Consider the following 57,671-nt stretch of genomic DNA (forward strand, 5'->3'; position numbering starts at 1 on the left):
TATACAAAATGGTCATTACCATTTAAGATTTTTGGCATGAATGCATTATTTATTTTTATTTTTCATGCGATTTTGCTGAAAATTCAATCCCTTTTTGTTGTTCCTATGCCTAATGGGTCACGAGACGTCTTACGCGTTGCAATTGCAAAATATTTATTTGGAGGTTTTAGTTCGCAAAATGCAGGACTATTTTATTCATTACTATTCCTTTTTCTAAATTTTTTAGTAGCCGCATTTTTATACCGACGAAAAATATTTATTAAAATTTAGCAATTAATAATCTGTGCTAAGAGGCATCACCCAGTCTTTGTCTGAGCATACGTATTGTTCATCTTTCATGAGTTAGCTATAATAACGGGTTAGATTAAACTATCTGCAGTTAATGGAGTCGTTTTCGATGCCAATTTATGAATACCAATGTACAAGTTGCAATCATCATTTTGATTTAATGCAAAAAATCAGTGATGACCCTGTAAAGCAGTGTCCTGTATGCTACCAAAATACGGTAATTAAGCTTATTTCTGCGGCTGGATTTCAGCTTAAAGGTAGCGGTTGGTATGTTACTGATTTTAAAAATAAAAATAACAAACCTCAGGAAACAGCAAAGAACGATGCCCCCGTTTCAACGGATAAAACAAAAGAAACTCCGTCATCAAAAACTACTAAAGATGGTGATACCAAGTGAAATCAGTGTCATTAAGAAGCTACTTACTTGCTGGATTGGTAGTATGGTTACCTATACTTATAACCATAGGCGTACTCCGCTTTATTATTGACTTACTCGACAATACTGTGGCTTTAATCCCCAAAGCGTATCAGCCTGAACAGCTCATTGGACATTATATTCCAGGTATAGGAGTTATCTTATCACTCATCATTCTGCTTGTTACTGGCGTAATTGCTACAAATTATTTGGGACAGCGTTTAGTAGGGTGGGGGGAATCTGTTCTTAGCAGAATTCCTCTGGTTCGCTCAATTTATAAGACAGTAAAGCAAGTAATTAATGCAGTATTATCTACAAACAGTGAGGCTTTCCGTAAGGTAGTTTTAATAGAGTATCCTCGTAAAGGATTATGGACTATTGCTTTTCAAACAGGCACAGCAAATACTGCAATAAGTAATAAAACAAAAGATGAAATGATATCTGTATTCATACCTACTACCCCTAACCCAACATCTGGTTTTCTTATAATGCTACCCAGAAGTGATGTGATTGAGTTGGATATGAGTATTGATGAGGCACTAAAATTTATAATTTCTTTAGGAGTAATGCCGCCACTACCAGAGGCAGCATTAGCGAATAATCTGTAAAATTTGAATAGGCGGTTTTATATGCGTACACACTACTGTTTGAGTGTAGATGAGTCAAGTTTAGGCAAAGAGGTTACTGTATGTGGTTGGGTACATCATCGCCGCGATCATGGTGGTGTTATATTTCTTGATATTCGTGATAGTTCAGGTCTATTGCAAGTAGTATATGAACCGGAAAATAAAATATCATTTGCAGATGCGGAGAAATTACGTTCTGAGTTTGTTGTTCGAATTACTGGTATTGTACGTAAAAGACCTGATGGAATGATTAATGAAACCATGGCTACAGGTAGAGTTGAAGTGGTTGGCTCTAAATTGGAGATACTTAACCAATCACCTACACCGCCATTCTTACCTGACGATTTCCAAGTTGTGAATGAAGACCTGCGTTATAAATATCGTTATATCGATTTACGACGTCCTTCAATGAAGCATAAGTTAGTTGTAAGGCATCAGTTGAATAGTTGTATTCGAAATTATCTCAATCAGCATAACTTTCTTGATATTGAAACACCAATGCTTACAAAAGCAACTCCAGAGGGGGCTCGCGACTATTTGGTGCCTTCTAGAGTTCATCCTGGATCATTTTATGCTTTGCCTCAGTCGCCTCAGCTGTTTAAACAATTATTAATGATTTCAGGTTTTGACAAGTATTATCAAATTGTTCGTTGTTTTCGTGATGAAGATTTACGGGCTGATAGGCAACCTGAGTTTACACAACTTGATATTGAAATGGCTTTTATTGACGAAGAAAACATTTTAAATCTTATTGAAGGCTTGTTGAAAATAGTCTTTAAGCAAATTCTTAATGTAGATTTACCAGAAAAGTTACATCGAATGTCTTATGCTGAAGCAATGCGGCGATTTGGTAGTGATAAACCTGATTTACGCAATCCTTTAGAGCTAATTGATGTAGCTGACTTAGTTAAAAAGTGTGATTTTAAAGTATTTTCTACCGCCGCCAATGATACAGAATCCAGAGTTATTGCCTTACGACTGCCTGGTGGTTGCGACCTCAGTAGAAAAGATTTGGATGATTACGGTCGTTTTGTAGGTATTTATGGTGCTAAAGGTCTTGCCTACATCAAAGTAAATAATCTTGACGAGGGCGTCGAAGGTTTACAATCACCTATTTTGAAGTTTCTCCCTACAGAAGCCGTACAAGCAATTCTACAGCGCACAAATGCGCAAACGGGAGATGTGATTTTCTTTGGCTCCGATAAAAATCACGTCGTTAATGAATCTATGGGTGCCTTAAGAATAAAATTGGGACATGATAGAAAACTACTTAAAGACGGCTGGGAGTTATTATGGATTGTTGATTGGCCAATGTTCGAGCGGGATTATGAGAGCAACAAATTAAATCCAATGCATCACCCATTTACTTCACCAAAAGATCTATCACCAGAAAACTTACGTGCTAATCCTACACACACATTAGCGAAAGCTTATGATATAGTAATTAATGGTTATGAAATTGGTGGAGGCTCCATACGTATTCACCAATCTGATTTACAGAAAGCAGTTTTTGAGTTACTTGGAATTAATGAGCAAGAAGCTCAAGAAAAGTTTGGCTTTTTGTTGGATGCCTTACAATATGGTGCTCCGCCACATGGTGGTATTGCCTTGGGCATCGATCGCTTAGCCATGCTTCTTACGGATTCAACGTCAATTAGAGATGTAATTGCTTTTCCTAAAACTCAAACAGCATCGTGCCTTTTAACGAGTGCGCCATCGCCTACGGGTAATGCGCAATTAAATGAATTGGGAATAAGACTTGCTCCAACTACTCAGACTAAATAGCATATTATTAAAACTAGGTCGAAATCTTGCTAACCGCGTAAAAAAATCGACTTCTCCTGCGAAGTCGAAGATTTGCTTTCCAGTTGTTACCAGAACGAATTCGGAAAACTATCTTTGCATTCGCACGAGTGGTGCTTCATTCTTAGAGAAAATAAGGGTCGCATTCTCTGCAAATCACAGATATTGGACGTTTTTATTTTTTTTACTTTTTTGCTCTTCTTTTGCTACAGCCGCTCCTGTAAAAAAGCAGGCTACATTCACTGAATACCTAACTCAAGAAAGAGCACATTTAACGGCCGCAATTCAGGATGCAAAAAAGCCGATACAGCTCAAAAGCGAGAAAGAGTTTAGTGCCAAAATGAAGCAAGTTTCAGCGATACTCTCAATGACGAGTGTTAAAATTACCAGTTTAGAAAACTTTCTCGAACATCAGAACAAAGAGCAGAATAGTTTAAATCAACGTTTAAAACAGCTTCAGCAGATGCCTATCGTCAAGGAAAATACAAGCATTCCTGAGCGAGTAGAAAAAGTCGAAAATTTGCTGGCTATTAACAAACAAACGACTGAGCTCGTAATTGAAAATTTAAAGCTCGCCAAGGAATTTCAAGCTTCTCTCAATGAGGAAGTAAAGCTTTTAGAGTTGTGGCACTCAAATTTTGTGCTGGAACAAAAACTCGTCCAGATTAAATTATTAAAAGAACAGCTCAATAAACGCTTAAATATACTTTATGAGAGCAATAGTACGACGCAACAACCCCTTAAAAGGTCCAAATCATCAACACAGCTTACAGCTGCAGATCATGAAGCAATGCTGTTAGTTAATAATCAGAGTATTGCAGCAATACAAAATCATTTAAATGCTTTAAATATACAAAAAACTGTAGTTAGAGCAGATATTATTTATCTTAAAAATCCAGATACAAAAAATTTACAGCTCATTACAGATATTTATAAAGATGCTTTAAATCAATACGCAAAGGTTGAAAAAAATATTCGACAAATTGAAAGCTTTCTGACCAATGAAACCAAACTTGTTGTAGCGCCGAGTTTAAAGAGATCGATAAGTTCGTTACAAAAGACATTAGCACAACAACTTAAAGAAGCGAGAATACAAAAACAACTTCTAGTCAAGAGTTTATCTGATTATCAAACCCAGCTCAAAAATCTGATGTCCTCTCGACAAACTCTTGCCGATTACAGTATCAGCAGTTGGCCAATTATTCTCAAAAAAATAGCAGCCATTCCAGGTTTGTTTTATAAATATATAAAGACATTAAGTTTAAAAGTTTATGACAGCTATTTATGGCTAAGTCCCTTATCCATGGTAATCTTATGGGGCGGATTTTCTTTTATTGCGATTTTCTTCTTTATGATAAGTCGTATCTTAAAAATACTGCTACGGGACAAAGAGCGATCACGCTTAACAGGTTACTTATATGATGGGGCGCTTGTTTTAATACAAAGAAATTTACCTTATTTTTGTATTGCGACTATGTTATGGGCATTGCTTTACATAACTCATATTTCTTTTTCTAACTATCAGTTATTCTTTAGACTAATTGCAGTCTGGTTTACTTTTAGAGCTTTAATCTTAATAGCACGATTAGTATTATTAGAGCGCATCACTGATTCCTCAGGTAAGGACGTTAAACTTTATTACCGTTTAAAATGGTTACTACTGTTTGGTGGCTGGACTGCTGCTTTAATGACTATTGGCCATTTACTCCCTCTATCGATACTACTTCAAGATATATTTAATCGCTTATTTATGCTCTTTATTTTAACAGTCTCTTTGGTAGCATGGAAAAGTAAAGATGTTATTCCTTATCTTCTTCGCCCCATGTTAAAAAGCCAAAAAGGGTACGTCAAAAATGCTATTTACTTATTGGTTATTCTAGTTCCTACAACATTGTTTACAACGGCATTAATTGGGTTATTAGGATTTATTAGTTTAGCATGGAGTATGAGCCAATATCAGGCTTATGTACTACTTGTACTTGTAGGATATATTTTTGCTCGAGGCTTATTGTTCGATGCCCTGGAATTATTTTCTGAGTTGATGATTTCCTCATTACGTAACGGATGGTTATGGATAGAAGTTTTTTTAAAGCCATTAGACAAAATTTTAAGAATTCTACTACTTTTGGTAAGCATACATGTTCTTTTCCAATTATTTGGTTGGTATTCCGATTCATTAGTGATGATTAGTTTGGGGAAATTCGCGCAATATACTGTTGTAAATATCCCAGGTATCCATATTACGGTTACAAGTACTATAGAGTTTTTAATTCTGCTTGCAGTTTTTGTTTGGGCTTCTAAATGGACGCGTGAATTTTGTTATCGTTGGGTATTTAAAAATGCTAAAGATGTAGGAATACGTAACAGTCTTTCGGTTTTTAGTCAATATTCGATTGTTCTTTTAGGCGGTTTTGTTTCTCTCCATGTACTAGGATTTGATTTTAGCGGCATGTCGATGATTATCGGAGGACTTGCTGTAGGTATGGGATTTGGTTTGCGTGATTTTGCCAGCAATGTGGTAGGAGGGTTGATGCTGCTTGTTGAAAGACCAGTCCGTGAAGGTGATTTAGTGACTATTGGGGAGCATGAAGGACGAGTTGCACACATTGGTATTCGTTCTATGAGAGTTTCTTCTTGGGACAATATGGAGGTCTTGATCCCCAATGCGGAAACTTTTAATAAACCATTTACCAACTGGACACATCAGGATGGTATTGTTAGAACAGTTGTTCCTATAAAGGTTAGTCGCTCTGATGATGCGGTTATGGTCCAGCAACTGATACAGGATATCTTGGCTACAACCCCAGAAATCGTTGCAGATCCGCCGGCTCAAGTTTTCCTTAAGAAGATTGATGAGGCGTTACTTGAGTTTGAGGCTCGATATTTCATTAACGTTCAAGTACATACTCGATTTGAAGTACGGTCTAAAGTATTGTTTGCTATTATGGCTCAGTTTAAAGCAGCAAATATTAAGCCGCCTATTGAACCACTTGCAATTGAAATTAAAGAGGGAGAAAGTGATTTCACTGTTAAAAAGCAGACTACCACCGAAAACTGAAGCTGAATTGCTTGAGCGTTGTACTGGTATTGCAGGTCTTAGTTTTGCACAATTAGGGTTGATCCTGGGGTTGTTCATTCCAACTCATCCTAACCAAAGAAAAGGATGGGTTGGTCAAGCAATTGAATTAGCCTTAGGTACTGATGCCCAGAACAAGTCATTACCTGATTTCCAGGATTTAGGTATAGAGCTAAAAACACTTCCCCTCAATAAATTAGGAATGCCGGCAGAATCAACATTTATTACCTCAATTCCGTTACTTACAATTCATCAGCAGCAATGGAAATCATCGCAGTGCTATGCCAAATTAAAACGAATATTATGGATTCCTGTAGAAGGTGATACCGATATTCCTTATCCACAAAGAAGAGTTGGACAGGGATTTTTGTGGTCTCCTGATAATGTACAAACATCTATATTAGAAGAAGATTGGAATTATTTATCATTTCAAATAAGTACTGGGCATCTTGAAACACTTAATGCACAAGCAGGGGAGTATTTACAAGTGAGGCCTAAAGCTGCCAGTGGGAAATCATTATGTTACGGTTATGATACTCATGGAAATAAAATCAAAACATTGCCTCGTGGATTCTATTTAAGAAGTCGTTTTACCGCAAAAATTTTATCGCATTTTAATAGAAAAAGTGACTTGTGAAAATTTAGCAGTGGGAAATGCAAATTGATTTTTTCCAAGGTTAAAAAAATTTTTGTTTCGCATTGATCTGATTCTAATTTAATCCTACCTTACACCAGTGATAAGTAAAGAGTTGATTGTTTCATTTGCTGGTTTAATTTTTTGTGGTTGGTCTTTATTTTTATTGGAATATTCGTTTCCCGACAGTGCAAAACAAGCTGCCCTCATTCACAATTACCAAAACCGAATATTTTTCCATCATCCGATAGTCATATGGTATGAGCGTCACCGGCAGCTACCATAACAGTTTTATAATTTACCAAGTGAGCAATTTGCATCGGTTTCTCTGGTTTTCCAAAATTACTCAAGCCAATTTTGCCAGTAGAGGGTTCTCCACAAGCATATATTATTCATGTTTGGCGCAGTGTATTATTTGTAGTCAATTAAATTAAATAAATCGTTTATTTAGTTTGCTTTTGCTATTAGCCGAATTAGGAAATCCCGGATTGCTTTACAGTACCCGGGAATATTTATAATAGCAATTACTCAGATTTGGAATGCCCTAAACTAAGCACGGAAGGCAACATATCACGTATTTGCTCAACTGGTTGTTTTACTTTTGCCATTAAAAGCTCTCTGAAATGAACATCAGTAGCAAAATAGCGAATTGCTCCTTCCACACCTTTATACACGCCTGTATCAAGTTCACGTCGCTCGACACTTGCTTTTAAATCTTGAAGGCGATTCAGATCAACATCGGATTTGGGCGATGAGAAAAGAGAATAAGCATAGGAAAAACCACTCCAAATAGAACTTTTAGTTTCTTCCGCTGCAGTTATTTTTTTCCATACCAACATAAATTCAGTTGTGCATAATGGAGCCATTAATTTAATCATACGTTGGATATTTGGATTTGAGAGTATGGCGGTATTATCCGTTGTTCCGTCATATTCAGGCTGATTTTTTTTCAAGCACCAGTTGTAAATAACTTTCATTTCATCAAGTTGGTTATGAAAATCAGCGAGACTGAAATTTTGAAGAATATAACCAGCGGCGCCACAATAAAGAAACATACTTAGAAAGTAATTAGCGAATTCGGGAATTGGCAAAAGAAATCCTGCAAGCCAGGTGCCACCCCAAGCTGTTAAGCCAGTGCTCATTCCTTGGAAAAGGTACATTAGATTTGCATTGTACTCGAAATCATTAATGTATTTTTTAAGCGCGGCTTGCTGCTCCTCATCATTTAAGTTAAATGCCTTGGAAGTTAATGCTTTTAAAGCATCAGTCCGGTCTTTTTTTGCTCTTTCAACTGCGGTCATTCCATCAACAGTAAGTTTGCCCACGATACTCTCCTTGAAAAAAATTACAATAAAATCCCTATTCATCCTACCTGATAAAACAGGATTTATGCTATTGCTTTTTTTTATAAAAAATATATTTACCGCAAATAATCTATACGATATTGTTATATCAATTATAAGGATCAATATATTATTGTTAACTGAGTTTGGTAGTCGAATAAATTTTCAGCTTTTGAGTTTTTTTTCTAATTAAAAGTGAGAGCAGATAATGCATGGTTCAATTTTATTTGACAAATCAACTGATTGTAACTATCTTTGAATTGTGCAATGCAACATATGGAGATGCTAATGAAAAACGAATTTTTTGAGCAAAAAATGTTTAATAATTTTGAAACTCCAATACAAAAATTAATGGAGCTAAATGTTAAAATGATGCAAAACCTGTCCTTAATGAAGCCAATAGATTTATTAAGCTTAAAGAAACCAGAGGATATTTTTGAAAGAAACATGGAGCTATTTATCCAAAATAGTAATATGACTTTAAATTATATGAGAGAGACGTTCAGTATTTTAGAGCATCATTGGTTCAATGTTCCACGAAACATGGATCAATACCCTAAAAAAGCAATAAATGAAGCTTCAGCTGCTATGAAAAAAAGTATAAAAAAGGCAACTGCTACAGCTAAGACTACTGCTAGAAAAGCCGTGTCTGCTGCTAAAAAGGCGTCGCCTGCTGCTAAAAAGGCGTCACCTGCTGCTAAAAAGGCGTCACCTGCTGCTAAAAAGGCGTCACCTGCTGCTAAAAAGGCAAGCACCCAAAAGAATGCTAAAACAGCTGTACCAAGCAAAGCTGCTGCGTCAAAGGGAAAACCAGAAGTTAAAAGTGCTCCAGCAAAACCAACTATGATGCATGCGAAAGAACCTACAAATCAGAATGCACCAAGACCCAATATGACTGCTGATAGCGGTATGCCAAAAGCAGGTACTATGCCTGAAAAAAGCGGTGGTATTAAAGACCTTGGCATTCAAAATATGAGTAAAAATAATCCAATGCCAAACGAATTCCGCAAATAGCAAATGAATCTTTTAAAGCCTCCTTCTAAGGAGGCTTTAAAATTATAAAAGATGTGCTTTTGATTGTTTATTTTAATCTTTTCTTAATATCCCTTGTGTTAGAATCTCATCTGTAAAATACTTAATAAAAAATGTTTTTGTAAGTTTAGGGATTTTTAATATTTTCCCTGATCAACTCTATTTGAAAACCACATTTTTTATAAAAATCAGGAGCTTGGAATGCACTGGTTGCCAAATTTATATTATTGAAACCATTCCCTTGAAATTGCTCTCCAAGTGCTTGTAGCAGTATTCTCCCATTGCACCCACATGTCATCAATATAAACCTCGGTAAATGCGGTAAATTCATTCAGTACACCGTATAGCTCTTGATTTTCCCCTTTGTGACACAAGATCCTCTCTCATAACTTCCTCTACATCATGAGGTAGAAAGTCATAAAACTCTATAGTGGTAGTTCGAATCTTTTACTTATTTTTACGATAAAGTATTAGGATTAAAATTAGGTAACATGGAGTGCAGTTCTTTTGCCAGGGAATATAACAGTAAGTCATTTCCTTGAGCAGCACCTAATTGTATTGATACTGGAAGTTGATTATACATCAGAACAGGAAGAGTCATTGCTGGTAGACCAGCTTGATTAAATATTGATGTAAATGGAGAAAACTCTACATTTTTATGCAAATAGCTCTCAAATTCATCATCAGTTCTTAATTCATTTATAAATAAAGGAAGTTGAGCTAGAGCTGGGGATAATATTACGTCATTTTGATTTAGCAAGTGATGTAATGGTTGCGTCAGTTGATACAAATTATTTTTTGCAATGAGATATTCATAAGAAGAAATAGTTTGTCCACGTTCATAAAACTCCCATGTAACTGGTTCGAGCTCATCATGCGTTGCTTTTCTTCCTAATTGAGTTTCTTGGAGTTTAATCGCCGTATAAGTATTTGCTGCAATAAGAGTAATCACACAATCACCAATCGCATTAAGATCCAGTACTAAATATTTCTTCTGAATTCTATGGCCAATTGTTTTTAATAGTCTTTCAGCCTTGCTTACCGCCTCAAGACAAGGTGTTGCAACAGGTACTGATGCAAAAACTCCCTCTAAGCAAAGAATATTTAACGGTTTTTTATCAGTGGGAAGAGGGCGTACGCGGAATTGATCTGCTATTTGATTAAATAATGCTTCTGAATCTCTAAGAGAACGTGTTAAGACAAAATTTACTGCTAAGCCAGACCATAATTCATTAGTCAAAGGGCCTGTTGGAGTTAATCCTGAGGTAGGTTTAAATCCAAACAAACCGCAACATGCAGCGGGGATTCTAATGGAGCCACCTCCATCGCTAGCTGTGGCAATAGGAGTGATACCCGCTGCAACTGCAGCTGCTGAACCACCTGAAGAACCACCAGAGGTTCTATTAGAATCATAAGGGTTACGGCAGGGCCCCAATAATACAGACTCTGTAACGTAAGAAAGACCGAGTTCTGGTGTATTTGTTTTCGCAATAGGTACAAAACCTAATGAAATCATTTTACTCACAAAATCACTGGTGAATGGAGCAACATTCGTAGAAAAAAGACGTGATCCTTCCGTGCTGCGAATTCCTGTAATGGAATGTCCTAAATCCTTAATTAATAAAGGAACGCCATAATAGGGCTCGTTACCGGTAAGTTTCGCTAGACATTTTTTTGCAAAATCAGAACACTCAGTGACAATTGCATTGAGTTTGGGGTTGACTTCATGTATTCGTGAGAGAGCACAATTAATGGCTTCATCAGGGCTAATTACACCTGTTTTAATCCTTTTTGCCAGTTCAGTCACATCACACTGAAGATATTCTTTTAGTAACATGAAGTACCTGCTTACTTCGGCAATCCAGGTGCAATAAAAATTGCCCCTGGATTGAAATCATTCAAATACTAATTTATTCGTCATTACATTTTTTAAATTTTTCTTCCATTTTTTCTTCCATTTTTTTCATTTTATTTTGTAACTCTGTTTTCTGTTCAGGTTTAAGGACTGCATAAATTTGATTTTTTGCTGTCATCTTAGCTTTAATCATATCACCAAGCAGCTTTGTTTTTTTATCAACTAAACTGTCAACTGTGGATTGATCCATAGATGCAGATTCAGCTTGTTGATTGATTTGTTTACTTAAATCCCTCATTTGTTCTGCACCACTTTTCATTGTTGCTTTAAGTTGCTCTAGGATGGGCTCTATTTTAGATTTTTGGTTTTCATCAAGTTTTAACGATTCAACCATGCTTTTTAGTCCTTCCTTACATTCCCATGAATGTGATAAAACTACTGGACTGATTGCTAATGTAACAGCAAATGCAGCAGCCTGTATCATTTTTTTATACATGATATTTCCTTCCATAGTTAGTGTTAAAATCATATTTTAGTATAGATGTTTTATATATTTTGTGTGAAAAATTCGTTCAAAAAAGAGATTTACTGAAATGTGTCATGAGTTTACTACCTGTTGTGATAACAATGAAATGAAATAAGGAAATTAAAATTGCATAGATCATCAAAAAATCTTTTCATATACATTTTTTTTATAATACTGGTTATTTTTTTTCAAAGTTCATTTTCCAGCAACATAGAGCCAGTTAATTTGCAGGTCATCGAATATATCGATAAAAGCTGGGATCGACTGACCCGCGACAACTGGGTTCAATCCAAAGTTGATCCGAAATTATTAACTGACGACTTTATTGTTTACATACCAGAGTCAGAACGAATCGATAAAATTAAAGAAAATAATATAAAATCAGCCGACAAAGTTAACTTTGAATATTTACCTCCAAATTATACTCACATTAAAAAGCATGGACTGCTTTATTTACCTCATCCCTATGTAGTGCCTGGCGGGCGATTTAATGAGATGTATGCCTGGGATAGTTTTTTTATTGAATTAGGCTTACTCGAAAGTAATCGATTAAACCTTGCAAAAAATATGGTAGATAACTTAATTTATGAAGTTGTTCATTATGGGATCGTTTTAAATGCGAATCGCACTTATTATCTAGGACGAACACAACCTCCCGTGTTAACTGAAATGATACTCGCCTACTATAACAAAGATCCTGATAAAGCTTGGTTAAAATCCACTTTGCCAGCCATTGAAAAATTATATCACCATTGGACATCTCCCCCTCGTGCAATCCCTCATATTGGCTTATCCCGATATTACTCAGGTGGAGTAGGGCAAACCCCTGAGGAATCACCCGTATACTATAAACAAGTGACAAACTATTTTAGAACGCATTGCATAAGTGATTATGATAAAACGCTTTTCTATGATCAGCAAAACAATAAATTAACACAGCTTTTTTATATCGCAGATCGTACGATTCGGGAGTCAGGCTTCGATATTACAGCAAAATATGGTCCATTTGGAGCCGGGATATTAGACTTTGCCCCAGTGGATTTAAATGTTTTGCTATATCAAATGGAACGTGATGCACAAACAATTTATAAAATCCTGAGTAATGATAGCGAGGCCATTAAATGGCAAACTCGAGCTGAAAAACGGGCTAAATATATAAATCAATATTTATGGGATGAACAAACTGGTTATTATTTAGATTACGATTTCAAAAAGAAAAGACGAAAATATTATCCTTTTGCTACCACTTTTTATCCTTTATGGGCTGGAATTGCTTCCACGGAACAAGCAGCTGCTGTAGTTCAACATATACCGGATTTATTAATGAAAGGTGGTGTTGTTACAAGCATTAATAACTCCGGCTTGCAATGGGATGCTCCTTTTGGATGGGCTCCATTACAGTATTTTGCTGTTCTTGGGCTTAAACGATATGGATATAAAAGATTTGCAATGGAAGTAGCCGCTAGATTTATTAATACAGTAAATAAGGGATTTCAAAGAAATCACGCTATTTTTGAAAAATATGATGTGAATACACTAAGTACTCGTACCGATAATAAAATTAAATACAGTTATGCTACGAATGAAATTGGGTTTGGTTGGACCAATGGTGTTTATTTAATTTTTACCAAACTCCTTGGGCACTATGACAATGAATTCAATTCGACTGGATTTCGTGCATAAAACAGGGGAAGAAGACTCAAATATCGTTCACTTTATAAGACATTTTAGCAAGTGAACGATATTCATTGATACGCTATCTACACTTCTACAACCCCTGACTTTGCATTATCTACAGTGTATGAATGCGCACCAGTTCCAGCAAACCTGCCTTTATCAACAATAAGATATACATCACGAATAGGGTGTCCATCCAACCAACACTCCAAAATCTCACGTGTTCCCGCAGCATAACGCGCTTGTGCGGATAGAGAACTTCCAGAAACATGCGGGGTCATACCATGATGAGGCATCGTTCGCCATGGATGGTCTTTAGGTGCGGGTTGTGGAAACCAAACATCTCCAGCATAGCCAGCAAGTTGACCATTTTCACATGCATTCACTACTGCTTCGCGATTACATATTTTCCCGCGAGCAGTATTGATTAAATAAGATCCCCGTTTCATTTTATTAATCAAGTGCTCATCAAATAAGTTTTCAGTTTCTGGTGTTAACGGGCAATTAATGGTTACTACATCACATGCTTGTACCAGTGATTCAACATGATGATGGAAAACAAGACCTAATTCTTTTTCGATTTTTTCCGGTAATCGATGACGATCGGTATAATGCAACTTAACATCAAACGGTTTTAGACGTCTCATAACTGCTAAGCCAATACGCCCACAGGCGACGGAACCTACTGTCATTCCTTCTAGATCGTACGAACGTACAACGCAGTCAGCAATATTCCATCCATTTTGGACAACCCATTGATTAGATGGCAAATAATTACGTACCAAAGAGAGAATCATCATGACCACATGTTCAGCGACACTGATACTGTTTGAATAGGTTACCTCAGCTACTGTGATGTTATTTTCTTTTGCTGCTTGCAAGTCCACATGATCAGAACCAATACCTGCGGTAATTACCAATTTCAATTTTTTTGCTTTGGCGATTCGATCAGAGGTTAAATATGCCGGCCAAAAAGGTTGAGAAATAACAACATCAGCATCAAGTAATTCTTTTTCAAAAACTGAATTTGGACCTTCCTTATCTGAAGTCACTACAAATTGGTGTCCTTGTGCTTCAAGAAAGTGTCGTAAACCTAACTCCCCAGACACTGAGCCAAGTAAAGTACCTGGTTTAAAATCAAGATGTTTCGGTGTGGGAGCATTTTGCCCATCAGGGTAGTGTTCTATTTTGGGAAGTGTATCCCGTGCATAATATTTGGGATATCCCTTAATTGGATCCTCATAAAGAACACAAAGAATTTTAGCCATATATTTTTCCTTAAATCAGATGGTTAAATAGAGTTTCAGCGTTCAGTCTAGCACGTGTAAGCAATACAAACGATTGAAACACTAAATTTAGAATAGTAGGACCTGTTAATACTAAAGTTATCAGCTTAAGATAATGAATTTATTCTATTAACTTGTAAATAATTATTGGAAAGTTTTTTGATTTACTTTGTGGGCTCATAGTGAAATGATCACTATGAGCCCTTTATAGGAAGTTGTTAACTAGGGATTATAACCTTTTTCCTGTTCTTGATTGGGCTGTTCACCTTTTATTTCTAACCCAGGATATTTCTTTTTTAACACTGAAATAGCCTCTTGGGCAAACTCAGGACTAATGGTTATTTTTAATCTCTCTGAATGCATTTGACCTATTGATTGTACTGAAAATTGTTTACCATTTTCAAAAGAATGTTGTTTTTTACTTTGGTCGTTGCAAATTGCCAGGAGTGCATGATATCCAAAAATCATATCGCCATTTTTCTCTAATATTCCATCCGTCATAACTAGAGAACCATTAGCTTGTACTGCAACGGTTGTTTTATATTTCATGATTTCCTCGCTTTATGAACTATTCGCCTATTATTTTAGCACTTTTTGAAGGGTATCTGTCTTGTTTTTACGAAAACCTTGTTTTGAGCAAAAAATAATACGGTAAATTTTTTAATATTTTACTAACCTGAATTCAGAAGCAAACGGGTAATAGTCAAGTAAAGCAGGGTGAGATACAATAATTTTATTAATTCGGATAAAACTAAAGAGTGGGTATCAATTTATGTTAATAATTCAAGAAAAGGATATTCCGGTTTCTTTCTATGAGTGAAATCTTACACGCAAAAACGAGGATTGAATTTGCGAACACTTTACGAGGGCTTGCAGCGTTAAGTGTTGTACTCTCTCACCTATTGAGTGCTTTTTGGTATAAGAGGGACTCTGTTGCTCATCTAATCCAAGCACCTCTGCTATCTCCTGAAACACATGCAACACCGTTTTATATTGTATGGCTTAACCTGTTTCCACTATTTGATTGGGGGGCTTATGGAGTGGGTTTGTTTTTTATTATCAGTGGTTTTGTTATTCCTTTTTCACTCCAAAGAACAAATAGTATAAGATTTTGTGTCAATCGTATTTTTCGTATTATTCCGACATACGTACTAGGATTTAGTATTACTTTATTAGCTCTTTTTTTATGCGGAAAATATTTTTTATCAGTATGGCCATATTCCTTGCAGGAAGTATTAATCCATTATATCCCAGGAGTTCGAGATATTCTTGAGTCAAGGAATATAGATATAATTATCTGGACCCTTGAAGTTGAAATGAAATTTTATCTTATTGTAGCTTTATCAATTGTTTGGTTTCGCAATGGTTCAGTCAAGGTTTTTTTTATTCCTGCGGTTTTATTTCTACTGACCTGTTATATGTCGTGCATGATCCCAGAGTGGGCAATTAAAAATTTATCTGCTTTTATTAGGGCACAAATCTATATGATGTCATCGCCATATATTATTTATATGTTTATTGGTGTTGTGTTTCATTATCTATACTTTCATAAAATCCCATCCGATAGAGGATATTTTTTAATAGGTATTATATTCATCATGTTTTGCATTGCATGGTGGAGTGGACCTTATTCAGAAAACTTAATATTGGCTTGGAGTTATGCTTTTTCATTACTGACGTTTATGTTTGCCTACACATTTCCTCATTTTTTTAGGGCAAATCCTATAGTTAATTTTTTAGCTGATATTAGTTACCCTTTATATATTGTGCATAGTATTGCAGGTTATGTCGCTCTTCGAGTGATGCTCGATATGAATTTTAAAATTTGGACTGCACTCTCATTGGTTTTAATTGGCTCACTATTGTTGTCTTGGTTTCTCCATGTATTTATTGAGCGGCCCACACAGAAATTAGGACAAAAATACACAACAAAACGAAACAAGCCCACTTTAAGGATGCAAGCCCTTCTAGAAACAGGAATAAAGTTAGTGCGATTAAAACAATCACGGGAATTAACCTAGGAATTTTATGTCAGCTCATGAAACCATTTTAAGCAAACAAGAGAAAAAATGGCTGTTAGACCGACGCATCACAAGACTCTCTGATAACAAAGAGGTGCAAATTTATCCTATGGGAGCTGAGCGCTTTTTATCATCCGCTTTGGCTGAGCACTCCACAAATCGATATGACATTCGAGCTGATATTGAGGGAAAAAATGTCCTGGTTATTCCTGGATACGGTAACAGTAGTTTTTTATTCGCGCTAGCAGGTGCAAAATCAGTTACTGCCTATGATAAAGATCCCGTTACGATTGCTTGGATGAAAGCATTTAAAAAGTATTACCTTTATCATGAATACGATGCCAAAGGGAATCCATTGCCGTCAATTGGCGAATTATTTGCTGCACTTACATGCTGGTATCCACCGCTAGTGACTTTACCGAGGGGAAAATTGGCCCATTTTTTATACTGGATAATTCATCCTAACTCACTTAGACGAGCCTATATTCATTACATGGTGGTGTTGGTTCAACGTGCAATTCAATCTAAAACCCAAAAAAATTTTGAATTGGATAAAAACATCCAATTTCATGTGGGTACTGTAGATAAGACGCTTGTGAGTGATAAAGAGCAGACTTTTGACACCGCTTTTGTTCCTTACCTTTTAGGCGTAGAGAATGGAGTAGAAAAGGAAAAAGAGATAACGCGCTTTATGGAACAATTAATTAAAATTGTTCCTGATGGCCGTATACTTGTTACTCCCTCAAGAGCCACTAAAGAGTTTTACTTCACGGGGAAAAGTTATTTTGTAACAACAGGTTACCCAAATATTCAAGCGATACCCGAATTAAAAAAATATGTTATTGGAGAGGATAAATACTGGTTTCGTACTCAAGGTCTAGCACTATTTGGAGCACATCGCAGTTAAATTTTAGTTGTTTATAGATGTTTTGATGATTTATTTGATTGGAGATCGCGACTATAGAATATAAAGCTTTGGATGTTCTCATTGGCAAGCATGGAAAATTGCCACCACTCTGGGGATTTCTTCGTTCAAAAATTTAACTCGATTTGATACCTTTTCAAGATTTAGACCGACTAGATCCATCAGTACAAGATTTTGATGAGTTCAATAAAAGATAATTCCATTGATCAAAACTACAAGTTAGAGCTCAAATAGAAAATCCCTTTGAGGATAAGCGTTTTAAGTTTCTTGCTCTGTTTTCTTACTCTAATTTTCCTTTTTAAATTTTTATGCCATAAATTAGAACGAATTATTGTTATCGATGAAGTATGTTGTCATAAAGGTTTAGGCTGCTATTTTTTGAACCTTATTGAAAAATGGTTAAAATATGCAGGAATTATCAAGCTACCCATAAAATCCTCACCAGAAGTCTTAAATTTTGATATTCACCATCAGTATATTAATATGACTTTCAATGCCCCTGAATATCATGAAAGTGCTCTACGAGATATTAAGATTGGAAAAATGTTATGATTATTGAGTTGGTAATATAAAAATATGCCAAAAAAATATCATGAATCAATATTCATTGCTAGACTAAATAGATAGCAAATTACTGAAATAAAATTCGCATGCTAAATCATCAAATTGAACTATTTTTCCAGTCAAAATCTTTTGGTGTGATTGGTGCCTCATCGAATCGAGAAAAATATGGAAACAAAGTATTACGATGTTATCTAGAGAATGGTAAAAAAGCTTATCCAGTACACCCTAAAGAAGATTCAATTGAAGGGCTTCCGGTAGTCCATTCATTAAGTCAATTGTCAAAAGAGGTTGAAAGTATTTCTATCATAACCCAGCCGGCTGTTACTGAAAAAATCGTTGAAGAAGCGATTAAAAAAGGAATTAAAAATATTTGGATGCAACCTGGGGCAGAGAGTAACTTAGCCATCCAGAATTGCAAACTCCATAAAATCAATGTGATAGCTGGAGGTCCCTGCATTTTAATCGTTTTAAATTATAGAGAGCACTAGAATTTTTTAGTAGTATGTTCGATGATTCAAATTTGCATTTAGAAAAAATCTTTTGGCCTATTATGGATAATCATTTTGGGGCTGTAGTTATAAGGGACAAATATGTATATGTGGTTTGAACTCTTGGCTATGTTGGTTCTAATCTTAATCTCAGCACAATTGTTCTCTAATGCGTTAGAGCATTTTGGTGAGCAGTTGGATATTTCAGCTGGCGTCACGGGATCAATATTCGCAGCTATATCTACTGCACTCCCAGAAACTACGGTACCAATTTTGGCAATAATCGCCGGAACTGCTGATCGACAAGTTAATGAGGAAATTAGCGTTGGGGCAATTTTAGGTGCTCCTTTAATGTTATCTACTTTATCAACCTTTATTATGGCCTCTTCCGTAATTAAAAAACGGGGGATTAATGGATGGATAACGCCAGAAGTTACTGGATTTAAAAGAGACATGAATTTTTTCTTAATGGCATTCACACTTGCTGCTTTAGCAATGTTTTTTCCTCTAGAACCAAATCACTCACTACGTATTTTATTTTGCATCATCCTTGTTTTTCTTTATTTGCTTTACTTAATGCTTACATTCAGTGCATCTAAAGCTTTAGTTGAAAATGGTCATGCAGTTATAACAACTGAACCTTTATTAATTACCAAACTGGGTTTAAAAAATAATCTCAAAACAATTTTACTCCAATTAGTTTTTGGGCTAATCCTATTGTTATTTAGTGCAAAGGGATTCATTCATGGGGTACAGGGAGCAGCAAATTCTATTGGTATCCCTGTTTTGCTTTTATCATTACTGATCATCCCCATTGCAACAGAATTGCCAGAAAAAGTGAATAGCGTTATATGGGTAAGGAAAGGACAAGATACAATTGGTTTCGGCAATATAACTGGTGCAATGGTTTTTCAAGGTACATTACTTCCTGCATTAGGAATCCTTTTAACACCTTGGGCACCATCTAGAGAGGTTCTAACAGGTATTCTGGTAACCTACATTGCTTCGGCATGGCTAAGGTTCAATAGTTCAACAGATGGAATTAAGATTAAGGTATTATTTTTTAATGGAATTTTATACTTAACCTATCTAGGCATAGTGCTTTCATGATTTGCATGGGAGAAACTGAAATGTGCTACTGCATTAATTTAATGGTTGTAAGCTCGTCTAATGAGCACAATAATAAGCGACCAAGCCTAATTCTTTAAGTAAACGGAGTATATGCTTTATGAAATTTGATGCTATTGTCCTTGGAGGAGGAATTATTGGAGTATCCGTTGCAATTCATTTGCAAAAGCGAGGGCGGTCAGTAGCATTAGTTGACTCGAGGTCCCCAGGAAGTGAGACCTCATATGGTAATGCTGGATTAATTCAACGTGAAGGGGTGTATCCTTATGCATTTCCAAGAGATATTTTCTCTTTAATTAAATATGCTTTTAACAGCTCTCCTGATGTCAGATATCACCCGAAGGCAATACTGAGGCTTACTCCTTTTCTATGGAAATACTGGGTTAATTCTCATTCATTACGTCATGCAGAGATTGCCTGCTCCTATGCAAACTTGATTCAACACAGCATAACGGAACATCGCTTTCTAGCCGAAGCTGCGGGAGTAAGGCACTTATTCCGCTCAGGCGGATGGCTCAAAGTATTTCGAACTGCAAAAAAGCAAGATACTGAAACACGGTTTGCTGAAAAATGTAAAACGGAGTATGGCATCCAGTTTGAGTCTATTGACCAGAATTCATTAAGTCAAATTGAGCCGGATCTGGATAAATCATTGTTAGGAGCTCTTCGGTATGTAGATTCTGAAACAGTGAGTGATCCCGGAGCGCTCGTTGCTGCCTATGCAAATTACTTTGAACATCTTGGTGGTCGCTTTTTTTTCGGAGACGCATTCACTTTATCTGATCAATGGACCGTCAAAACGGAGCAGGGACAGATCAAGGCGGATTGTGCAGTAATTGCATTAGGACCATGGTCAGACATTCTATGTTCTCAACTAGGATATCACTTCCCACTAGCAGTCAAACGTGGGTATCATATGCATTACGGTGTACGACAAAATGCACAACTCAATCATCCAGTACTTGATGTTGAGAATGGTTTTCTATTAGCACCAATGACTCGCGGAATTCGTCTTACTACTGGTGCAGAATTTGCACCACGTGATTCACAGAAAACTCCAGTACAACTTGAATTAGTAGAGCCTATTGCACGAACGCTTTTTCCAGTTACTATAAGACTTGATGAATTTCCCTGGATGGGATGCAGACCCTGTACACCGGATATGCTCCCAATTATTAGTCAAGCCCCTAGACATACTGGGCTTTGGTTCGCATTCGGGCATGCTCATCACGGTTTGACCCTTGGACCTGTTACGGGGCGTTTGCTTGCGGAAATGATGACCACAGATAACTTAATCACTGATCCATTACCTTTTAGTGCAAACCGGTTTGCTCCATAAGATAATTAATGTCAGGCTCAATATTAACCTTGTAATACTTGCAATGATATCAATTACTTTCATAGGATCCTTATTTATCAATTTAAAACACTACAATCGAAGAATCCCCTATGAAAATAATCATTGAGCAAATACCACCAGAACATGCTGCAACTTTGTGTAAACAAATTACAAAAGATTTACCTGACTACTTTGGCTTACCGGAATGCAATGACCACTATATCACAGGAGTCCATTCACGAATTAATTTTGCTGCTAAAACAGCTGAGGAAATGTATGTAGGACTTCTTAGTCTTGACTTCCCATATCCAAATACCTGCTCGATTTATTGGATGGCAATATTTTCTCAATGGCAGGACAAAAATATAGGATCAATGCTTATAGATAAAGCATCTCAGTATGCTATAAAACAAAAAGCAACGACTATGACAGTCGAAACATTATCTCCCCAAGAGTCAGATGAAAATTATCTCAAAACCTACCACTTTTATTTAAAGCAAGGATTCCAACCTTTATTTAATCTCAAGCCAGAGGGATATATTTGGAATATGGTATATATGGTTAAAGGATTGAATTGATATCGGATTAGCGCCAAATAGGAGTAATAAATGAATGATCCAATAGTTGTCATTACTGATTTTAAAGAAAATGAAGCTATTTCTAAAGTTATCTATGACAATTTAAAAAAATTTAATGAATCGATTATTGGCAATTATGAAGCAAAACCTTTTATTATTTATGCAAAAATCGATGCACTTGAAATTCTTGGTGGCATTAAAGGAGATATATTTGGCACATTATGCAGAGTATTTACTGTATGGATTCACGAAAAATATCGCCGTAAAGGACTAGGCCGAGAACTATTTGTGAAACTAGATGCTTTTGCAAAAGAAAACAATTGTAAAATGATTCAACTTGATACTGCAGAATTCCAAGCAAAAGGTTTCTATGAAAAAATGGGTTATCAAGTTATAGCGACTTTACCTGATAATTTTATGGGTTATACCAGTTACATTTTGAGAAAATATTTGATTTAAATCTAGCCAACCTATGTTCTGAGATAATATTGGGCAATCATTTTTCATTTTTTGCGTAGTCTATTTAAGAAATGCTTAATATTAATTTCCATACAATCATCCACATTGATTTTTCAAGAATTATTATACCAAAAGTTCTATCGAGCTCAGATTCGAGCAATGAATATCGTGCAACGAGGCATTATTTGGTACTACTGAACACAATAAAGGAAGTTTATGAACAGCAAATTCGATAAAACATCATCATTAGAAAAACACCATGTGTCGAATACCTCGGTTTTGCAACCAGACCGTGCGACCCAACAGAAAATTGTTCAAGGACATGTTGTGATGCACTCTCAAACTAGTCTCTCAGTTATAGAGGTATTTAAAAAAAGGTTAGATTATTGGCAGCCAATGTATGGAACACCTTTTGAAAAACAATACCAATTAGATCAATTATTTAATCATTATTTAACTTTAAATGATTTAAAAAGTAACATTCATACGTTAAGGGATTTGACTGATATATTGACCCATCCTAAATTATCTATTACTAATCGCTATATATTATTCAATGCGCTTGCCGCTGTTTTCCCTGAATCTTCCAATATTAATACTATACCAGAGCCTTTCTGTGACGACACATTTATGGCGTTATTGATAAAAAACAGTGATGACTTAAAAACCATTCTTAACTTAATAACAGCACCCTTGGATACTCCTACTATATTTTTGCAGTGGGTCAAAGCAAAATCTCCTTATCTTCAAGGAATAATTGATAAAAATCATCCAGTAGGACGCTCTATTTCAGTTTTTAGACAAATGTTTGCAGAAGATATACCTCCTGCTCCGGTCTTTTCCCAGACAGAATCCTTATTTTTAGACCAACCAGTTCTTTTTCCGATGACCCAATATCAGCAGAGTCCTCACAAAGCATTAATAAACCTTTTTATACGGCGAATAAAAGATTTGGATAAAGGGGATATATCATCTTTTAAAAATTTTCAAGATAAATTATTTGATAATGACCTTTCTGTGACTGAGTTAAAAAAGAGCATTCAGAATTTAGAGGACTTACTTGATATATTTAAAGAGGGTTCATTGATGCCTCAGGCTTGCTATAGCTTATTTAACTACATTATTTCTGTTTTTCCTTTACCTAAAAACAATGGAAATCTCAGAGCACATCCCTGCGATGAAGAACTTTTGGGAAAAATCATCAAAAACAGAGATGATTTAAAGTCAATTTATAGTTTTATGTCAAATAATCGAAGCAGAAATTTTATCCCCGCGCTTGAAAGACGGCTGTCCCATTCGCCCCATTGCGCGATAATCTTACAATCCAGGGTAATACCACAGAGCCGAATTAATGGTTTAAATTGTTTTTTCCCTCCAAGTATTGAATTAAATACACCATCAAAACCTGGATTTGATATACTCGCCAAACCTGTGTTAGTCGATTTAACTGATCATAATGCCAGGGGAATGAATTTTGAAGATCAAGAATCAGATCCTGTTATAAAATCGTTAAAAAGAAAGCCGCTTGCCACGACTGATGATCCTGAGGAATCAGTCATCCAGTCGAGGCCCTCTAAACGTCAAAAAGAAAACCCTGCGGTGAACCCTCTGAATTTGAATACTAATCACAGAGGACCAGAAGTAAAGGAAAGATCAACTATAATGCACCCGCTAGGGCAATTATCCAGTTTTTTTGCTAACAAAGCCAGATTGGCAGTGATAGCTCAAGAACCAGAGGGAGGAGAGTATGACTACCTCCTGGATGACCATGGGAATGTGGTCGGTTTGGTGGAGCCCAAGTAAAGAATCGGTGGGTTGTTTTTATGCTTGATTAGGAAATATGTTCCTAAGTACTGGGAACTCATGGGTAAGAGTCGACCGATTATCTCATGCAGGCTTACCAAAAGCCCCAAAATATGCAGTATAGAAAAGCATATAGGGTATAAATAAAAAAGATTAAATCGTAAAAGAGCTTTGTTGTGACTCATTTTTTTAGAAGTAATTGCAAATAGTCATGAAATACATGCACGATTTGTTTCGGATTTTCAATCCAGGGATAATGCCCAGCCCCTTTAATCGATCGAAAAAGAATATTTTGCTTGTTAAATTTTCTAGAGTTAAGAAAAAACTTTAATGGAATAATTAGATCGAGTTCACCAGCCAGTATCAATGTAGGAATTTTTTGAGGAGCCCATTTTGCCTTGTATGTTGAATCAAAATTCGCTCCGGACCATTCGCACGTTTTATAATTAAATGGTAATGTTTCCAGGAGCGACATGCCTTTTTGTAACCCTTTTTTTGTAAATGAGTAAGGGGCTGAGGCAATTGTCATTTTTTTCAAAAGAGCATTATTTGGTTTTTTGGCATATTCGCTTTGCAGCTTTTGAACTTGCTCTATTGGATGGGTTTGAACGTATTGCGCAAACTCCTCTAACCACAAGGCATCGGGAGCTGAATCCATTAAAACCAAGCCCATAATCTTTTTTTCAAGCTTCGGAGTTGCGAGAGCATACATTCCACCAGTTGAATGTGCTACTAAAATGACATTATCTAATGCGATGACCGCTTCAAATAGCGCCTCAGACCAATGTGAAAAATATTCTTCATCGCAAGGTGTTTTATTCGACCCATCTCCTGGAAGATCAATATGCCAAATTGTTCCGGGTAATTTTAAAATTTTGGTGAGTGTACACAGTGATTCTGATCCTATACCAGGTCCACCAGGAAGAAATAGCCAATTAAAATTTGCACCGTCAGTTGACTTGATTAATTGCAGACGTGCCTTAAGATTAGTCCAGAGATATCGATTCATATAAATTTTCTAATAAATTTCAAAAGCCAGAAAGCTAAAATCACTGCCTCATTTAAAGAGTGACTTTTATTAATACATTTGTTAGATTTTATACGATCAATGAACGCAATGTCATCGGTCTATTTCTGACTTTGCAAATTCTCTAAAAATTAAATCAACGACCTTGATCCCAACACTCTTTATAAGTCAGATCAAATTCATCAGTAAAACCCAGGCCGTAATCATCTTGAAGTCTAAACCGTTTACCAGGAACCGCTCGCTGATGTATGATTTGCATATCTTCAGAAGCTATAGAAAAGTCCAGAACATCCATATTTTCTTGCATATGTTGCTGGTTTCTACTTCCTGGTAAAGGAATGCAACCACTCTGCATTATCCAGCGGATTGCAATCTGACAGGGAGATTTGTTGTATTTTATTCCAATATTGGTGAGCATGTTATCATGACTGAGTCTACCAAAGTCTAAGGGTCTCCATGACTGGTACGCTATTGCATGCTTCTGACAAAGCTCATAAAGTGGCTCGTCAAAAAAATTTGGATTCATTTCAACTTGCACCCATGAAATAGGAACACCAACTTCTATAGCCTTTCTTAAATGATTCACATTCACATTGCACATGCCTATATGTTTAATTTTTTTCTTTTGTCTCAACTCATCCATGGTTAAAAGCGTCTTTTCGATGGACAACATTCGATTTGGCCAGTGAATTAAATAAGCATCTAGATAGTCACTATTGAGGCTCTTTAAGGTTAACTCAAGATCTTTCCGTACATTGTCTGGCTGCTGCATGTCATGCCATACTTTTGAAATGATATAGAATTGGTGACGGTCCAGTTTTTTAGCGCTTTTCCGATGGCATCTAAATTGTTATAAGCAGTAGCCGTATCAATAATACGATAGCCCAGTTCAGCAACCTGCAAAATTACATTGGTACATTCCTGACCAAGCAGTTTATCCGAACCAAATCCAACCATAGGACAGGAAATTGTGCCAGACTGAAACATCCCGTTTTTGCTATCGATATTTATTGGATCGGCAGGATAAGATGAATTCATTGTTACTCCTATATTATTTTGTTGAAGCACTCGCTGTATCTGTGATAAATATAGTATGCCTCAATGAATTCACAAATGAATTTCTACGCTTTGCAGCTATTTAATTCAGCCTAATTTGCTCGGCAGTTGCTGTTAATTCAGCTAATTGTATCTTGAATTGCTCACCTCTAAAGTTATCGTATGGCACTTCCAAATTAAGCTTATAATTTTCAGCATCTATTTTGTATAAAGTTTGACAAAAACTAAATGCAGCATTATCAGTGATACTACGGTCATCCAATACGTCTTTAATTAATTGTCTAATAGAGGATGGTTCACATTTTCTTATAATATGCTCTAACAATACTAATAAAAACTCAGGATCCGCTCTCTTAATTACCAAATTACATAGTTTACTTTGTAATGATAAGGATCTGAAGCTGGTAGCAGGATGCTCCATAAGGTATTTGAAGGTGTCATAGTGACCAAAATGAGCTGCTGCATAGGCAGGATGATTGGATGATCTAATGCCAACAAAAGTATTCGGACTTTGTTGAAACTTTTCACAAAGAGTTTTAATAGTAACCACATCATTAGCATGAACAGCCATATCAAACAATGGAATAGTAACAGGTGGGGAATAGGGGATATGGTACTTATATTGTATTCTATCTGTTGTAAGCTCTCGATTTTGTTTAAAAGCTCCTGTTTCTTTCCATGCATTCATTATACTGCTAACTGCTTCCTTCGTAGCTTCCGATACAAAATAGGATATTGCTAAGCCAGAAGTCGGAAAAGCATTTTTGATAAATTGAGCGGTTGCTTCTGTATTATAAAATTTCAATGGTAATTGATTCATATCAGCACAAAGCCAGCGGTCAGTATCTTTATCATAGGTAATAAGGATTGAATGCTGTTGTGTAAATATATGGAGAGGAATAATGACATTGGTATTTGCTTTTAATATGCATGCCTTTAAAGTCTCTAAATCCTTGATATATTCTTGTAGAGAAAGATAGTTAACAGAACCTATCATTTCATTTTCAATTTTTCCTCTGAAATGCTCTGGTAAAATTAAATGTAACAGTTCATTAGTCAAATAGGGATTCATTTCCGGAGTTTTAAACAGATCCCTGTATCCTTCCGGAAAGGTAAATAGACTTGCTGCATCAAAATACTCAAAAATACGATTGAATTTAATACTATTAATTTTTGTTTTCCAAAATGCACCATTTTGCTGCTGCAATTGGTTATTATATGTTTCTACAAGTGCTGAATTATCTTCGTTTTTCGCCGCCTCACAAACAGGATTGAAATATTGTTTATTAAGAAAATTTGCTATATCAGTCATAGAGCTTAATTTATCCATCAAAAATAACATTTTTAATGAAATAAATGAGGTGTGCCCCAAACAGAATCCGCCAATAGGTTTATACCCAAATCCAGATGCAAAATTGAGTATTTTTGTATGCATGTCATCTTCTGTAGTAGCTCCCAATGCAGCTAGCTTGCTCATTTCTGCTTGATTATTTGCTGCCTTATATCCTCGGAAGGCCGCATCGATATTTCCACCTTGAGCAAGCCATTCATTAACACGATGAACATGGCCTCCTTTAGCATACCCTTCAAGAATATATTCTGTTGAAAGAGTTTGTAATTTTTCTGGTAGAGGTAAGAAATTGAAATTATCAACATGAGCAGATATATCTATCAGTATATTTTGTAATTTTTCTACATCACTTTTATTAAGAGGGTAATGATCCATGAATATTGGATTATTGATAAGTTCTAAAGCAAATTTATAATTTCTACACTGTAATGCACTAATAATAGCGTGATAAATTAAATCATTTTTTTCCTTTAAATGTTCATTGACCAGCTGATATATGCGATTAGGATCAAGAGGTGAACCGCCGTAAAGTTTCGCCAAGCAAACATTATACAAAAATCCTGGTACACGAGCTAAAAGTTCTGCTTCTGCAAATGCTTCAGCATCGAGCAGATCCAACAAAATACGTTCGCGCCCATAAGGTAATATATCACCATAAACAATATTCAATTTATTTTTTAGGTTGGATAAATTATTAATTAAATTAATGGCCTGAGTGTCATCAGATACTGTACAAAGAATATATTTAAATAAATTTGAGATATTTATGGTTTGCGGTTTAGGAGTAATACCTTGTGGAGCCAAAAGAGAAAATAAGACTATTTCTTCCGACTGACTCAATGAAGCTGAATGGGGCTTTCGTAATTTTTCTTTTAAAAAAACTAATTGATTATCTGAGTCAGAATTAAAAATTCCAAATTTTGGATGGTACTCAAGATCTAAGTACATATACTTAATTGCTTCATTTTCTAAATAGAAATAGACCTGGTTACATTGAACCTCAAAGTTAAAGCCACCATCTTCATTCTTGGGTGCTGCATCCAGCAAAGAAAAAGAATAACCTAATTCAGGCAATGAGCTTTTGCTCACTCGTCCTGAGAGTAAAGTAAATAACCATTGAAGCTTCTCTGAATTATTATCGGATAATGCATCAATAATGCGAGGGAATTCATGATGTAGCAGTTCAAGCTCTGACGCAGTGAGTGCTTTTAAATACTTAGGAAGGTTCTGTTGATCTATTTTACGTTGCATAATAATCCACTTCAATTGGTAATTGTATGTCCATTTATTGTACAGATGGAGTATGAAGTGATTCTTAATCGACCATCGCAATAATTGAAACAACAGTCTGGAAATGGACAGGGGAGTGATCAATTACCTGACAAGATTATTAAATGACCCTAAAGGGTTTTGATATCCCTTCATTAGGACAGATTTGTTGATTCTAACCGTATTTATAATGCCCTGAATACTTGATCCTATATGTTCCTGGTAGGGCGTTTGAAGGAATTTTCCAATATACATGGCCGTACGCATAGGCAATAAAGATTTGTTCCCAACGTTAAACGGTATCAAAATCCCAATCATGAGCAATCGTTTGCCATTATCCAACAGAGTTCATGAATTGTACTTGTAGGATACCTTTCATGGTTTCAAAATTATTTCCTGGATGGCCTGCCCAGAAAATAACATGCACAAGATCTCCGCGCTGATACTGATCATTTGGTTCCAAATGCACACCACCAAATTTTAGAGAAGGTAAGCTGGTAAAGTCCATCGGCCAAATACTGTAAAACTACCTTCGTAATTTATTCCTCAGAGGTCACAATATACCCAGCATAAGAATTGCTGAGGCCAGCAATAACCACGTATTTTGCTTGTTTCTGGAAAGTCTCATGTATGGTAAGTATGTTCTTCGGAACTGCCAGTGAATTCTGGTGTCACAAAAGTTTTTTCCATATCGAGATATTGATGACGAAAAATCAACCTCTTCGCCAACAGGTGTTTCAGCTGTATTAAATAATTCTTGCGCTTTCTTGTATTGCTGTTCACCAATAATGAATCAATACAAGTCATCATTCAATCATATTCTAGTAAGTTAAAAAAAGCCGATTATTATTGTTGCGATAACAAGTTGAATAGTATCCGTGACAGAATAACTAAGTCTGATTATCAAAATAATCAGACTTAGTTGGTTTTATAGATATGCACTACCCCATATTTCACTTGCAGACCTCTGCTTTTGACGTGGAGACTCTGTTTTAATTTTCATAGAAATTTCAAATCCACATGCATAAGTATCATTTTGTATAGTCTGTATCTGTATACTTTTTTGAATTAAAAACAACTAAAATATCACGTTAGGGTTTATTGAAGCTCTATTCTTTTTAGTAACCGCGCTGCTGAGGAACCAGACATTCTGAGTTTGTTGTGGGTGTTAAAGAAGGATTACTTTTACAATCTTTCGCGTAAAAGATTTGTTGGTAGAATCTTAGATTTATAAATTTACCTTGTTCATTTTGATCAGAAAACACCCATAAATGTGTTCTTAGAGGAATTAATGCTACGGAATCTGCTTTTACCAATGTATTTGGGAAAAATTTTAGCAAAGGGATGAATTCTTCAAATGAAATCTGAGATTCAGGATACTTAAGCCAACGCATCAATCCAATATACTCTTCTTTTGTAGGATTCAAACCTTGCTTATCCCATGAAATAACAACAGAAAATGGAGCCGAATTTCCATTGTTATCAAACAGCCCCAGCTTCGCTCCAGCGGTCCATTGAAAGCTACTCCAATATTGTTTTACACCATTATCTGTTTGAATAGGTATATTTAATTTCTCACTTAATTTCATCACTGTATTATAGGGATTAGGACTCGGATTGGGATTGGGATTTGGTGGTAAAGCATTTTCGCCTTTATTACTGATACTTATAATTTTACCTATAGGACATACACAGGCCTGAGTCTTATCTTTACCTACACTATGTGGATCACCCCAAATATAATTTTCAAATAACGCGACATATAGTTCTGCATGTTTCCACCCAATGTCCGTTAGATTATGTGGACCAGTTTGGGTATCTTCGGCATGACGAATGACAAATACGACCGGCATGCATCCATTTGTCGCTCTAAAAGCACCCTGAGGACTGCATGCAGAATCATCAGTCCACCCATTTAAGGCAAATAAGCCAAGCAATAAAAAATAAATATATCTCATATTGGCTTAATTAAATTATCCATCTTATGAGTTTAGCAAAATATATTCTTAAAATTTCCCTAATACCTAATAAATACCCTATTAAGATCAATGAAAAATGTTCAATCGAAGTAATAAATACACCTCCTCCTGTTTTAAAGTTTAAAAACCTGTCACATATGTCAGGTTTTCCCTGTTTTAGGTAATAAATTATTATTTTTATAGGCATTTTGTTCCCTAATTCAAATACATAAGGAAAGTGATGAATAAATTAAAATTATATTCTTTTTTGTCGAGTGCATTCATAGTTTCAATGACATCCCAAGCAGCATCCACGGTCTTTATTGACGAGATCAACATGTACCATTACTTAACAAAAAGTAATAACTCACTGGTCGGTAAAAATAGTGATTATCAATTTGTACTATCCAGCAAAGTCACCTTAGGCAATGGCGTTACTAAAAAGAAATATAGTTTATATTACAAAGAGATTCCGGTATTCAATTCGATTTTAACGAGTTCTGAAGTTAGTGCCGTGGAAAATAAGTGGTATGGGCAAATGATGCTCGACATTGAGAAAGACATCCCCAATCCAATACCCAGTTTAAATTTCAAGGAAGTTTTAAAAATCGCAAAGAAGAATGTGTCGCTGAAAAAAAATGACCTAATTAAAAATGACAAAGCAGAACTTTACATACGTATTAATGAGAACAATAAAGCAGAATTGATTTATTTAGTTTCTTTTAATGTAGAAAGTTATAATGTTCAAAGACCTTACTATATGATTAATGCACAAACAGGAGATATCATAACTTCTTGGAATGGATTAACAACACGAGACGCTGAAGGACCAGGAGGGAACCAGAAGACAGGAGCTTATTATTATGGGAGGGACTATGATTTTCTGGATGTATCAAATATCTGTCAAATGAGTAATCAAGATATAGATACCTATGACATGAATAATCAGGTCACTGGGGGAACAATTTATCAATTTACATGCCCTTCTCGTAGTACAGATCGACCAGTCAATAATGGAAAAGCTGTAAATGGTGCATATTCACCGCTTAACGATGCCCATTATTTTGCAGGTAAAGTCCTTGATATGTATCAAAAATGGTTTTCTCTTTATCCGCTTCAATCCAAATTCCAGGTACGGGTACATTTTGGGACAAACTATGAGGGTGCGTTTTGGAATGGCCAACACATGACTTTTGGCGATGGTGGAGCGAATACATATCCTTTTACTGCCATAGATGTGATGGCCCATGAGGTAAGCCACGGGGTCACTGAGTTTAATTCCGGTCTTCTATACAAAGGTCAATCCGGAGGAATCAATGAGGCATTTTCTGATATGGCAGGAGAAACAGCTGAGAATTATTTGAATTTCCAATTAGGAAAAGAAAATGATTGGTTGGGGGGAGCTACTATTATGAAAAATCAAGTTGCAATGCGTTATTTTAAAAATCCTACTCTTGATGGTATGTCCATAGACAATGCTAAAAATTACAATGATTCCATGAATGTGCATTATACATCAGGAGTATTTAATAAAGCCTTTTATACTTTGTCGACAACACCTGGTTGGGATATACGAAAGGCATTTGGCACCTTCTTGCTTGCGAATCAAATGTATTGGCAACCGGAGGCCACTTTTGATAGTGCAGCATGTGGGGTAGCTAAGGCCGCTTTAGACCTTGGGTATGAAGTCAATGACGTTCTTAGCAGCTTTCATGTGGTGGGCGTGGACGCTGGTTGTAATGTGGATGACCCAGACACTGGCAACGAAATTGAAATATCCAATGGAACCATTGTAAATAACATTAAATTAACTGCCGGTGATGAACGACGATATCTCATTAAAGTGCCCGTACTGAATAAATACCCTTTTAGTTATGATATTCTCTCTATTCAAATAACAGACAATCAAAATAATTCAAAAAATAGTGTCCAATTGTATATTCGCTATGAAGATGGAACCTTAAAAAAAGTACTATTGACAGGCAATGAATATTTTAATATCAAAAAGCCCGCAGCTGGAAATTATCATATTTTAATAAAAGGGATTGCTGTGAGTTCAGTTAACCTAACTGCATTTTATGGTAACTTACAAAGATAGTACATTTTAAAAGATTGGCTATTTTAGGCATCAATAGCCAATCCTATTTAATTCTATAAAATCAATGCGTATAAGCACCCCCAATAAGGCCCTGTAAAAAATATAAAATTCAGGTGAGCTCAATTCAAAACTTTTTAAAGTTGGCATTTATGTAATTTAGGATAAAGGATGCAAAGCATAAAAAAACGAATGGCAGAAGTAACGTCAATAGATGAGTTAAATAACCTATTAAAAAATTATTTTTGCAGTGTAAATATAAAAAGTTTTGCCTTTACTTATTATAACCAGCACACCAAAACAGGAAGCAAATTGGTATATGAGTGGGCATCCACACCGCTTGACGCTTGGCATAAATACTATCTGCAGGAAGGTTATGCTGACATTGATCGCACTCTTGAATCCACAGAACAATCTTTATTACCTATTTTTTGGGATGTAAAAGAACAATTACGTTTGGCTAAAAATAAAAGAATGCGGCGATTTAAACAAGAGTCCCTTTTCTTTGGGCTTGATAAGGGATTATGCATTCCTTTACATGGTCCGAAAGGAGAATTTGTCATTCTGGTATTACATCAGCGAATTAATGAAAATGGTTTAAAAAATTGGGAAGATCATGTTGATGCCTGGCTTGGCATCTTACATACCTATTTTCATTTTTTAAGGCTACTGCTGAATGAAAAAACCATAGGCGTAGTGCCTCTGACAAAACGTGAACAAGAATGCTTACGACTAACTGCTGAGGGAGTGCGTTTGGAACTGATTGCACAAGTACTAAAAATAAGTAAGCGTACTGTAAATTTTCATTTACAAAACGCCAATAAAAAGCTCGGTGTAACCAATAAATATTTAGCAATTATGGCCCTACTGAATCATAACAATTGAGTGAATTTTAAAGTGATTTCTTCTGTTTTTTTCTGGTTTTGTCCATCAAGATACTCGTATGACTGAATTTGAGAGAGCTGACAAATGTGGATATACTTTATTTTTATCTCTGCGGTATAGGCTGGTGCGCGAATCTATCAAATGATGATCAATGCACTTCCCTATCGCACAATTCATTACTCATAAATCCAGATAAGAGTGTTTGTACTGCAGTTTTCCCCATTTCTTCTCTTGGACAAAAGTCCATCGCCACAGCAAAACCTACTTCCTTCATTGACTCATTCCAGAAAGGCTCTTTAGTCAAAATGGGTTTTATCTTTCCAATGAGCGAGTCTAAAAACTTATCATCAACCGAAAGAAAGCGCTGCTTTTGGGGGGTCTTGATCAGCATTTCTTTTACAGTGACATAAAGTGCATAGTTCAATATGTATAAAGCAAATTCCTGTGACTCGTTTTCTTCATCCAGATAAATTTTCCGATCTTGACTGTAAAAATGAGTAAACCGATAATTATCAGGACAAAATTCATGTTCGATAAAATCCAGCTGTTCTGAATTACTTACTTCGTTACGAAAAAAAATACTGTTCACGCTGAGACTGAAGCGCGGAAATTTTAAAACAACCTTGAAAAATGCAAGGCTGTTTCCAGATAGTAACCAATATTAAAGTTTCAATATTTATATCAATACAATTCATTCTAATATTTAATTCCCAATCTAACCTTAAAAAATTTTGCGTCCCAATTTAATTTTCATTTGTAGGAACGACGTGCTGTATTTTACCACTGAAGCGTGCACCCAAGGTTAAAATATTAGGACATTGTTTGATTATCGGTAACAATAAAAATCGAGCCCAAGGTTTCATCATGGCTAATTGTGCAAAAAATGATGCGGCATGGATACGGCTGCTAAAATATTTACGCCACTGTTTCGTATAATATGCACCGGCATCATCAAAATGATTCTGTTCCTTAGGATCGTTCAGTTTAAATTTAATAAGACAGTGAGCAAGTAACCATGCAGATTGCAAGGCCATACTAATTCCCTCAGCTACAACAGGATGAGCTTCACCTGCACTATTACCAACAAAAAAAATACCATCCTGATAACAGGTACGAATACCAGGCTTAATTGGCCCTGCTGCCAGCCAGTTTCCCTCACGATCGGCACAACCAAGTACTTCCTCAACTCCACGACATTGATCTAATAAGTATTTATAAACTGTTTCTCCGGCTTGTATACCTGGGTTTTTCAAACGTAAATCATGCAACACATCACGGCGAATACAGCACGAAAGCGAGACCTTTTGCTTAGAACTATGAACCATTCCTCCATAGCCTCCAGGAAAAGCCAGTAAAGGCATGAGATTTATAGGTAAATTGGAATTTTTAAAATGCGCCTTAAATGCCAAAAGATCGGATGGTTGATGTATTTTATGTTCGGATTGACCAATTCTTTTTTCCCATGAGCCATTTGCAACGACAACTAGAGATGCCATTATCTCTGTTGTTTTATTATCTCCTTTTACTGTACAGATAAATAATCCATCTTTAGAACGATGTAATGACAGTGTTTCACATGGTTGCCAAACCTGCACTCCTTTTAATTTGGCTTTATTCATAAGTTCTGTATCAAGATACTCTCTTGCGAGCGCCCTTCCCCATAAATTTTTTGATGTTTTAGATGGAGGCATATTTGCAGTTAATATAACATCTGAGACGTATAACCCGATTTTATGTATCTCAGGTCCCCCATTTATTAAATAGAACTTTTCCATTCCAAGTTTTTGCAATAACGATAAACTTGTAACAGATATAAATTCACCACAGACCTTTCTACGAGGAAACTTTTTCTTTTCGACCAGCCCAACTGACCAACCTGCTTCAGCAAGTAATAATGCAGTAGTTACCCCCGAAGGCCCCCCTCCAATGATAAGCACATCTAGAGCCATAGGTTTTTAATCCATACTATTTCAAAATAAGAATACTCCACCAAAATGGGAAGTGCCATTTGATTTGATAATTTTTAATACATGCTTGTTGCAACAGGAATTCTAATTCTTGCTTGGTAAAGCTCTTTTGTATTGAAAGCAGACCATCATGGGTAATAAGCCGATTACGAAATAGTGGGCAAATCATTTTATAAAGCCCATAAGCCATAAAATTGCGATGCAGATCATTGATTATCACTGCCTTACGCGTTGACTCATGGGCATTGATTAAAAGTGTGATCAATTCTTCGTCATCCAAATGGTGGCATACCAAATTGAGCAGAATTATATCTATATTATCTTTGACTTCGAGTTCTGGCTTCAGCTGCAACTGAAACTCGACTAAGGTGCTTCCATTTTTTTGTTGCCATGCTTGTACTTCTTTTTCAGCGAGTCTAATCGCTTCCGTAGAAATATCTAACCCCAGCATGCGCATTTTAGGGTAATATTTACTAAGATTTAGTAAGAATAAGCCACCACCGCATCCCACATCCATCAATGCTGAGTCCGAGGGAAATTGTTGAAGCAAATTGACTGTACTTTTAAAAATACCCATTAATCTATTAATTTTAAATAATTTTTTTAAAGATTGCGTGTATTCTTGTGGCGTATAAAAATCCTGACCTAGATCAATGATTTCCTTTTCTTTTGATCTTATTTTAAATTGGGTCATTTCATTTTAGTAATGAGAAATTGTTATTTTGCATTGTATACTTAAATATAGCAATAAATGATTTAAAACTCTAAATAAACTCGTAAGCAGTAACAAATTTGTTTATATTGAAGGAGATATTTTTATAAAGGGAAAAAATGCAATCAAAAATTACTGCAATTGGTACCGCAACTCCTCAGTTTATGCGAACACAAGATGAAATTGCGGATCTTATTTCTATAGGATTTCATCTTAATGCCCTACAAAAAAAAGTATTAAAAAAAATTTATAAATCCTCAGGAATTGAAACCCGATACAGTGTATTAACAGACTATTGCAAACAACCAGGGGAATTTGATTTTTTTCCTAATACTACAGAAGAAAGTTTTCCATCAACGTCACAACGAATGAATTTATATAAAGATAATGCCCTTAACTTAGCTATAATTTCCATCGAAAATTGCTTAAATAGCATTGAGTTTGATAGGAAAAAGATTACGCATTTAATTACGGTAAGTTGTACAGGCATGTATGCCCCTGGAATTGATATTGAAATTGTCCAAAAACTTAATTTATCCTCATCTGTTAAACGTACGGCGATTAATTTTATGGGATGTTATGGAGCATTTAATGGCTTAAAAGTAGCCGATGCATTTTGCCAAGCAGAGCCTAACTCCAATGTACTTTTAGTGTGCGTTGAGCTTTGTACAATACATTTCCAAGACACCTTTAATATAGAGAATATAATTTCAAATGCTATTTTTGCTGATGGAGCTGCAGCAGCATTGGTTCAGGGGCAAACGAATTTACCAAAAAAGTGTTTTAATATAGAGTCATTTTATTGTGATTTGGTTCCACAAACCAGCCAGGAGATGGCATGGACTATTACTGATTATGGATTTGACATCATACTAAGCTCATACGTACCTGAAGCAATTGAGTCAGGCATTTTAATGTTTACAGAAAAACTGTTAAAGCAATCGAATTACTCTTTTAATGATATAGATTTTTACGCAATTCACCCAGGTGGTATTAGGATTCTGCAAGCTTGTGAAAAAGCACTAAAGATTACTGCTCAAGACAATCAACATTCTTACAGTGTATTAAAAGAGTATGGGAATATGTCCTCAGCAACAGTATTGTTTGTTTTAAAAAATATTTGGGATAAGTTAAATAATCAAGACAATGCGAAACATATTTTTAGCTGTGCATTTGGACCTGGCTTAACCTTAGAATCCATAATGCTCAAAATAGAATACAATTAATTATATATCTCAGATTATCTCCATTCTCTTCTAATAGGAGATCAGTAAGTTCTAAATAGATGGCTTATTTTCTTGAGTCTCAAGAACAGGACAACCAGGATCTTCTATATGTCTCCCCCCGACATTAAATAGAGACACTATTGAGTCCCCTAAAGAAATATCTGATTTTTCTTTTTCATGAAAACGCTCGATAATGAGTGAAAGTTCATTCTCTAAAGCGCTACTTCCCTCATTCATTTCAATTTGTGTAGCGCAGTATTCTTCAGCCAGACACAGTAAACGCCACAAGTCGTATCGCAAAATGCCATGCGATTTATTTATTAGATAAACCTGTTGCGCTTTCGTTTTAAAAGTATGCCCCTCACTATCTTTCATTTCAGCCACTACAGGCATTCCGCCCATTTTTATAATCATAGAGTAAAGCTGTAAAATCTCTTTACAGCTAATCGTTTTGATGTCTTTAGCTTTATATAACAACTTGTGAACTGCTGACTCATGGATTGATATGCCGTGGCTTACTAAATAATCGAACAAAGATAACTCTCTCATTTTACATGCATGTTCAAGAGGCGTATCACCCATAGGATTAATAGGATAGGTAAATGAAACATTATATTCCACGAGAATATTTAACATCATGTAATCAATTGTATTTTTAGAGAGTACTGAGGATAAAAGAGATTGATTTGTTGGAGTGATGATTCTATTAATAAAATGGGGATATCGCTTAAGGGCTTTATCTACTTGTTGGTAGGCGTTGTTATAAACTGAGTCAATAAGATGAAGAAATTCAGGCTCAACATTATTGCTTTTTACATATTTAACATCAGTGACTCCACCCATTTTCACCCCAATCTACAAAGTAAAAAAATAATAACAAACAAAACGAAACAAAACGAGTATAAAGACCTGCTTACCTGAAAATAAACTACGTATATATTTTTTAACGGTGAATTTATTTTGAAATAATAACAAATGATCACCTTTTTATCAATCAAGATGTCTTGCATCCTGAGTGCTTAATTTTTTCTTAATCTTTTCGAGTTATAGTACGCTAAAAAATTGTAATGGGTGATGTACGTACATGCTAAGCTATAAAGACATTCTTTCATTATTAAATAAAACTACTCAGGAAACCACATCAGATGTTACTGAATTAGTGAAAGCATCTGATAGCACTCCTACAGCAATACACCAAACTGTTGAAAAAACAACGGTGTTTATTGAAAAATCCTCTACTGAAGCAAGAGCACTTGTGGAAAGATGCTCTACTGAAGCAAGAGCACTTGTGGAAAGATGCTCTACTGAAGCAAGAGCACTTGTGGAAAGATGCTCTACTGAATCAAGAGCACTTGTTGAAAAATCCTCTACTGAAGCAAGGGCACTTGTAGAAAAATCCTCTACTGAAGCAAGAGTACTCGTTGAAAAATCTTCTACTGAAGCAAGAGCACTTGTTGAAAAATCTTCTACTGAAGCAAGAGCACTTGTTGAAAAATCTTCTACTGAAGCAAGAGCACTTGTTGAAAAATCCTCTACTGAAGCAAGAGCACTCGTTACAGAAACACATATAAAACCAGAAAAAAAAATAAATGACGATCACGAAAAACTAACCTTAAGAAGCTCGTCAACTTTTATTACTCGAATGGTATCAACAGAGAATTCACCCCAGCCTATGCCAAAGAGAGATCCAATCGAAGAGCTTTTCTCTCTTATAATCGGTAAAATCAATGAAAATAATAAAGATCAAAAGCAGTATTTCAGAGCAATGCTTTTGAAGGTGCTCCTGACCAAAAACATAGCTCTTTTCAAAGAGCTTATGATAGAACTAGATCTATATGAATTATCAAATTTCGATCACTATACAAAACTTTTAGATTTACACAAACGAGATCCCCAAGCTATTTTGAATTCTCCAATCTTAAATTATATTCAAGCAGAACTTGCCAAAGAAGAAATAAAACCTTTAATTTCTCTCCTATTAAATGTGTTTCAATCAATACCGGAATTATCAAAAGATAAATTTGGTATTTGTTTAAGCATGCGTGCAAAAAAGGAGTTGTTGCCAAAATTACTGATGCAAGCTCAGCCCCAAGTTAAAATGTCAGTACTCTCACAGCTTACTGATTTATCATTTGATTCTTTACTACCTGGTTTTAGACCTTCTATTGGTGATCAAAGTTACATACCTGCCACAATAACTCATAAACAATATTTAAACATTATTACGAAAAACGTCGATCAATCTATTTTTATTGTTATAACAATTGGCTATTTAAAATCAAATAAACTCGCATCAAAAGAATTCCTCCAAAAATTAACTGCTGCCTATTTATTTATTGACTATGAAGGATGTTTGAAGTCAATCGAAAAACATTTTCAAGAGCTTAATTTACCGGATGGTTTTCCTGGAGACTATGAGCAATATGTTCGCTCTATATGCCAATCAGTCAAAGAACTGGATTATAGAGATAATGATACACGACGTTTTTTTGAAACACGTCTTGCACAATACATAAATGGATTAACTCATTCAGAAGAGACCTTAACTCAAGTAGGTAAGCCTTTAGAAGGTCTTTTCGATGACAGTAAGTTAAGATTACAAACGCTTAATGCAGCAAATAAAATATTACATTTCTTCCTTGGAGAAGAAGGTATTGTAAGCTCCCCTCTCGAAATGGAAAGAAAAATTTGTATTTTTGCTAACGGATATAAGGATAAAGAAAAATACAATACAGAACAATTAGAGCATTTCATGAAATCTTGTCCTGCTTATAATACAAGGGATCGGATACCGAAAGCTAAAGAAACACATATTTTAGAAAGAAAATTTGAAACTTCAGCGGATAAAGTTGGAGAAGACATCTGGAATTCTGCAGGAGGTGTCATGCGATCAGTTTCTGCTATTTTCTTTGATGCCCAGCTCGCTCCTATGCGTAACATGCTAGTAGATTCTAGCGAAGTTTCACCTAAGAATGAATCAAGTACTACTGCACAATGGTTTTGGTCTAACAAGCGTTTTCGGTCCGCATACGTGGGCTCAATTTCCGGACATACTTGCAATATAGTGTTTATGCTTAATTGTTATATGAAAGAAAATCAAAAAGATCCCAATTTAGAGCAAGATATTAGTCTTTTTTTAGTACAACTAGTAGCTGTATATGCAAAACGCGGTTATCATGGGATGCTTGAAGTCATGGATATTTTACATGATCAAAAAGTTCAAGAAGTTTTTAAAAAAAATAATGTAACTCTTGATTTAATGAAATACTTCAGTTTTGATCCTGATGTCGCCGCCTTTCTTGAATATGCTATGAATGATGCTTCAATTTATGCTCTGGTATTTGCAAATAAAAAGCATGTGAAACTTGAGTTAGCTCGATTCTTTGGACAAATGGAACCTACCAGGGAAGATTGCGTCGACCATCAGAGGCAGACAACTACCCTAGAAGCCTCATCTTCTGTAAGTAATATTAAAGTAGGATAAAAAATGGTGTTAATATCTCAACTAATAAGCAGAATTATTTTATTAATACCATTTCTACAAATCTTCTTCTTTATATTTTTTTCACAAGTAGCTACTGCCAACATTAATTTTTTGAACGTAAAGGAACAAAGCATGAATGAAAAAATAAGCATCATGGATAAAAAAAGCCGCGGTAGTTATTTAAATTCAATTAAATTTTTTAAATATGACTATCTCAAAGAGCACTGGGCACTTGATTATACTAGAGCAGGAACATCTATAGCCCACGTAAAAGTAAAAGGAAAGTACAATTACTCAGTCATCTTGAATCCTACCGACTGTAGAGGATACAGAACTATAATAAGATACTTGAATAATGGTTATTCAGATATTTCTTCTGCGTTGAATCGCCCATATACAGTTGCCGAAGAGAGAGGATTAAATGCAGTTGCGGCAATGATGGAGCAAGTTTATAAAAATATGGGACTTATTCCCCAATTTGCTCAACTTGGCAATAATTCTCATTATTTTGACGAGAAAACACGGGAAATTACTATAGGAAATGAAGAAGAACCGGGTATGCTTCATCTGCATCTTTGGGGCAGAGGCGATCCAGAACATGAGTATATCCCTCACGTGCCTTTGCGGGGGCCAAAACCTGGATTAATGTTTGATCTGATTGCAAAATCCAAGACGGAACCAACAAATCAGTATGCAATCAGATGGGATCCTAAAGAACTTGAAATTGCTTTAACTGCATTTAAAGAGGAACTCACTGCTTATATAGAATCTGAAGAATTTAAAGAAGAATTCAGTGATTCAATAGAAGTATCGATTGATCCAGCACTTAATCTTTCAAGTGAGAATACCTTACAACGATAAGCTAAGATTTTTTAAGCTGTGCATTATGGCTATCAATTTTTCGACTCAGGTAGCCATATGTCCTATAAATAGCAATATGAGTTGAAATAAACCATTTGCATACTACAGCACATATGGAGTTAGGCGCATTTAAAAGTACACTTGGAATATATACCCTGCAAAAGACACAACAGTTTACGGCGGAAAAATGCAGAAGTTTTTTTGTTTCGCCATTACAGAAATTATCTCGGGCAGAAAACGCTCTCATCGCTTCATTTTTAGCAAAACAACTCAACAGAAAGCGTCGTTGTTTTTATTCCAGCCCAAACAAATATCATTGCACATATTAAGATCATATTTATTAGAAATAGCCTATCTATTCCTGAGGCAATTCAAATTAGTTCATAAGCTCCCAACTTCTTTTACTCAGGAATTTACATTGAACTTAAAGAATACACACTCTGTGTTTGATTCAGCTGAAGTTCATTCAATTTGGTTTTTGATAATGAGAAATATCAGAATCTGTAATAATGAATATTTTTTCAAAAAAAGATATCTAAAAAATTCAGATAGATAATTACTCAAACAGATTATCAAGCTTGCATATATTTTTTTTTGCACTATCACTATGTAATAACCTTAAATATGGAGAGAGGTTAAATTATCAAATCATTTCTTTGTTTTACTGTTGCTTATTGGTTTGTTGCGAATGATTTTTATTTTTGCAGGAGAAAATCATGAAAAAAATAGTAGCATCTTTATTATTAACGGCCGCTTTTTCTTCAATCTATGCCTTGAGCACTATAAGTACTATTGTCTCATCTTCAGACGGCGGTACAGGGGCTAGTACCAGTGGCACAGGTGGAGCAAGCACGAAAACTGACAATAACGGCACTAATACTGATAGTGGAACCAATGCCAATAATGGTACCGATAACACCAGCACTACTCATTAAATAATTAGCGAACAAGAGCAACCAATGCTAAAAATGTGTGGCTCGAGGACAATTTCAAAAAACTCGAGTTACACATTCTTAATTTTAAGAAATTGAATATCTATGAGCTTGATTTTCTAGTTATCATCAAAAAATTTTTCTTTCCTAATAACCTGAATAATTACATCAGTGAATGAGTTTCACTTATATTTTCATGATATTGCAAAGCACAATCTGAGCGGTAGTGTTCTTTATATTTTCGATAAAAGCTCAAAAAAACATCATCTTTCATATTTTTTTTAAAATACTCAATCGCATCCTCATCACCATAATGAACAGCAAGATCAAGCCAGTCAAAGCCAACCAGCCAGTCACGTTTTAATGATTTAGGGAGTTCTACCTCAACATCATCATCCATTTCTTGTTTTAAAGTTTTAAGATCAGCGAAACCAATAAGTGCCATTTCAAATTGAGCACTAGTGTAACGTTGTTTACCTGGAGAAATCTCGACAATGCGCTTTGCTGTTAACAAAGTATTCTGTATGTACTCATCGAAAGAAATGCATTGTTTAATAGATTTAAAAAATAGTTTCATTTTAGATTTTGTAAAAAAGAAATAATTATGTAGAAAATATTTTACACATGTAAATGCTATTTACCATAAAAATACCGGATAGTTAGGAAGATAAATGTGACAAGAAAAGTATATGTTTTTGTCGGAGTTACACTGGGAAGCGGTGCTGCTTTGCGGATTGTTTTGCAAGAAGGTTATGATTTTTCTTTATGAGCACGATCAAAAATTTTTACTGTAGATGAAAATTTGATTTATTATCCAATCACACGAAATCGATGACTCCTGCTAACAAGATGCAGGAGATAGATATTAATAAAATAGATTTTTTTACTATTTACCAGTTACACTATTATCTTAATCAACTATCCAATTGAACATTAATATCCCGCGCATCGGATTGACCATGATCATCTACAATTCTAACAACAAATTTTCCTGGCTTTGCTTTCCATAAATAAGACTCTCCAGCCTTGGTTTTTGCAATAAATGTTTCATTAATAAACCAGTATACGTGTGCAACACCAGCATCAGTTACAGCAGTAAGAGGAATGGTATTATTTTGTGGCGAATTAACACGAACAATATAGCTAATGCCATTTTGCGGTGAAGTGATATGCGGATTTATACCATAATTACCAGACAAGGTACAATCAGGCTCATAAAATGGCGGAATATGTCTTTGTATGCCGGCCCTCTTAAAAATGCTCAATAAATCAGAGGGCCAAAACTCGAAAATTTCAAAACGTGTATTTTTATCAATATGACACGTTCGTAACCCGGTTTTACTATTAATAGCAACTTCACGATAAATTGTATCAGTAGTTATTGGAGATTTTCCGGGAATAAACCAGCTCCACTCAGTATCATTACAATAGCGCGTAGGTAACATTCCAGAAGCTTTACATACTTCTACTTTTTTCAGATTCATTTGCTCCGGATGTTTATCCAATGCATGTATGGGTCCCCGTTCATGTTTTAATGCATCAACCAATTCAAAAAACAAGGGTGCAGCTATGTCTTTGCCAATAAATGCAGGATTAGCCTTATTATCAAAATTTCCTATCCATACTGACAATACATAAGGTCCAACTACCCCTACAGTCCAGGCATCACGATAACCCGATGAAGTTCCAGTTTTCCATGCCACTGGCAAATGAGACCATCCTCTAGAAACATCATCAGGTCGGGGAGTGTTTTCTAGCATATCTAAGACAAGATAACTTGCCTCCGGACTAAGCAGACGGATACCGTTTGCTTTTATTTCATTTTTAAATGTTCGAATGGGATACCAAATCCCATCATTAGCTAACATAGCGTAGAGACTAACAAGTTCCTTCATGGTTAATTCCACGCCACCCAGACTCAATGACAATCCATAATACGATTCAGATCGTAATTGGCTGATTTGAGCTTTTTCCAATAATTGATGTAATGTTGGATTATTTAACTGGCTGGCAAGATAAATCGCGGGAATATTTCGACTCAAAACTAGAGCATCCCTAGCTTTAATGGGACCCATAAAATCATAATCAAAATTTTCTGGGTTATAGCCATTAAAACTATGAGGAACATCTTTTAAAACAGTATCAGGGTGAATTAACCCTTGATCTAATGCCAATCCATAGATAAATGGCTTCAACGTCGATCCGGGTGATCGTTTTGTTTCTGTACCATTAATTTGTCCACCAATATTTTGATTAAAAAAATCGGCCGATCCTAACATCCCTTTAATGCCCATATCTCGAGTATCTATGAGTAAAACAGCGGCATTATTTATGCCTATGCCTTTTTTTCTGGCGAGATAATGATGCGTAATCCGTTCGATAATCATTTGACTACGATAATCCAGTGTCGTATCAATACTTTGCTGCTTCGTTTTTGAATCATACAAAATTTCGTTTGTAAAATGTGGGGCATCAAAAGGCAGCATATGCGTATTTTGCATGACTAAAGGCAATGCAAACATACCCTTTTTATCAAAGTCTTCTGGATGTTTATCTAACCACCTCCCTAATAAGTGCTCCCTGATTTTTTTTAATTCTTTATTATTAGGTGTTCTTTTACCTGGATTTTGCGGAATGATACTTAACGTCAAGGATTGGGGAAGTGTAATTTTATGTACAGGCGCGGCAAAATAAACCAAACTTGCAGCCCCTACTCCTTCAACATTTCCTCCATAAGGCGCCAAATTTAAATAAGCCTCCAAAATTTCCTTTTTGCTGTAGTGCATTTCAATTTGTATAGCACGAATAATTTGCAATAACTTGCCTGATATTTTTTTTGAATTTATACCGTAGCGCATCCGGGCAACTTGCATGGTGATTGTTGAGGCACCTATTCTACGTGATTGTGCACCATAAGTTTGCCATACGGCTTTGAATGTTGCCCAAGGATTAATACCATAATGCCAATAAAAATATTGATCCTCTTGTAATAAAGTTGCTTCGATAAGCTGCTTAGATATCTGGGATAGAGGAGTAAATAGCCGATATTTCTCGTCCTGGCTTAATGTTAACCTTAATAGCTTATGATGCTCATCGTATACCGCTTTAGAAAAACTTGTCCCTTCTAACAATATAGGTTTAGGTAAAAAAAATAATATAAAATAGGCACTGACAAGAAGCGTAATAAGGATTATGCTTAGTTTTTTAAATATTTTGTTCATAGTCGCTATTATGCACTAAATAGAATAAAATATATGCAAAAACTTCCCCCAATTCACCGCTTGAGATAAATGATGAATAAAAATCCGCTCTCTTTATTACTAAATGCATTTTCATCTGTATTTGGCAAATTAAATTGGCGTAGTCCACCATGGATAAATTACTTATGTGCTAAATCAAAATCTTCCCCCAAAATTTTTTGGGGCAGTAGTCTTTTCCTCGTTCTCATTTTACTAGCTTCAGGCTATTCTTTCTATTGGTACAAAAATTTACCAAAGCAAATTTATACCACTGCTCAAATTACAGTTCCAGATATAACACCGAATACTGAAGAACAATTAGTTCCTAACAACTTAACTGTTGATTTTGGGATAAAAAATAACGGCTTTATCAATCAATCCGTTGCGCCACTGAGTCAAGTCGGTAAAACCGTAACTGAAGGCATAGAAATGAGCCCCAGAATACCCGGAACATGGATGTGGAATTCCGACAGTCAATTAGTCTTCACCCCTTCAGAAGATTGGCCTGCGGGACAAAAATTTACAATTCATTTTGCTCCTGGTTTCTTTGCTCCAAATGCAAATATGGAAAACAATGCCTATTCCTTTTCCACTCACCCCTTCATTGGCAAAATCACTGAATTTAAACTGTATCAGGATCCGGTTCATGCTGAAATAAGAAATGCCGTAGCCACAGTAGAGTTTAATTATCCAGTTAATCCTAAAAGTTTGGAAAAAAATTCATCATTAACGTATCAGAAAAAATCATCTTCCGCAGCTGAAAAACTTCCTTTTACTTTCACTTATGATAAAAATAAACGTGTCGCATACCTGCATTCTGAAACAATAAAAATAAATAATGTTGCCCGTTATCTCCGTTTAACCTTAGATAAGAATATTACTTCATCTAGTGATTCTAGTCATTTACAACATGAATTATCAAAAAATCTATTGATCCCTAGTGCCCAGGATTTTCTTAAAGTAGTTTCTGCTTCGGCATCTATTGTTCGCAATGATAAAGATAGACCAGAGCAAGTCCTTACAGTCGAAACCTCTCTGGGGATAAATGAGAGTGAATTTAACAAGTCAGTACATGTTTATTTGCTCCCCAAAGATCGCCCAGCAACAGTTGCTGAATCTGCCAAAGAAAATTATCAATGGCAAAATCCAGGTGAAGTGACACAAGCAGTTCTTTCTTTAGCCAAACCTTTGACAAAAGAAGTAATTCCCACCGAGCAAAATTATTCCATGCTCCACAGCTTTAAATTTAAAGCAGATACCCCTCGATATATCTACATTAAAATTGATAAAGGAATGCAAAGTTTTGGCGATTTTACTTTAGGAAATGAATTTGCAGCAGTTATTCCCGTTCCCGTGATACCTAGAGAGATCGGTTTCTTACATAAAGGCTCACTCCTTGCGTTAAGCGGGGAGAAAAAACTTTCTGTACTGATTCGAGGTGTTCCGGCAGTGAAGTTCGATTTTGCGCGTGTGTTGCCTGAAAATATAAACCAATTAATAACTCAAACCCAAGGTGATTTTAATAATCCTTATTTTATTAATCCTACATTTAATCAACAAAATATCAGCCAAATATCTTCGGAGATTCAAGAGTTTGATATTTCGGATTTAGCAAAGCAACAATATACTGCGCTTGACTTCAGCAAGTATCTGACGATGAATACGAATACTCTTGGTCCGCAAGGGTTATTTTTATTACAAGCTACTGGCTGGGATGTCACGAATAAAACCGCGTTGGATGTAAAAGCAAGCCGTATGATACTGATTACTGATTTGGCTTTGTTAGTAAAAGATAATCAAGACGGTAGCCATGATGTATTTGTTAACTCCATAACTCAAGGAGCTCCAGTTGCCAGTGCAATTGTAACTGTTTTAGGTAAAAATGGATTGCCAATTTTATCACGTACCAGTGATGCCGAAGGGCGTGTTAGCTTTCCACCTTTAAAAGACTTTGTTGACGATAGAGAGCCAACTGTGTATTTGGCCCAATTGAATAATGACGTTTCATTTATTCCTTTCAATAATGTCAATCGACAGTTAAATTTTTCTAAATTTGATATCGGCGGTCTTTATACTACCAATCAGGAATTACATAGTTTAAGCGCATATCTTTTTTCCGATAGAGGAATTTACAGACCAGGAGATGCTGTTCATGTCGGCATGATAGTCAAACAAGCTTATGCACAGCCGCAACCAGGAGGATTACCACTGCAAGTGACTGTAGTTGATTCAAGAGGGACAACAATCAAAGACGAAAAAGTTACACTCAATGATCTGGGGTATATGGATCTTGATTTCTCAACGAGCGTCAATTCTCCTACTGGCCAGTACATGATTAATTTATATTTAGTAAAAGATGGATACCCACAAAACCTACTAGGCTCTACGACAATTCGCGTTTCTGAGTTTTTACCAGATAGAATGCGCGTCACGAGTAGTTTGTCTCCTAAACCATCTGCTGGCTGGAGTTCACCTGCAGGATTAAAAGGTGAAGTAAATCTCTGGAATTTATATGGTGCTCCTGCTGCCGATCGAAAAGTTAGTGCTAAAATTCTGTTAGTTCCTCAAAAAGTGCAATTTGACAAATACCCTGACTATGTTTTTGTTGATCCGTTGTTGGATCCCAAAAAACCACCTAAAGTGTTCACGGAAACACTAAATGATGCTAAAACGAATGATAAAGGTGAAGCAGAATTTGATTTAAATCTTGACCGTTTTGAAAAAGCAACTTATCAATTAACATTTTTTGCTGAAGGCTTTGAATCTGAAGGAGGTCGTAGTGTAACGACTCAAACCAAAACCCTGATCAGCCCTCTACCCTATTTTGTAGGATACAAACCCGATGGTGATTTATCCTTTATTAAGCAAAACAGTGCCAGAAGTGTTAAGTACATTGCAATTAACTCTGAATTGAATAAAGAAAAAATCAATGACTTAAAGACCCAGCTGATTTCATTACATCCTGTCACAACTTTGGTTAAAAAAGCCGATGGTACTTATCAATATCAATCCGTTATTCAATCGACTATAGTCAGTACCACCCAATTGACTATCTCAGAGCAAGGAACTGATTACACTTTACCCACAGACCAAATTGGTGATTTTTCATTAAATATTATTGGAAAAGATAATACAGTATTGAATCAGTTAAAATTCAGTGTCGTAGGCGCAAGCCAACAGCCCTTAGCTAAGAACGCTGAACTATCGATTAAACTCAATAAAACTCAATACCAAGCTAACGAGAATATCGAAATACAAATTACTTCCCCTTATACTGGATCAGGTCTAATTACAATAGAACGTGATAAAGTTTATGCGGCACAATGGTTTAAAACAGATACAACTAATTCTGTGCAAACCATTCATATCCCCTCTGATTTTCAAGGGGATGGATACATCAATGTTGCCTTTATACGCGATTGGAACTCTCCGGAAATTTTCATCAGTCCGCTCAGTTATAGTGTTGTCCCATTTACCGTTAACCATGAGAACCATAACATAAAAATTGATCTGCAAACCGCTGCAGTTTCACGTCCTGGCGAACCATTCACTATAGATTACCGCACAGATAAACCAGGTAAAATTATTGTCTTTGCAGTTGACGAAGGTATACTGCAAGTTGCACGTTATGAGACTCCAGATCCTCTATCGTTCTTCTTCCAAAAGCATGCTCTTGAAGTTTTGACCCAACAAACAGTAGATCAAATCATGCCGAAATTTATTCAAGACCGGGAACTTTCATCAGTTGGAGGAGATAACGGAGAAGAAGGCATGGCAAACCGGCTTAATCCTTTTAAACGAAAAACTGAATTGCCCGTAGCTTATTGGTCTGGGATTATTGATACCGATTCAAACAATCGTCAATTAATATATCAAGTTCCTGATTACTTTAATGGAACATTACGCGTCATGGCAGTAGCGGTATCATCCGATTCAGTAGGTTCGCATGAAGCTTCTGCTGAAATTCGCGGTGATTTCATAATTAATCCTAATGTCCCAACATTTGTCGCACCAGAAGATGAATTTGAAATATCTGCATCTGTTGCTAACAACATTAAAGGCTCTGGGGAGCATGCACTGATTAATGTACATTTGACAGCATCTCCTGGAATCGAAATTATCGGCTCATCAACTCAAAATCTAGAAATTACTGAAGGCCACGAACAAACCGTTCATTACAAATTGAGGGCTAAATCACTTTTAGGGGCAGCCCAATTAAACTTTAAAGCCAGTGTAGGTGATAAAGCCAGTGCTATGAGTGCTACACTCAGTGTCAGACCGGCGATACCTCTAAGCACTTACATCAATAGTGGCAAATCAGAAGAAGCTCAAAAAACGTTAGATATTATGCAAACATTTTATCCTGAACATCGTAAAGTAAATTCAACGATTTCTACTAGCCCGATGATCCTGGTATTTGGTTTACAGCGTTATCTGGATAACTATCCTTATGGTTGTACCGAACAATTAACAAGTAAAGCCTTCCCCTTACTGGCAATGAACAATCAAACTGGTTTTGGTGAAGAAGCGGAGCAAGTTAATGAAAAAGTAAGTGCAGCAATTCAAATGCTAAGTCAACGGCAAATGTCTAATGGAGGATTTAGTTATTGGCCGGGACTAAGTGATAATCAAGGGAATGATTTTGCATCGGTTTATGCCATGCATTTCATGACTGAAGCAAAAAATCAAGGTTTTAACGTTCCTAGTGATCTCTTCTTTAGTGGCATTAACTATCTTAAAACCTTAGCGAGTCAAAATGTAGCAGATATGGATGCGGCAAGAATTCAAGCTTACGCTATTTATATCTTAACTCGTAATGAGGTAGTAACAACCAACTATCTGACTAACCTCCAATTGTATCTGGAAAAAGAGAAAACAAAAGCATGGCAAACAGACATTACCACAGCCTATATTGCTGCTTCCTATCAGTTACTGCAAAGTCATGATGAAGCAAATCAATTAATTGGGTTGTACAAACCACAAAATAATCAGGCTTATGTTACTGATTTTTATAGTAGTGCAATTGCTGATGCACAATACTTATATCTTGTAGCCAAACATTTCCCTAACATGTTACCACAAGTAGGCGATGAACTGCTCAAGCGCTTAATTCAAGCAATCAATGATAATGAAATCAATACCGTTTTATCTGGATTTACAAGCTTGGCTTTAGGAGCATACCATCCAAATCTCCCCAGTGAATCAATATCAGCTTTGTCAATGACAAAAATTATGGCTAATAATAAGGAAATCAACGCCCATTCTACGAATCCAAACTATCAAAAAATTGATATTGATCATGACGTACAACAAATACGCTTTAATAATCCCGATAAAAAGACATTTTTCTATCAGCTCATGCAATCAGGTTTCAATCGAACTATTGCAAAAGTTCCTTTAAAGCAGAGCTTGGAAATTTTCCGAGAATATAAAGATGCGAAAGGAAATGTGATAAACTCAACATCCTTAGGCAGTGAAATTGAAGTACACATTCAAATTCGTGCATTAGATAGTGAATATTTATCCAATATTGCGATTGAAGATCTTTTGCCTGGTGGTTTTGAAGTCGTAAACGACTCTGTAAAAAACAATACAATGGATTTTGTCGATGTTCGCGAAGATAGAGTCAATTTTTTTGGGGGAGTCGAGTCTGTTTCCAAAGAAATAGTTTATAAAATTAAAGCAGTGAATATAGGAAAATACATTGTTCCTCCTGCATATGCGGAATCTATGTACAATCCTAATACAAAAGCACAAGGTGTTTCTTCGGAGTTTACAGTCACTGAAACACCATAATATACTTAACGATTTCCTTTAGGTATCAGTTAAGCTCATAGCCTGGTTGCTTGCAACCAGGGTTCACGTGACATTCAGATTGCTACAAAATCCGTTTTATCGAGATCTATCCTATTTCTCATAAGAATCGGAATCAAAGTGACCAATGTTTGACGACAGTAACAAAAAATAAAGTGGATTTAATTGCTTTTATAAATAGATCTGTTTTAGATTTAGCACTGATAGATAATTCAACACAAATCATTTGATGTGGTTGGGTAAAAAGAGTTTTTTAATATTTAAATGGTGTATTTCATGAATACTTTAAAAAAAGGCATTAGCAGGTTAATTTTTATGGGAAGATGGCTACAGCTTCCTCTCTATTTTGGCCTTATTCTAATACTGGCTGTTTATGTGTATCGTTTTATTCATGAGCTGTATGATTTAGTAATTCATCTCAACAACATTAACGATACGCTTATCATGTTAGGTGTACTCGATCTGATTGATGTGGTTATGATTGCAAATCTCCTGATTATGGTGGTTATGGGAGGATATGAAACCTTTATTTCTCCGCTTGCCCTTGACTCGCACCCAGATCAACCAGAATGGCTTGATCATCTCGACGCTGGTGCTATGAAAGTAAAGCTTGCTCTTTCATTAATCGGTATCTCATCAATTCACTTGCTAAGAACTTTTATTGACCCGAATAAGCTCAGTAACTTCTCCGTGATGTGGCAAGTACTTATTCATTTGACCTTGCTCATTTCAGCTTTGGCAATTGCGTTTACTAATAAAATGCTTCAGCAGAGCAAAACACATTAAAGATTTAAGCAGCATGGATGCAAAAAATGGCTGCTTTCCTTTGGAAAACTTTATTAGATAAAAGTAAGTTACCTTTATATACATCAGTTCTTTATAGAATGTTTGATCATCAAACGTCGTAAACTCATAGTGACAAACAGATTGTTCAGCAGAGTCATAAATATTGCGAATATAATTGCGAATACTCTTTTTACGCCCAAAGAAAAACACACAATGGATTAAACACGCTAAACTTTTTGACAAAAGATTCTAAAGGCATCATGTGACTGATATGCATGTTTTTTTAAAACAGGTGTAAATTCAAGTATATTAAAACCTGCGTCACCGAGCACTATTTTTAATTCCTCTTCCTCATAAAGAGATAAAAATTTCTTAAAATCGCCATCATAACGTGTATCATTTTCTAATGATTCACCACTACCTTTTTTAATAGTAAGATAGAAGTAGCCTTTTTCCTTTAAAATAAAATAGATTTTATGGAGTACCTTAGGTAAGGATTTTTTAGCGATATGTCCTAATGAGCAAGCTGCCCATGCCCCATCAAAAGAAAGTGCAGGTAACGTAATTGATTCAATATCCATTAAATGGAACTCTGCACCTGGTGCAGTACGTTTAGCTATTTCAAGTAAGCTTTCACAAAAATCAATTCCCAAAACGCGTACCCCTTTATTGGTAAAAAGAACTGCGTCTCTACCAGAACCACAGCCTACATCAATAATGTGTGGATGCGGTGGCAATAATTGAATAAATTTGTCAATGGACGCAAGAGGAGCAAGCTCTGCTACATTATGCGCAAAAACCTCAGCTGTTGCTTCGTAACTTGCTTTAGTGATCTCTTTATTTGATAGCTTCTCAGAATACATTTATTCCTCCTAATTTCAAGCTTCTAATTAGTTAGCTATCATAACAAAATCAATGAACAAAGGAATTCATTTCACACTTTGATTTGTGCATATTTTGAACCAATTAATGCTTTGTTAATCTTTGACCTCTATAATATGAGTCAAATAACTTTGGTAAACAAGGTATGGATGCTTCGTATGTTGTCTAAAAATATGAGGTTATAAGATGCGGTCTAAAAGAAGATCCAGGAGAGTATGCACGTATTCATCCTGATAAAATTCCATCCACAGGATTAACATCGGTATTACCTTTACCAGTACACTTTGCTACAAATTTATCTGAAGATATGGAAACGTTAGGTGCTTCAGCGCATAGTAATGTTACTGAGCTACGAGCCATAAAGACAAAATTTAAAGATGCAAACCTTTTACCGCCTGAGCATATTTATCATTATTAAAATCTGAGTACCTCCGAAATGAGTAAGCACTTTGAGCAAGCTCATAAAAAAGTAAAAATAGGTAAAATGTGTTATCAGGTATTTCCAAATGTGAATCTCGTTCGATTCTTTAAAGACAGCCATGCATTTATTACACAAGACCCCATTGATGTTGAACTGCATCGAAGGGTAACTGAGAAAAAAACAGATAATCATGAAGTACATGCGAAACTTTGAATATAGTCGAGTTGCCTGTCAAGTATTCAAAGAAAAGGCCCTGGGGAATTACTCCGAATAGTTTACAGTAACAGACCTAAAATTGTGATCAAACAGCCGCGCGACTTGTTCGCGACATCTAGACCTAAATTGAGGAGTGGTTTAGTGTTTTATCCGTAAAGAACTTCCTTTTTTATTATTCGACTTTAATTGAGCTACATCATAAATAGTAATTGGTGACTGGACTCCTTTAACCTTTACCCGAAGATGCCCATTAATCTCAATGTCTTTTGCAACTTCCTGATAAGTGGATTCAGAAATCAGTATCTGTCCACCAAGACTTAAATCTTGAATTCGCGATGATAAATTAACTGACGAACCTATAGCACTATACTGCATGCGCTTCTTGGAGCCAATATTTCCAACCACAGCAAAGCCTGTATTAATTCCTACGCCCATATCTATATGCGGTAAATTAATCTTACTATTAGTTTGATTCAGTTTTTTTAATACCCGTTGCATTTCTAAAGCACAAGCCACTGCCCGGAGTGAGTCATCACCAGAGGAGTATGGTGCACCAAAAATAACCATAATCGCATCACCAATATATGCATCAACAACTCCTTGATGTTTTTCGATAACAGGAACCATTTTACTGAAATAACTGTTTAAAAGCGAAACAAGAGTTTCACCAGGAATCGATTCAGATAAAGGGGTAAAATTTCTTAAGTCACTAAACAGAATGGTAATTTTATTTTCATATCCACCCAATTTTTGATGATGGGGAGACTTAAGAATTGTATTGACCACTTCATCAGACATATAAAAACTAAATATCTTATGAATTAACTTATTACGTGTTTCAAGTTGCTTTTTTACTTTTTGCAATAAAAAATTTGTCTTGCGTAAGGTTAGCTCATCTTTGACGATATTGGCCAAACTTAATAAAAGTTCAAGTTGCTTTGAATCAAGTTCTTTTGGAGTAGTATCAGCTAGGCAAAAAGTACCAACATTATAGCCTTGGGGATCAGTCAAGGGAACGCCTGCATAAAACCGAAGAAAAGGATCTTGTACTACGAAAGGATTATCGGCAAATCGCTTGTCATTAAGTAAGTCATTGATAATTAGAGGATAATTCTTTTTTATTGTTTCATTACAGAAAGAAATGCGCCGAGGTATTTGTTTTAAATTTAATCCATGCAGCGCTTTAAACCATTGTCTTTCTTCATTAAGAAAAGAGATAAAGCAAATTGGGATATTAAATAAATCAATGGCCATATGTACCAATCGTTCGTAGCTTTCTTCAGGATCAGTATCCATAATTTTTAATGACTGAAGTGCATCAAGCCTTTTCCGCTCTAACTCATGGGAAGTTTCTATTTTTTTCGCCTTCATAATAGCTCGCTTATCTTGGCATTTAAAAAATAATAGCCTAGTTATCCTTCACATATAGTCATTATAGATTAAATAAATCACTTCTTTTGCATCGCGATTAACTCATGGTATTCTTTGTCTAATTTCTGTTCTTGGCTTATAAAAATGTTTACATTAAAATGCGAAAAAGTGCATCCCAGACAATTAAATAAAGTTAATGAGCATGGTGAATACGCACCATTTCCAGGAGTTACAGTAGTATCGGCCTGCTATCCGAAGCAAAAGGAATTTTGTGAATCGATTTATAAGCTCTTAGTCAGTAACCCGCTTATCGTACATCATTTTTTACCACTTCCCGCCCAAAGTTACCATATGACAACGATGAGCTTGGAAACAGAACAACAAATAGGAAGTTCATGGAATCAATTTATTATAGATAATTTGCCTCACTATAAAAGGATCAAGCAAACACTACAGGACAACCCTCTTTATCCTTCAATTGAATACATGGAAGTTAACATTGGCAGAACTATTTCTCTCTCTTTATCTTTACCAACAGATCAAGAAGCACAAATTAAAAAAATAGCCAAATCTTTAAATATCGAGGAAACGATACCTAAAGTTCTCCATATTACCTTAGCTTATTCACGTTTCAATAGAAGAATATCCCACGAAATCTCTGAACAATTACACACAGAAATTACCAAAGAACTCAATAAAGTTATTGAAAAAATTGAATTTCCACTGGAAATCGCGGAATACAAGCTTTGCTATTTTAATGACATGACAGCTTTCCCCTCTTGGAATGCAGAAAATAATCCGTTTATTCAATCTAAATCGCCGCATCGCGATCTCAGCTTCATACAAGGTGAAAAACAAGATTCGGATGAGTTTAAAGAAAAATATGACCAGGTTCGGATGCTTACCATTTAGGTCATTATTCCAGTTGAAATATAGATTTTGATCTTATATTGTTGCTTCTTAATCCTAAATGAATTAGGGAGCTTTCATGAAAAACCATTCAGGGATATTTAGGTTAAGTGATTATAAGATTCTCGATTATCAGGTAAAGCACATTGATTTGGAAATAGACCTTTATAAAAAACCTGTTCAATCAAAAGCTTCATTAACTATCGAACCCAATCCACACTCCAAATCTTATTCCACTAATTTGGAGTTGGATGGCGAAAATATGATCTTAGAATCCATTTCACTCGATGGAAAAAAGCTAACTCACGAAGAGTATGAACTTACAAACGATTCCTTAATTATCAAAAATGTTCCCCAGAATCGATCATTTACACTCAAAACAACTACACGTTTAGGTGAAAACACCGATTTATTTGGTTTATATGAAACAGAAGGAACCATTCTGGTAAAAGCTGAAACTGAGGGGCTTCGTCGCGTTCTCTACTGCCATGATCGCCCCGATAATTTAGCGACCTACAAAACAACAATTATTGCTAAAAAAGAAGACTACCCCGTATTACTTTCCAATGGCTCACTTATTGAGCAAAAAGATCTAGAGGAAGGACTTCATTCTGTAACCTGGTTGGATAAAGTGCCTAAGCCCAGTTATCTATTTGCACTAGTTGCAGGAAAACTACAAAAATCTGTAACTTATTTCAAAACACGCTCTGAACGTGAGTTACCAATTGAATTTTATGTTCCTCCTGAAGCCACAGCAAAATGCGATTTCGCTAAAGAAGTTTTAAAAGAAGCAATGCGTTGGGAAGAAGAAACTTTTGATTTGGAATGTGAGTTACCACAGCATATGGTAGCCGGAGTTGATAAGTATGCCTCAGGCGCTTCTGAGCCGACAGGCTTAAATTTATTCAATACCGCAAACTTATTTGCTACTCCTGAAACGAGTACTGATGCGGACTTTTTACGAGTTTTAGAAGTTGTTGCCCATGAATACTTTCATTATTGGTCAGGTGATCGTGTCACGATTCGTGAGTGGTTTAATTTACCCTTTAAAGAAGGATTAACCACATTTAGAGCAGCAATGTTTCGTGAACGTTTATTTGGCACTGATTTAATTCGCATATTGGATGGTAAAAACCTGGATGAACGTGCTCCACGACAAGATACCTATACCAATGTTAGAAGCCTTTATACCCCTGCAGCTTATGAAAAAAGTGCTGATATTTTTCGTATGATGATGCTTTTCCTTGGTGAAGAAACTTTTTATAAAGGAATGAAGCAATTTTTACAAGATAATGATGGCGGTGCAGTAACGCTAGAGGATGTATTGGCATCATTAGGTAAATC

47 protein-coding genes (2 of these 47 cut by a window edge) are annotated in these 57,671 nt (G+C 35.7%); 27 read left to right on the forward strand and 20 right to left on the reverse strand.

The window, feature by feature from the left end; all coding sequences use genetic code 11:
• The 6 genes from Lpar_RS13035 to mutH all read left to right on the forward strand — a co-directional run.
• Positions 1-270 carry the final stretch of an acyltransferase family protein gene (locus Lpar_RS13035; RefSeq protein WP_058518333.1) on the forward strand. Its footprint begins 849 nt before the window's first position, so the window shows 270 of its 1,119 coding nt (coding positions 850-1,119); the start codon falls outside the window, past its left edge; it ends in the stop codon at positions 268-270.
• Positions 271-397: 127 nt separating this feature from the next.
• Entirely contained in the window at positions 398-685 is a 288-nt protein-coding gene (locus Lpar_RS13040) for an FmdB family zinc ribbon protein (RefSeq protein WP_058518334.1), read from the forward strand.
• Positions 682-1,311: a DUF502 domain-containing protein gene (locus Lpar_RS13045; RefSeq protein ID WP_058518335.1), complete on the forward strand. Its 630-nt coding sequence runs from the start codon at positions 682-684 to the stop codon at positions 1,309-1,311. The genes Lpar_RS13040 and Lpar_RS13045 overlap by 4 nt, the downstream gene beginning before the upstream one ends.
• Positions 1,312-1,332: 21 nt before the next feature.
• Positions 1,333-3,114, forward strand: coding sequence for an aspartate--tRNA ligase (gene aspS / locus Lpar_RS13050; RefSeq protein ID WP_058518336.1), 1,782 nt, complete (start codon positions 1,333-1,335; stop codon positions 3,112-3,114).
• Positions 3,089-6,190, forward strand: a complete 3,102-nt coding sequence (locus tag Lpar_RS13055; RefSeq protein WP_058518337.1) for a mechanosensitive ion channel domain-containing protein — start codon at positions 3,089-3,091, stop codon at positions 6,188-6,190. The genes aspS and Lpar_RS13055 overlap by 26 nt, the downstream gene beginning before the upstream one ends.
• Positions 6,150-6,845, forward strand: coding sequence for a DNA mismatch repair endonuclease MutH (gene mutH, locus Lpar_RS13060; protein ID WP_058518338.1), 696 nt, complete (start codon positions 6,150-6,152; stop codon positions 6,843-6,845). The genes Lpar_RS13055 and mutH overlap by 41 nt, the downstream gene beginning before the upstream one ends.
• Before the next feature lie 248 nt (positions 6,846-7,093).
• Here mutH and Lpar_RS19690 read toward each other — a convergent pair whose 3' ends face one another.
• Both Lpar_RS19690 and Lpar_RS13065 read right to left on the reverse strand, forming a co-directional pair.
• Positions 7,094-7,234 carry an RCC1-like domain-containing protein gene (locus Lpar_RS19690; RefSeq protein ID WP_082650387.1) on the reverse strand — a complete coding sequence of 47 codons (141 nt, stop codon included), beginning with the start codon at positions 7,232-7,234 and terminating at the stop codon, positions 7,094-7,096.
• 132 nt (positions 7,235-7,366) lie between these two features.
• A complete protein-coding gene (locus tag Lpar_RS13065; RefSeq protein ID WP_058518339.1) occupies positions 7,367-8,167 on the reverse strand; it encodes a hypothetical protein in 801 nt (266 codons plus the stop codon).
• 306 nt (positions 8,168-8,473) lie between these two features.
• Between Lpar_RS13065 and Lpar_RS13070 the strand changes: the two genes are divergently transcribed.
• Positions 8,474-9,199 carry a hypothetical protein gene (locus Lpar_RS13070; RefSeq protein ID WP_058518340.1) on the forward strand — a complete coding sequence of 242 codons (726 nt, stop codon included), beginning with the start codon at positions 8,474-8,476 and terminating at the stop codon, positions 9,197-9,199.
• Between the two features lie 475 nt (positions 9,200-9,674).
• On the opposite strand, the gene Lpar_RS13080 is transcribed toward Lpar_RS13070, so the two are convergent.
• Together Lpar_RS13080 and Lpar_RS13085 are read right to left on the reverse strand one after the other, a co-directional pair.
• Complete coding sequence (locus Lpar_RS13080; RefSeq protein ID WP_058518342.1) at positions 9,675-11,054, reverse strand: amidase; 1,380 nt, start codon at positions 11,052-11,054, stop codon at positions 9,675-9,677.
• A 73-nt stretch (positions 11,055-11,127) separates the two neighbouring features.
• Positions 11,128-11,568, reverse strand: a complete 441-nt coding sequence (locus Lpar_RS13085) for a Spy/CpxP family protein refolding chaperone (RefSeq protein WP_058518343.1) — start codon at positions 11,566-11,568, stop codon at positions 11,128-11,130.
• A gap of 156 nt (positions 11,569-11,724) precedes the next feature.
• Here Lpar_RS13085 and Lpar_RS13090 point away from each other — a divergent pair, with 156 nt between their 5' ends.
• The gene (locus Lpar_RS13090) at positions 11,725-13,281 is read left to right on the forward strand and encodes a trehalase family glycosidase (RefSeq protein WP_058518344.1); all 1,557 of its coding nucleotides are present in this window, start codon (positions 11,725-11,727) and stop codon (positions 13,279-13,281) included.
• Between the two features lie 77 nt (positions 13,282-13,358).
• On the opposite strand, the gene Lpar_RS13095 is transcribed toward Lpar_RS13090, so the two are convergent.
• On the reverse strand, positions 13,359-14,543 hold the full coding sequence (locus Lpar_RS13095; protein WP_058518345.1) for an NAD-dependent formate dehydrogenase: 1,185 nt from the start codon (positions 14,541-14,543) through the stop codon (positions 13,359-13,361).
• A 240-nt stretch (positions 14,544-14,783) separates the two neighbouring features.
• Positions 14,784-15,110, reverse strand: coding sequence for a hypothetical protein (locus Lpar_RS13100; protein WP_058518346.1), 327 nt, complete (start codon positions 15,108-15,110; stop codon positions 14,784-14,786).
• A gap of 263 nt (positions 15,111-15,373) precedes the next feature.
• Here Lpar_RS13100 and Lpar_RS13105 point away from each other — a divergent pair, with 263 nt between their 5' ends.
• The 8 genes from Lpar_RS13105 to Lpar_RS13145 all read left to right on the forward strand — a co-directional run bounded on the left by Lpar_RS13105 (position 15,374) and on the right by Lpar_RS13145 (position 23,866).
• Positions 15,374-16,582, forward strand: a complete 1,209-nt coding sequence (locus Lpar_RS13105; RefSeq protein WP_082650388.1) for an acyltransferase family protein — start codon at positions 15,374-15,376, stop codon at positions 16,580-16,582.
• Between the two features lie 7 nt (positions 16,583-16,589).
• Positions 16,590-17,489, forward strand: coding sequence for a hypothetical protein (locus Lpar_RS13110; protein WP_058518347.1), 900 nt, complete (start codon positions 16,590-16,592; stop codon positions 17,487-17,489).
• Between the two features lie 668 nt (positions 17,490-18,157).
• Positions 18,158-18,559: a CoA-binding protein gene (locus Lpar_RS13120; RefSeq protein WP_058518349.1), complete on the forward strand. Its 402-nt coding sequence runs from the start codon at positions 18,158-18,160 to the stop codon at positions 18,557-18,559.
• Between the two features lie 102 nt (positions 18,560-18,661).
• On the forward strand, positions 18,662-19,669 hold the full coding sequence (locus tag Lpar_RS13125) for a sodium:calcium antiporter (protein ID WP_058518350.1): 1,008 nt from the start codon (positions 18,662-18,664) through the stop codon (positions 19,667-19,669).
• A 118-nt stretch (positions 19,670-19,787) separates the two neighbouring features.
• Positions 19,788-21,026, forward strand: coding sequence for an NAD(P)/FAD-dependent oxidoreductase (locus tag Lpar_RS13130; protein ID WP_058518351.1), 1,239 nt, complete (start codon positions 19,788-19,790; stop codon positions 21,024-21,026).
• Between the two features lie 110 nt (positions 21,027-21,136).
• Entirely contained in the window at positions 21,137-21,604 is a 468-nt protein-coding gene (locus Lpar_RS13135; protein ID WP_058518352.1) for a GNAT family N-acetyltransferase, read from the forward strand.
• 30 nt (positions 21,605-21,634) lie between these two features.
• Positions 21,635-22,063: a GNAT family N-acetyltransferase gene (locus Lpar_RS13140; RefSeq protein ID WP_058518353.1), complete on the forward strand. Its 429-nt coding sequence runs from the start codon at positions 21,635-21,637 to the stop codon at positions 22,061-22,063.
• A gap of 216 nt (positions 22,064-22,279) precedes the next feature.
• Complete coding sequence (locus tag Lpar_RS13145; protein ID WP_058518354.1) at positions 22,280-23,866, forward strand: hypothetical protein; 1,587 nt, start codon at positions 22,280-22,282, stop codon at positions 23,864-23,866.
• Positions 23,867-24,047: 181 nt separating this feature from the next.
• Here the strand turns inward: Lpar_RS13145 and Lpar_RS13150 are convergent, their stop codons facing one another.
• The 6 genes from Lpar_RS13150 to Lpar_RS13175 form a co-directional block, all read right to left on the reverse strand.
• Positions 24,048-24,875 (reverse strand): alpha/beta fold hydrolase, encoded by an 828-nt coding sequence (locus Lpar_RS13150; protein ID WP_058518355.1) that lies wholly within the window; start codon positions 24,873-24,875, stop codon positions 24,048-24,050.
• Positions 24,876-25,029: 154 nt separating this feature from the next.
• Entirely contained in the window at positions 25,030-25,665 is a 636-nt protein-coding gene (locus tag Lpar_RS13155) for an aldo/keto reductase family protein (RefSeq protein WP_058518356.1), read from the reverse strand.
• A complete protein-coding gene (locus Lpar_RS13160) occupies positions 25,626-25,931 on the reverse strand; it encodes an aldo-keto reductase family protein (protein WP_058518357.1) in 306 nt (101 codons plus the stop codon). The genes Lpar_RS13155 and Lpar_RS13160 overlap by 40 nt, the downstream gene beginning before the upstream one ends.
• 100 nt (positions 25,932-26,031) lie before the next feature.
• On the reverse strand, positions 26,032-28,551 hold the full coding sequence (locus Lpar_RS13165) for a hypothetical protein (RefSeq protein ID WP_058518358.1): 2,520 nt from the start codon (positions 28,549-28,551) through the stop codon (positions 26,032-26,034).
• A 352-nt stretch (positions 28,552-28,903) separates the two neighbouring features.
• Complete coding sequence (locus Lpar_RS19695; protein WP_082650389.1) at positions 28,904-29,077, reverse strand: neutral/alkaline non-lysosomal ceramidase C-terminal domain-containing protein; 174 nt, start codon at positions 29,075-29,077, stop codon at positions 28,904-28,906.
• A gap of 610 nt (positions 29,078-29,687) precedes the next feature.
• Entirely contained in the window at positions 29,688-30,527 is an 840-nt protein-coding gene (locus tag Lpar_RS13175; protein WP_058518360.1) for a hypothetical protein, read from the reverse strand.
• A gap of 241 nt (positions 30,528-30,768) precedes the next feature.
• On the opposite strand from Lpar_RS13175, the gene Lpar_RS13185 reads away from it, so the two are divergent.
• Together Lpar_RS13185 and Lpar_RS13190 are read left to right on the forward strand one after the other, a co-directional pair.
• Positions 30,769-32,625: a M4 family metallopeptidase gene (locus Lpar_RS13185; protein ID WP_058518362.1), complete on the forward strand. Its 1,857-nt coding sequence runs from the start codon at positions 30,769-30,771 to the stop codon at positions 32,623-32,625.
• 168 nt (positions 32,626-32,793) lie between these two features.
• Positions 32,794-33,507 (forward strand): helix-turn-helix transcriptional regulator, encoded by a 714-nt coding sequence (locus tag Lpar_RS13190; protein ID WP_058518363.1) that lies wholly within the window; start codon positions 32,794-32,796, stop codon positions 33,505-33,507.
• A 148-nt stretch (positions 33,508-33,655) separates the two neighbouring features.
• Here the strand turns inward: Lpar_RS13190 and Lpar_RS13195 are convergent, their stop codons facing one another.
• The 3 genes from Lpar_RS13195 to Lpar_RS13205 all read right to left on the reverse strand — a co-directional run bounded on the left by Lpar_RS13195 (position 33,656) and on the right by Lpar_RS13205 (position 36,168).
• The gene (locus Lpar_RS13195) at positions 33,656-34,096 is read right to left on the reverse strand and encodes a hypothetical protein (protein ID WP_237759413.1); all 441 of its coding nucleotides are present in this window, start codon (positions 34,094-34,096) and stop codon (positions 33,656-33,658) included.
• 154 nt (positions 34,097-34,250) lie between these two features.
• A complete protein-coding gene (locus Lpar_RS13200) occupies positions 34,251-35,456 on the reverse strand; it encodes an NAD(P)/FAD-dependent oxidoreductase (protein WP_058518364.1) in 1,206 nt (401 codons plus the stop codon).
• A gap of 16 nt (positions 35,457-35,472) precedes the next feature.
• Positions 35,473-36,168: a methyltransferase domain-containing protein gene (locus tag Lpar_RS13205; protein WP_058518365.1), complete on the reverse strand. Its 696-nt coding sequence runs from the start codon at positions 36,166-36,168 to the stop codon at positions 35,473-35,475.
• A gap of 137 nt (positions 36,169-36,305) precedes the next feature.
• Here Lpar_RS13205 and Lpar_RS13210 point away from each other — a divergent pair, with 137 nt between their 5' ends.
• Positions 36,306-37,412, forward strand: coding sequence for a type III polyketide synthase (locus tag Lpar_RS13210; protein WP_058518366.1), 1,107 nt, complete (start codon positions 36,306-36,308; stop codon positions 37,410-37,412).
• A gap of 51 nt (positions 37,413-37,463) precedes the next feature.
• On the opposite strand, the gene ankJ is transcribed toward Lpar_RS13210, so the two are convergent.
• The gene (gene ankJ, locus Lpar_RS13215) at positions 37,464-38,255 is read right to left on the reverse strand and encodes a Dot/Icm T4SS effector AnkJ/LegA11 (protein ID WP_058518367.1); all 792 of its coding nucleotides are present in this window, start codon (positions 38,253-38,255) and stop codon (positions 37,464-37,466) included.
• A gap of 373 nt (positions 38,256-38,628) precedes the next feature.
• Here ankJ and ceg14 point away from each other — a divergent pair, with 373 nt between their 5' ends.
• The 3 genes from ceg14 (at position 38,629) to Lpar_RS13230 (ending at position 42,692) form a co-directional block, all read left to right on the forward strand.
• Positions 38,629-40,896, forward strand: a complete 2,268-nt coding sequence (gene ceg14 / locus Lpar_RS13220; protein ID WP_147287698.1) for a Dot/Icm T4SS effector Ceg14/sidL — start codon at positions 38,629-38,631, stop codon at positions 40,894-40,896.
• 132 nt (positions 40,897-41,028) lie between these two features.
• Positions 41,029-41,757 (forward strand): hypothetical protein, encoded by a 729-nt coding sequence (locus tag Lpar_RS13225; RefSeq protein WP_058518369.1) that lies wholly within the window; start codon positions 41,029-41,031, stop codon positions 41,755-41,757.
• Between the two features lie 716 nt (positions 41,758-42,473).
• Positions 42,474-42,692 (forward strand): hypothetical protein, encoded by a 219-nt coding sequence (locus tag Lpar_RS13230; protein ID WP_058518370.1) that lies wholly within the window; start codon positions 42,474-42,476, stop codon positions 42,690-42,692.
• 160 nt (positions 42,693-42,852) lie between these two features.
• Here the strand turns inward: Lpar_RS13230 and Lpar_RS13235 are convergent, their stop codons facing one another.
• Positions 42,853-43,266, reverse strand: a complete 414-nt coding sequence (locus Lpar_RS13235; protein ID WP_058518371.1) for a hypothetical protein — start codon at positions 43,264-43,266, stop codon at positions 42,853-42,855.
• A gap of 337 nt (positions 43,267-43,603) precedes the next feature.
• Entirely contained in the window at positions 43,604-45,910 is a 2,307-nt protein-coding gene (gene pbpC / locus Lpar_RS13240) for a penicillin-binding protein 1C (RefSeq protein WP_058518372.1), read from the reverse strand.
• Between the two features lie 72 nt (positions 45,911-45,982).
• On the opposite strand from pbpC, the gene Lpar_RS13245 reads away from it, so the two are divergent.
• Together Lpar_RS13245 and Lpar_RS13250 are read left to right on the forward strand one after the other, a co-directional pair.
• Entirely contained in the window at positions 45,983-51,724 is a 5,742-nt protein-coding gene (locus tag Lpar_RS13245; RefSeq protein ID WP_058518373.1) for an alpha-2-macroglobulin, read from the forward strand.
• A gap of 294 nt (positions 51,725-52,018) precedes the next feature.
• Positions 52,019-52,528: a TIGR00645 family protein gene (locus Lpar_RS13250; protein WP_058518374.1), complete on the forward strand. Its 510-nt coding sequence runs from the start codon at positions 52,019-52,021 to the stop codon at positions 52,526-52,528.
• Between the two features lie 227 nt (positions 52,529-52,755).
• Here the strand turns inward: Lpar_RS13250 and Lpar_RS13255 are convergent, their stop codons facing one another.
• Positions 52,756-53,391 carry a class I SAM-dependent DNA methyltransferase gene (locus Lpar_RS13255; RefSeq protein WP_058518375.1) on the reverse strand — a complete coding sequence of 212 codons (636 nt, stop codon included), beginning with the start codon at positions 53,389-53,391 and terminating at the stop codon, positions 52,756-52,758.
• Positions 53,392-53,846: 455 nt separating this feature from the next.
• On the opposite strand from Lpar_RS13255, the gene Lpar_RS13260 reads away from it, so the two are divergent.
• A complete protein-coding gene (locus Lpar_RS13260; RefSeq protein ID WP_058518376.1) occupies positions 53,847-54,044 on the forward strand; it encodes a hypothetical protein in 198 nt (65 codons plus the stop codon).
• Between the two features lie 141 nt (positions 54,045-54,185).
• On the opposite strand, the gene Lpar_RS13265 is transcribed toward Lpar_RS13260, so the two are convergent.
• On the reverse strand, positions 54,186-55,418 hold the full coding sequence (locus tag Lpar_RS13265; protein WP_058518377.1) for an adenylate/guanylate cyclase domain-containing protein: 1,233 nt from the start codon (positions 55,416-55,418) through the stop codon (positions 54,186-54,188).
• 144 nt (positions 55,419-55,562) lie between these two features.
• On the opposite strand from Lpar_RS13265, the gene Lpar_RS13270 reads away from it, so the two are divergent.
• Together Lpar_RS13270 and pepN are read left to right on the forward strand one after the other, a co-directional pair.
• Complete coding sequence (locus Lpar_RS13270; protein WP_058518378.1) at positions 55,563-56,330, forward strand: DUF1868 domain-containing protein; 768 nt, start codon at positions 55,563-55,565, stop codon at positions 56,328-56,330.
• 76 nt (positions 56,331-56,406) lie between these two features.
• Positions 56,407-57,671, forward strand: partial view of an aminopeptidase N gene (pepN, locus tag Lpar_RS13275; protein ID WP_082650390.1) — the 5' portion only. The gene runs 1,336 nt beyond the window's last position; the window shows 1,265 of its 2,601 coding nt (coding positions 1-1,265); it begins with the start codon at positions 56,407-56,409; its stop codon lies beyond the right edge, outside the window.

Origin of the sequence: Legionella parisiensis (genome assembly GCF_001467945.1) — a bacterium.
GTDB lineage: Bacteria > Pseudomonadota > Gammaproteobacteria > Legionellales > Legionellaceae > Legionella > Legionella parisiensis.

Excerpts from the sequence above, each read along its gene's own strand:
- Lpar_RS13040 (WP_058518334.1), top strand. The coding sequence starts at position 398 with ATGCCAATTTATGAATACCAATGTACAAGTTGCAATCATCATTTTGAT.
- aspS (WP_058518336.1), top strand. The coding sequence starts at position 1,333 with ATGCGTACACACTACTGTTTGAGTGTAGATGAGTCAAGTTTAGGCAAA.
- Lpar_RS13070 (WP_058518340.1), top strand. The coding sequence starts at position 8,474 with ATGAAAAACGAATTTTTTGAGCAAAAAATGTTTAATAATTTTGAAACT.
- Lpar_RS13080 (WP_058518342.1), bottom strand. The coding sequence starts at position 11,054 with ATGTTACTAAAAGAATATCTTCAGTGTGATGTGACTGAACTGGCAAAA.
- Lpar_RS13085 (WP_058518343.1), bottom strand. The coding sequence starts at position 11,568 with ATGTATAAAAAAATGATACAGGCTGCTGCATTTGCTGTTACATTAGCA.
- Lpar_RS13095 (WP_058518345.1), bottom strand. The coding sequence starts at position 14,543 with ATGGCTAAAATTCTTTGTGTTCTTTATGAGGATCCAATTAAGGGATAT.
- Lpar_RS13100 (WP_058518346.1), bottom strand. The coding sequence starts at position 15,110 with ATGAAATATAAAACAACCGTTGCAGTACAAGCTAATGGTTCTCTAGTT.
- Lpar_RS13105 (WP_082650388.1), top strand. The coding sequence starts at position 15,374 with ATGAGTGAAATCTTACACGCAAAAACGAGGATTGAATTTGCGAACACT.
- Lpar_RS13110 (WP_058518347.1), top strand. The coding sequence starts at position 16,590 with ATGTCAGCTCATGAAACCATTTTAAGCAAACAAGAGAAAAAATGGCTG.
- Lpar_RS13120 (WP_058518349.1), top strand. The coding sequence starts at position 18,158 with ATGCTAAATCATCAAATTGAACTATTTTTCCAGTCAAAATCTTTTGGT.
- Lpar_RS13125 (WP_058518350.1), top strand. The coding sequence starts at position 18,662 with ATGTATATGTGGTTTGAACTCTTGGCTATGTTGGTTCTAATCTTAATC.
- Lpar_RS13130 (WP_058518351.1), top strand. The coding sequence starts at position 19,788 with ATGAAATTTGATGCTATTGTCCTTGGAGGAGGAATTATTGGAGTATCC.
- Lpar_RS13135 (WP_058518352.1), top strand. The coding sequence starts at position 21,137 with ATGAAAATAATCATTGAGCAAATACCACCAGAACATGCTGCAACTTTG.
- Lpar_RS13140 (WP_058518353.1), top strand. The coding sequence starts at position 21,635 with ATGAATGATCCAATAGTTGTCATTACTGATTTTAAAGAAAATGAAGCT.
- Lpar_RS13145 (WP_058518354.1), top strand. The coding sequence starts at position 22,280 with ATGAACAGCAAATTCGATAAAACATCATCATTAGAAAAACACCATGTG.
- Lpar_RS13150 (WP_058518355.1), bottom strand. The coding sequence starts at position 24,875 with ATGAATCGATATCTCTGGACTAATCTTAAGGCACGTCTGCAATTAATC.
- Lpar_RS13155 (WP_058518356.1), bottom strand. The coding sequence starts at position 25,665 with ATGCAGCAGCCAGACAATGTACGGAAAGATCTTGAGTTAACCTTAAAG.
- Lpar_RS13160 (WP_058518357.1), bottom strand. The coding sequence starts at position 25,931 with ATGAATTCATCTTATCCTGCCGATCCAATAAATATCGATAGCAAAAAC.
- Lpar_RS13165 (WP_058518358.1), bottom strand. The coding sequence starts at position 28,551 with ATGCAACGTAAAATAGATCAACAGAACCTTCCTAAGTATTTAAAAGCA.
- Lpar_RS19695 (WP_082650389.1), bottom strand. The coding sequence starts at position 29,077 with ATGGACTTTACCAGCTTACCTTCTCTAAAATTTGGTGGTGTGCATTTG.
- Lpar_RS13175 (WP_058518360.1), bottom strand. The coding sequence starts at position 30,527 with ATGAGATATATTTATTTTTTATTGCTTGGCTTATTTGCCTTAAATGGG.
- Lpar_RS13185 (WP_058518362.1), top strand. The coding sequence starts at position 30,769 with ATGAATAAATTAAAATTATATTCTTTTTTGTCGAGTGCATTCATAGTT.
- Lpar_RS13190 (WP_058518363.1), top strand. The coding sequence starts at position 32,794 with ATGCAAAGCATAAAAAAACGAATGGCAGAAGTAACGTCAATAGATGAG.
- Lpar_RS13200 (WP_058518364.1), bottom strand. The coding sequence starts at position 35,456 with ATGGCTCTAGATGTGCTTATCATTGGAGGGGGGCCTTCGGGGGTAACT.
- Lpar_RS13205 (WP_058518365.1), bottom strand. The coding sequence starts at position 36,168 with ATGACCCAATTTAAAATAAGATCAAAAGAAAAGGAAATCATTGATCTA.
- Lpar_RS13210 (WP_058518366.1), top strand. The coding sequence starts at position 36,306 with ATGCAATCAAAAATTACTGCAATTGGTACCGCAACTCCTCAGTTTATG.
- ankJ (WP_058518367.1), bottom strand. The coding sequence starts at position 38,255 with ATGGGTGGAGTCACTGATGTTAAATATGTAAAAAGCAATAATGTTGAG.
- Lpar_RS13225 (WP_058518369.1), top strand. The coding sequence starts at position 41,029 with ATGAATGAAAAAATAAGCATCATGGATAAAAAAAGCCGCGGTAGTTAT.
- Lpar_RS13230 (WP_058518370.1), top strand. The coding sequence starts at position 42,474 with ATGAAAAAAATAGTAGCATCTTTATTATTAACGGCCGCTTTTTCTTCA.
- Lpar_RS13235 (WP_058518371.1), bottom strand. The coding sequence starts at position 43,266 with ATGAAACTATTTTTTAAATCTATTAAACAATGCATTTCTTTCGATGAG.
- pbpC (WP_058518372.1), bottom strand. The coding sequence starts at position 45,910 with ATGAACAAAATATTTAAAAAACTAAGCATAATCCTTATTACGCTTCTT.
- Lpar_RS13245 (WP_058518373.1), top strand. The coding sequence starts at position 45,983 with ATGAATAAAAATCCGCTCTCTTTATTACTAAATGCATTTTCATCTGTA.
- Lpar_RS13250 (WP_058518374.1), top strand. The coding sequence starts at position 52,019 with ATGAATACTTTAAAAAAAGGCATTAGCAGGTTAATTTTTATGGGAAGA.
- Lpar_RS13255 (WP_058518375.1), bottom strand. The coding sequence starts at position 53,391 with ATGTATTCTGAGAAGCTATCAAATAAAGAGATCACTAAAGCAAGTTAC.
- Lpar_RS13260 (WP_058518376.1), top strand. The coding sequence starts at position 53,847 with ATGAGTAAGCACTTTGAGCAAGCTCATAAAAAAGTAAAAATAGGTAAA.
- Lpar_RS13265 (WP_058518377.1), bottom strand. The coding sequence starts at position 55,418 with ATGAAGGCGAAAAAAATAGAAACTTCCCATGAGTTAGAGCGGAAAAGG.
- Lpar_RS13270 (WP_058518378.1), top strand. The coding sequence starts at position 55,563 with ATGTTTACATTAAAATGCGAAAAAGTGCATCCCAGACAATTAAATAAA.